The organism is Caballeronia mineralivorans PML1(12) (assembly GCF_001028175.1).
GTDB classification, from domain to species: domain Bacteria; phylum Pseudomonadota; class Gammaproteobacteria; order Burkholderiales; family Burkholderiaceae; genus Caballeronia; species Caballeronia mineralivorans.
In genome coordinates, this window is sequence record NZ_AEJF01000141.1 from 1 (window position 1) to 57,671 (window position 57,671).

General features: G+C 60.9%; 43 protein-coding genes and 3 pseudogenes (1 of these 46 running past the window's edge). 31 read left to right on the plus strand and 15 right to left on the minus strand.

The window, feature by feature from the left end; translation table 11 throughout:
* The 11 genes and pseudogenes from EOS_RS22770 to EOS_RS22815 all read left to right on the plus strand — a co-directional run.
* A partial coding sequence (locus EOS_RS22770) for an aldehyde dehydrogenase (protein ID WP_047848977.1) occupies nt 1-1,297 on the plus strand: 1,297 nt, incomplete at its 5' end.
* Between the two features lie 86 nt (nt 1,298-1,383).
* Nucleotides 1,384-3,243 (plus strand): feruloyl-CoA synthase, encoded by a 1,860-nt coding sequence (locus tag EOS_RS22775; RefSeq protein ID WP_235442924.1) that lies wholly within the window; start codon nt 1,384-1,386, stop codon nt 3,241-3,243.
* A 62-nt stretch (nt 3,244-3,305) separates the two neighbouring features.
* Nucleotides 3,306-4,550, plus strand: coding sequence for a 3-(3-hydroxy-phenyl)propionate transporter MhpT (gene mhpT / locus EOS_RS22780; RefSeq protein WP_047848979.1), 1,245 nt, complete (start codon nt 3,306-3,308; stop codon nt 4,548-4,550).
* A gap of 60 nt (nt 4,551-4,610) precedes the next feature.
* On the plus strand, nt 4,611-5,750 hold the full coding sequence (locus tag EOS_RS22785) for a porin (protein ID WP_047848980.1): 1,140 nt from the start codon (nt 4,611-4,613) through the stop codon (nt 5,748-5,750).
* Nucleotides 5,751-5,761: 11 nt separating this feature from the next.
* On the plus strand, nt 5,762-7,477 hold the full coding sequence (locus EOS_RS22790; RefSeq protein WP_047848981.1) for a tannase/feruloyl esterase family alpha/beta hydrolase: 1,716 nt from the start codon (nt 5,762-5,764) through the stop codon (nt 7,475-7,477).
* A gap of 1,204 nt (nt 7,478-8,681) precedes the next feature.
* A pseudogene (locus tag EOS_RS49330) lies at nt 8,682-8,795 on the plus strand (ESPR domain-containing protein); the annotation flags it as partial.
* A 57-nt stretch (nt 8,796-8,852) separates the two neighbouring features.
* Nucleotides 8,853-16,499, plus strand: a complete 7,647-nt coding sequence (locus tag EOS_RS45700; protein ID WP_235442925.1) for an autotransporter-associated beta strand repeat-containing protein — start codon at nt 8,853-8,855, stop codon at nt 16,497-16,499.
* 389 nt (nt 16,500-16,888) lie between these two features.
* The gene (locus tag EOS_RS22800) at nt 16,889-18,811 is read left to right on the plus strand and encodes a hybrid sensor histidine kinase/response regulator (protein WP_047848982.1); all 1,923 of its coding nucleotides are present in this window, start codon (nt 16,889-16,891) and stop codon (nt 18,809-18,811) included.
* A gap of 301 nt (nt 18,812-19,112) precedes the next feature.
* Nucleotides 19,113-19,718 carry a superoxide dismutase gene (locus tag EOS_RS22805; protein WP_235442929.1) on the plus strand — a complete coding sequence of 202 codons (606 nt, stop codon included), beginning with the start codon at nt 19,113-19,115 and terminating at the stop codon, nt 19,716-19,718.
* 75 nt (nt 19,719-19,793) lie between these two features.
* Nucleotides 19,794-20,297, plus strand: coding sequence for a DUF3455 domain-containing protein (locus EOS_RS22810; protein WP_047848984.1), 504 nt, complete (start codon nt 19,794-19,796; stop codon nt 20,295-20,297).
* Nucleotides 20,298-20,351: 54 nt separating this feature from the next.
* Complete coding sequence (locus EOS_RS22815; RefSeq protein ID WP_047848985.1) at nt 20,352-21,020, plus strand: YceI family protein; 669 nt, start codon at nt 20,352-20,354, stop codon at nt 21,018-21,020.
* Nucleotides 21,021-21,037: 17 nt separating this feature from the next.
* Here EOS_RS22815 and EOS_RS22820 read toward each other — a convergent pair whose 3' ends face one another.
* Complete coding sequence (locus EOS_RS22820; protein ID WP_047848986.1) at nt 21,038-22,189, minus strand: DSD1 family PLP-dependent enzyme; 1,152 nt, start codon at nt 22,187-22,189, stop codon at nt 21,038-21,040.
* Nucleotides 22,186-22,857 (minus strand): HAD-IA family hydrolase, encoded by a 672-nt coding sequence (locus EOS_RS22825; protein ID WP_047848987.1) that lies wholly within the window; start codon nt 22,855-22,857, stop codon nt 22,186-22,188. The genes EOS_RS22820 and EOS_RS22825 overlap by 4 nt, the downstream gene beginning before the upstream one ends.
* Before the next feature lie 77 nt (nt 22,858-22,934).
* Here EOS_RS22825 and EOS_RS22830 point away from each other — a divergent pair, with 77 nt between their 5' ends.
* Nucleotides 22,935-23,882, plus strand: a complete 948-nt coding sequence (locus tag EOS_RS22830; RefSeq protein WP_047848988.1) for a LysR family transcriptional regulator — start codon at nt 22,935-22,937, stop codon at nt 23,880-23,882.
* A 102-nt stretch (nt 23,883-23,984) separates the two neighbouring features.
* Complete coding sequence (locus tag EOS_RS22835) at nt 23,985-25,166, plus strand: pyridoxal phosphate-dependent aminotransferase (RefSeq protein ID WP_047848989.1); 1,182 nt, start codon at nt 23,985-23,987, stop codon at nt 25,164-25,166.
* A gap of 28 nt (nt 25,167-25,194) precedes the next feature.
* Here the strand turns inward: EOS_RS22835 and EOS_RS22840 are convergent, their stop codons facing one another.
* The 4 genes from EOS_RS22840 to EOS_RS22855 form a co-directional block, all read right to left on the minus strand.
* Nucleotides 25,195-25,686, minus strand: coding sequence for an Lrp/AsnC family transcriptional regulator (locus EOS_RS22840; RefSeq protein ID WP_047848990.1), 492 nt, complete (start codon nt 25,684-25,686; stop codon nt 25,195-25,197).
* Between the two features lie 233 nt (nt 25,687-25,919).
* Nucleotides 25,920-27,212: an MFS transporter gene (locus EOS_RS22845; protein ID WP_235442926.1), complete on the minus strand. Its 1,293-nt coding sequence runs from the start codon at nt 27,210-27,212 to the stop codon at nt 25,920-25,922.
* 113 nt (nt 27,213-27,325) lie between these two features.
* The gene (locus EOS_RS22850; protein ID WP_047848992.1) at nt 27,326-28,141 is read right to left on the minus strand and encodes a citryl-CoA lyase; all 816 of its coding nucleotides are present in this window, start codon (nt 28,139-28,141) and stop codon (nt 27,326-27,328) included.
* A gap of 9 nt (nt 28,142-28,150) precedes the next feature.
* Nucleotides 28,151-29,716: a class I adenylate-forming enzyme family protein gene (locus tag EOS_RS22855; protein WP_047848993.1), complete on the minus strand. Its 1,566-nt coding sequence runs from the start codon at nt 29,714-29,716 to the stop codon at nt 28,151-28,153.
* Nucleotides 29,717-30,039: 323 nt separating this feature from the next.
* Between EOS_RS22855 and EOS_RS22860 the strand changes: the two genes are divergently transcribed.
* The 3 genes from EOS_RS22860 (at nt 30,040) to EOS_RS22870 (ending at nt 33,425) form a co-directional block, all read left to right on the plus strand.
* A complete protein-coding gene (locus EOS_RS22860; RefSeq protein ID WP_047848994.1) occupies nt 30,040-30,852 on the plus strand; it encodes an IclR family transcriptional regulator in 813 nt (270 codons plus the stop codon).
* Nucleotides 30,853-31,008: 156 nt separating this feature from the next.
* Entirely contained in the window at nt 31,009-32,205 is a 1,197-nt protein-coding gene (locus EOS_RS22865) for a M20 aminoacylase family protein (RefSeq protein ID WP_047848995.1), read from the plus strand.
* Entirely contained in the window at nt 32,205-33,425 is a 1,221-nt protein-coding gene (locus EOS_RS22870) for a diaminopropionate ammonia-lyase (protein WP_047848996.1), read from the plus strand. The genes EOS_RS22865 and EOS_RS22870 overlap by 1 nt, the downstream gene beginning before the upstream one ends.
* Here EOS_RS22870 and EOS_RS22875 read toward each other — a convergent pair.
* Nucleotides 33,422-34,363 carry a LysR family transcriptional regulator gene (locus EOS_RS22875; protein WP_047849033.1) on the minus strand — a complete coding sequence of 314 codons (942 nt, stop codon included), beginning with the start codon at nt 34,361-34,363 and terminating at the stop codon, nt 33,422-33,424. The genes EOS_RS22870 and EOS_RS22875 overlap by 4 nt on opposite strands.
* Before the next feature lie 108 nt (nt 34,364-34,471).
* Between EOS_RS22875 and EOS_RS22880 the strand changes: the two genes are divergently transcribed.
* Nucleotides 34,472-35,983, plus strand: coding sequence for a CoA-acylating methylmalonate-semialdehyde dehydrogenase (locus tag EOS_RS22880; protein ID WP_047848997.1), 1,512 nt, complete (start codon nt 34,472-34,474; stop codon nt 35,981-35,983).
* A 127-nt stretch (nt 35,984-36,110) separates the two neighbouring features.
* Here EOS_RS22880 and tssJ read toward each other — a convergent pair whose 3' ends face one another.
* The 3 genes and pseudogenes from tssJ to EOS_RS22895 all read right to left on the minus strand — a co-directional run.
* Entirely contained in the window at nt 36,111-36,794 is a 684-nt protein-coding gene (tssJ, locus tag EOS_RS22885; RefSeq protein WP_235442927.1) for a type VI secretion system lipoprotein TssJ, read from the minus strand.
* Nucleotides 36,795-36,811: 17 nt separating this feature from the next.
* Nucleotides 36,812-37,780: a type VI secretion system baseplate subunit TssG gene (gene tssG, locus EOS_RS22890; protein ID WP_047849035.1), complete on the minus strand. Its 969-nt coding sequence runs from the start codon at nt 37,778-37,780 to the stop codon at nt 36,812-36,814.
* Nucleotides 37,781-37,854: 74 nt separating this feature from the next.
* Nucleotides 37,855-38,625: pseudogene (locus tag EOS_RS22895) on the minus strand (type VI secretion system baseplate subunit TssF); the annotation flags it as partial.
* 28 nt (nt 38,626-38,653) lie between these two features.
* Here EOS_RS22895 and EOS_RS45705 point away from each other — a divergent pair.
* The 3 genes and pseudogenes from EOS_RS45705 to EOS_RS22910 all read left to right on the plus strand — a co-directional run.
* Nucleotides 38,654-39,364: pseudogene (locus EOS_RS45705) on the plus strand (AAA family ATPase); the annotation flags it as partial.
* Nucleotides 39,361-39,786, plus strand: a complete 426-nt coding sequence (tssE, locus tag EOS_RS22905) for a type VI secretion system baseplate subunit TssE (RefSeq protein WP_047848999.1) — start codon at nt 39,361-39,363, stop codon at nt 39,784-39,786. The pseudogene EOS_RS45705 and the gene tssE, both read left to right, overlap by 4 nt.
* Before the next feature lie 176 nt (nt 39,787-39,962).
* The gene (locus EOS_RS22910; RefSeq protein ID WP_047849000.1) at nt 39,963-40,316 is read left to right on the plus strand and encodes a DOPA 4,5-dioxygenase family protein; all 354 of its coding nucleotides are present in this window, start codon (nt 39,963-39,965) and stop codon (nt 40,314-40,316) included.
* A 19-nt stretch (nt 40,317-40,335) separates the two neighbouring features.
* On the opposite strand, the gene EOS_RS48785 is transcribed toward EOS_RS22910, so the two are convergent.
* The gene (locus EOS_RS48785) at nt 40,336-40,866 is read right to left on the minus strand and encodes a helix-turn-helix domain-containing protein (RefSeq protein WP_268760349.1); all 531 of its coding nucleotides are present in this window, start codon (nt 40,864-40,866) and stop codon (nt 40,336-40,338) included.
* On the minus strand, nt 40,848-41,252 hold the full coding sequence (locus tag EOS_RS48225; protein WP_268760348.1) for a cupin domain-containing protein: 405 nt from the start codon (nt 41,250-41,252) through the stop codon (nt 40,848-40,850). The genes EOS_RS48785 and EOS_RS48225 overlap by 19 nt, the downstream gene beginning before the upstream one ends.
* 321 nt (nt 41,253-41,573) lie before the next feature.
* Here EOS_RS48225 and EOS_RS22920 point away from each other — a divergent pair, with 321 nt between their 5' ends.
* Complete coding sequence (locus EOS_RS22920) at nt 41,574-42,959, plus strand: dihydrolipoyl dehydrogenase family protein (protein ID WP_047849001.1); 1,386 nt, start codon at nt 41,574-41,576, stop codon at nt 42,957-42,959.
* Between the two features lie 7 nt (nt 42,960-42,966).
* Here EOS_RS22920 and EOS_RS22925 read toward each other — a convergent pair whose 3' ends face one another.
* A complete protein-coding gene (locus tag EOS_RS22925) occupies nt 42,967-43,983 on the minus strand; it encodes a LacI family DNA-binding transcriptional regulator (protein WP_047849002.1) in 1,017 nt (338 codons plus the stop codon).
* A gap of 281 nt (nt 43,984-44,264) precedes the next feature.
* Between EOS_RS22925 and EOS_RS22930 the strand changes: the two genes are divergently transcribed.
* From EOS_RS22930 to EOS_RS22950, 5 genes are read left to right on the plus strand one after another with little or no spacing between them, the layout of a single operon-like run.
* Nucleotides 44,265-45,407 (plus strand): ABC transporter ATP-binding protein, encoded by a 1,143-nt coding sequence (locus EOS_RS22930; RefSeq protein WP_047849003.1) that lies wholly within the window; start codon nt 44,265-44,267, stop codon nt 45,405-45,407.
* An 11-nt stretch (nt 45,408-45,418) separates the two neighbouring features.
* Nucleotides 45,419-47,359, plus strand: a complete 1,941-nt coding sequence (locus tag EOS_RS22935; protein WP_047849004.1) for a beta-galactosidase — start codon at nt 45,419-45,421, stop codon at nt 47,357-47,359.
* Between the two features lie 35 nt (nt 47,360-47,394).
* Nucleotides 47,395-48,639, plus strand: coding sequence for an ABC transporter substrate-binding protein (locus tag EOS_RS22940; RefSeq protein WP_047849005.1), 1,245 nt, complete (start codon nt 47,395-47,397; stop codon nt 48,637-48,639).
* 57 nt (nt 48,640-48,696) lie between these two features.
* Nucleotides 48,697-49,605, plus strand: coding sequence for a carbohydrate ABC transporter permease (locus EOS_RS22945; protein ID WP_047849006.1), 909 nt, complete (start codon nt 48,697-48,699; stop codon nt 49,603-49,605).
* Between the two features lie 13 nt (nt 49,606-49,618).
* Nucleotides 49,619-50,470, plus strand: a complete 852-nt coding sequence (locus tag EOS_RS22950) for a carbohydrate ABC transporter permease (RefSeq protein ID WP_047849007.1) — start codon at nt 49,619-49,621, stop codon at nt 50,468-50,470.
* 9 nt (nt 50,471-50,479) lie between these two features.
* Here EOS_RS22950 and EOS_RS22955 read toward each other — a convergent pair whose 3' ends face one another.
* Complete coding sequence (locus EOS_RS22955; RefSeq protein WP_047849008.1) at nt 50,480-51,547, minus strand: SGNH/GDSL hydrolase family protein; 1,068 nt, start codon at nt 51,545-51,547, stop codon at nt 50,480-50,482.
* Between the two features lie 272 nt (nt 51,548-51,819).
* Between EOS_RS22955 and EOS_RS22960 the strand changes: the two genes are divergently transcribed.
* Both EOS_RS22960 and EOS_RS48995 read left to right on the plus strand, forming a co-directional pair.
* Nucleotides 51,820-53,505, plus strand: coding sequence for a purple acid phosphatase family protein (locus EOS_RS22960; protein WP_047849009.1), 1,686 nt, complete (start codon nt 51,820-51,822; stop codon nt 53,503-53,505).
* Nucleotides 53,506-53,752: 247 nt separating this feature from the next.
* Nucleotides 53,753-55,351, plus strand: a complete 1,599-nt coding sequence (locus EOS_RS48995) for a methyl-accepting chemotaxis protein (RefSeq protein ID WP_047849010.1) — start codon at nt 53,753-53,755, stop codon at nt 55,349-55,351.
* Nucleotides 55,352-55,403: 52 nt separating this feature from the next.
* Here EOS_RS48995 and EOS_RS22970 read toward each other — a convergent pair whose 3' ends face one another.
* The gene (locus EOS_RS22970) at nt 55,404-55,613 is read right to left on the minus strand and encodes a hypothetical protein (protein ID WP_047849011.1); all 210 of its coding nucleotides are present in this window, start codon (nt 55,611-55,613) and stop codon (nt 55,404-55,406) included.
* A gap of 533 nt (nt 55,614-56,146) precedes the next feature.
* On the opposite strand from EOS_RS22970, the gene EOS_RS22975 reads away from it, so the two are divergent.
* The 3 genes from EOS_RS22975 to EOS_RS22985 all read left to right on the plus strand — a co-directional run.
* Nucleotides 56,147-56,401, plus strand: coding sequence for a DUF4148 domain-containing protein (locus tag EOS_RS22975; protein ID WP_047849012.1), 255 nt, complete (start codon nt 56,147-56,149; stop codon nt 56,399-56,401).
* Between the two features lie 192 nt (nt 56,402-56,593).
* Complete coding sequence (locus EOS_RS22980) at nt 56,594-56,887, plus strand: hypothetical protein (protein WP_047849013.1); 294 nt, start codon at nt 56,594-56,596, stop codon at nt 56,885-56,887.
* Between the two features lie 205 nt (nt 56,888-57,092).
* A protein-coding gene (locus tag EOS_RS22985; RefSeq protein ID WP_047849014.1) for a patatin-like phospholipase family protein crosses the window boundary here: on the plus strand, nt 57,093-57,671 show its 5' portion. It continues 330 nt past the right edge of the window; only the first 579 of its 909 coding nucleotides appear in the window; it begins with the start codon at nt 57,093-57,095; its stop codon lies off the right edge, out of view.

The following is a 57,671-nucleotide window of genomic DNA, read 5'->3' on the forward strand; positions in this document are numbered from 1 at the left end:
CGCGTTTCCTGCATGGGCCGCGCTCGCGCCGACGAAGCGCCGCAAGCGCTTGCTCAAGGCCGCCGACCTGATGGACGCGCGCACGGCCGACTTCATCGCGGCGGGGGTTGCCGAGACGGGCGCGATGCCGAACTGGTACGGCTTCAACGTCATGCTCGCGGCCAACATGCTGCGCGAAGCGGCGTCTATGACAACGCAGATCGACGGCAGCGTGATTCCCTCCGACGTGCCGGGTAATCTTGCGCTGGCGGTGCGGCAGCCGTGCGGTGTCGTGCTCGGCATCGCACCGTGGAATGCGCCGGTGATTCTCGGTACGCGCGCCGTCGCGATGCCGCTCGCCTGCGGCAATACGGTGGTACTCAAGGCGTCGGAACAATGCCCTGCCGTGCATACGATGATTGGCGACGTGCTGCACGAGGCGGGTCTCGGCGACGGCGTCATCAACGTGGTGACGAATGCACCGGAGGACGCGGCGGCAGTTGTTGAAAGGCTGATTGCGCACCCGCATGTGCGCCGCGTGAATTTCACGGGTTCGACGCATGTGGGACGAATCATTGCGAAGCTCGCGGTGCAGCATCTGAAGCCGGTGTTGCTTGAGCTAGGCGGTAAAGCGCCGGTGCTGGTACTCGATGACGCCGATCTCGACGCGGCGGTAAGCGGCATTGCGTTCGGCGCATTCTTCAATCAAGGTCAGATCTGCATGTCGACGGAGCGTGTGATCGTCGACCGCAAGATTGCCGATGTCTTCATCGACAAACTCACGGCGAAAGCGCGCTCGCTGATTGCAGGCAATCCCCTTGATGCGGGCAGCGTGCTCGGCGCGATGATCGACGTGAGCGCGGTCGCTCGCGTGGCTGCGCTGGTTGCGGACGCCAGCGCCAAAGGCGCGCAATTGCCGGCCGGTTGCAGGCACGAAGGCGCGATCATGCAGCCCACTATTGTCGATGGCATCACGCCGGAGATGCGGCTGTATCGCGAGGAATCGTTCGGGCCTGTCGTGACGGTGCAGCGCGTGGACGGCGACGACGAAGCCGTGCGGGTGGCCAACGACAGCGAGTTCGGACTCTCATCGGCAATCTTCAGCTGCGATGTGTCACGCGCGCTGGCGCTCGCTAAACGCATCGAGTCGGGTATCTGCCATATCAACGGCCCGACGGTTCACGACGAAGCGCAAATGCCTTTCGGCGGCGTCAAGAGCAGTGGTTACGGACGCTTTGGCAGCAAGGCATCGATAGCCGAATTCACGGACTTGCGCTGGATCACGATCCAGAACGAAGCCCGTCACTATCCGGTCTAGTACCGGACGCGGTCATCACAGCCGGCCATACGCCTTCACGAAAGAAAGGCGGGGCTCAGACAATCAGACGTGCAGGAGACGAGAGCGTGACGAGCGTTGAAGCAGGGTTGGGCGCGCGGTATCGGGACGTAGCGGTGACTACCGCCACGACCGAGATCGCGAAACGAGGCAACGCGTGGTACTTGCGCTCCAACGAGCCATTGCGGGCATACCCGTTACGACTCACGGACCGGCTGGTCAGTGGCGCGCAAGCGCACCCCGAGCGCGTGCTGGTCGCGCGCCGGGGCGACCACGGCACATGGGTCGAGATTACCTACGCAGACATGCTGCGGCGGGCGAGGGCGATCGGCCAGGCGCTGCTCGACCTCGGTCTCTCGCCGGAGCGCCCGCTTGCCATCCTCTCCGGCAATGACCTGGAACATTTGCAGCTTGCCTTCGGCGCAATGCTCGCCGGCATTCCCTTCGCCCCGTTTTCGCCCGCTTATTCGCTTGTTTCCAGCGACTTCGGCAAGCTGCGTACGCTGCTGGACCTGTTGCGTCCCGGGCTCGTGTATGCCGGCGACCACGTAGCGTTCTCCCGCGCGATAGAAGCGGTCGTTCCGGCTGACGTGACGCTGGTAACGAAAGCCGCGACCCATCGCTCGATTTCGTTCGACACTTTGCTCAATAGCACCCCCAGCCGCATCGATGGCGTGTCGGAAGAAGTAAACGCCGACGCGATCGCCAAGATCCTCTTCACCTCCGGTTCGACGAAACTGCCCAAGGCGGTCCCGACCACGCACCGCATGTTGTGCAGCAACCAGCAGATGCTGCTGCAGACTTTCCCGGAGTTCGCGAAGGAACCGCCGGTGCTCGTCGACTGGCTGCCGTGGAACCACACCTACGGCGGCAGCCATAACGTCGGCATTGCGTTGTACAACGGCGGCTCGCTTTATATCGACGATGGCAAGCCTGTCGCCGGCAAGTTCGAAGAGACGCTGCGCAATCTGCGCGAGATCTCGCCGACCGCGTATTTCAATGTCCCAAAAGGCTGGGAAGAACTGGCGATCGCGCTGGAAACCGACGAGCCGCTGCGCCGCAATTTCTTCGCTCGCGTGAAGCTGTATTTTTTCGGCGGCGCGGGATTGTCGCAAGCGGCGTGGAACCGGCTCGAGCGCGTCACGGAGCAGTATTGCGGCGAGCGTATCCGCATCATGTCGGGCCTTGGCATGACGGAGACGTCGCCGTCGTGTCTCTTCACGACCGGCCCGATCATGCGCGCGGGTTACATCGGACTGCCCGCGCCGGGCTGCGAGGCGAAGCTCACGCCGGTCGACGGCAAGCTCGAACTGCGTTTTCGCGGGCCGAATGTCATGGCGGGTTACTGGCGTCGCGAGTCATCGGCGTCCGATGAACCGGTGTTCGATGAAGAAGGTTTTTATCGTAGCGGCGACGCAGCAACCTTCGTCGATCCGGAGCGTCCGGAGATCGGTCTGCAATTCGATGGCCGCATTACCGAAGACTTCAAGCTGAATTCCGGCACGTTCGTCAGCGTCGGGCCGTTGCGTGCGCGGGTGGTGTCGGAAGGCGCGCCGTATGTGCAGGACGCGGTCGTGACGGGGATCAATCGCGGCGAAATCGGTTTGCTCGTTTTCCCACGTCTTGACGACTGCCGCCGGCTCGCGGCGCTTCCCGCAGGCGCGGCCGTCGACGAGGTATTGAACGCGGCGCCTGTCCGCGCGTTCTTCACGGATCTTCTCGTGCGCCTGAACCGGCAATCGACCGGCGCGACCACGTTCATCGCCCGATTGCTGCTCCTCGATACCCCACCCTCGCTCGACCTCGGCGAAATCACCGACAAAGGTTCGATCAACCAGCGCGCCGTGCAGAAGCATCGCGAAGACCTGATCGAAGTCATGCATGCGGGGCCGGATGACCCACGCGTGATCGTCGCAACGAGTAAATGAAAACTGGCAGAACGCGTCGAGCAAACGGGGTAAACCCGACTATTTAATAAGGATTACCTATTATGAAAGCACTTGGAACAAGCTCGCCGGGTGAGGGTGCGTCGAGCGGGGCCGCCGCCCGATCCGGCGTCGCCATTACGCTCGGCCTATGTTTTGCCATCGCGTTGCTCGAAGGACTCGACCTGCAATCGGTCGGCGTCGCCGCACCGCGCATGGCGCGTGAGTTTGGGTTGTCGGTGGGGCAAATGGGTCTGGCATTCAGTGCCGGGACGTTCGGCCTGCTGCCTGGTGCGATGTTCGGCGGAAGGCTGGCCGATCGCATCGGCCGCAAGCGGGTGCTGGTGATGTCAGCCTGCCTGTTCGGCTTGCTGTCTATTGCGACCGCGCTCGTCAGCGACTTCCACACGCTCGTGATCGTGCGTGTGCTGACCGGGATCGGCCTGGGCGGCGCGCTGCCGAACCTGATTGCGTTGTCGTCGGAAGCAGTGCCGCCGAAATCACGCGGCACCGCGGTGAGCGTGATGTATTGCGGCATTCCGTTCGGCGGCGTGATCGCATCGGCAATCGGCGTGGTGAGCGCGGGCGATGCCGACTGGCGGCATATCTTCTACGTCGGCGGCGTCGGTCCACTTATTCTCGTGCCGCTGCTGCTCGCGTTCCTGCCTGAATCAAGAGCCTTCGCGAAGGCGTCGCATGACGGCAGCATGAAGCCTGCGCCTGTCGGCGACATACTCTTCGGCGGTACACGCGGCCTCTCGACGGTACAAATCTGGGTCAGCTATTTCTGCACGCTGATCGTCCTTTATTTCTTGCTCAACTGGCTGCCTTCGCTGATGGCGGCACGAGGTCTTGCTCGCGCCGAGGTCGGCTACGTGCAGATCTTTTTCAACGTGGGTGGCGGTATAGGTGCGCTCTGCATCGGCATGCTGATGGACCGCATGAAGGCGGGCATCGTGGTGACGGGCATGTACATCGGCATCATTGCGTCGCTTGCGGCCTTGTCGGTCGCGCCGGGTTTCACCGCGCTCACGGTCTCCGCGTTCTTCGCCGGCATGTTCGTGGTCGGCGGCCAATCCGTCCTGTACGCACTTTCAGCAGCGTTCTATCCGACTGCGATGCGCGGCACGGGCGTGGGCGCAGCGGTGGCGGTGGGGCGCATCGGCTCGGTGATCGGTCCGCTCGCTGCGGGCCAGTTGCTGGCGATGGGCCGCAGTTCGTCAGTCGTCATCGGCGCGAGCATTCCCGTGACACTGATCGCGGCGGTCGCAGCCTTGCTGTTGATCAAACGTCCTCGCGCAAACGACTGACGCTTGCCTCAAGTTTTCTAAAAAAACAATTCGATAAATAACGGTCTGGAGACAAACACCATGCAGGCATCGGCACGCCTTCTTTTATGCAGCGCACTCTGCGCGACAAGCACGGCCACCGTCGCGCAATCGAGCGTGACGCTCTACGGGATCATCGATACGGGCATTGAATATGTATCGCACGCGAATGCCGCAGGCGACCACCTGTTCCGCATGCCCGGCGTTACTGGCGAGCTGCCCTCGCGCTGGGGCCTGCGTGGTGCGGAGGATCTCGGCGGCGGCTACAGCGCCGTGTTCACGCTCGAGAGCGGCTTCAACACGCGCGGCGGCGATCTCGGGCAGGGCGGCCGACTATTCGGACGGCAGGCGTTTGTCGGCGTGAAAAGTCCGTATGGCACGGTCGCGTTCGGCCGCCAGTACACCATGACTTACCTTGCGCTGCTCAGCGCCGACATCATTGGACCGGACATCTATGGCCTCGGCTCAATGGACGCTTACGTGCCGAACGCGCGCGCGGATAACTCGGTCACTTACCTCGGCACATTCAGCGGCGTGACCTTGGGAGCCGGCTATTCGTTCGGCCGCGATTCGGCCGGGACCGGCAATTCACCGGGGCAAGGAACCTGCGCCGGTTCTGTACCTGGCACGCCGACGCAATGCCGCGACTGGTCGGTGATGCTCAAGTACGACGCCCCGTTCTTCGGTGTGGCTGCATCGTATGAAGAGCAGCGCGGGGGCACGAACGCCGCCGCCAATTTCTTCGACGGCGTGACGCCGACCGTACTCACGAGCGCTGCCGACAAGGACGTCCGCGCACAGGTCAACGGCTACGCGAAATTCGGCGACGCAAAGATCGGCGCGGGGTGGCTCAACCGTCGCGTGACGACCGACTCGGCGGCCGTCCCCGACGTGCGTTCGAATCTCTTTTTCGTGGGCGCGTCGTACTTCGTGACGCCCGCGTTCCTTATGGATGGCGAGGTGTATCGGATCGTGAATAACGAGCACGACACGCGCGCCACCATGGGGACCTTGCGCACGACCTATCTTCTGAGCAAGCGCACCGCGGTCTATGCACAGGGCTCTTATCTCGCGAACAGCGCGAAGGCCCGTTATTCGGTGAGCGGCGGTGGTGGCGGAACGACTCCGGCGGCGGGCGCTGGACAAACGGGCGTCATGCTCGGCGTGCGGCACATGTTTTAGGAGACAGCGAAATGAACAAGTCAGCAATTGCAATGGCCGCGATGACTTCGATGGCGCTCGCCGCTTGCGGCGGTAACAGCCATGACAACAACGTCAGTTCCTTGCCGCAGTTGAGCGCCGCCACTCCCGCGAACCTGGCCGGAAGCTGCGAGGCGCTCGCCTCCAGACTCGTGTTCGCCAATACCGTGTTCACGACGGTGACGACCGTCGCGGCGGGCACGCTGACGGTGGCCGGCAAGCCGGTCGCGCAGCACTGTCTGATCCAGGGCAACATGAACCAGCGCGTCAGTCCCGTCGATGGCAAGACCTACGCGATCGGCTTCGAGATGCGCCTGCCCATTGCGTGGAACGGGCGCTTCTTCTATCAGGCGAACGGCGGGCTCGACGGTAATGTGGTGACCGCGACGGGCGAGATAGGCGGGGGTGCGCCGACCAGCGACGCCCTCAACATGGGATTCGCCGTCATCAGTTCGGATGCAGGTCACAGTGCCGCGCAGAATCCGCTTTTCGGGCTCGATCCCCAGGCTCGCATCGACTATGGATATAACGCCGTGGCCACGCTCACGCCGATGGCGAAGCAGGTCATCAAGCTCGCTTACGGCCGAGCGCCAGACCGTAGCTACTTCGACGGCTGTTCGAACGGCGGCCGTCACGCGATGGTCGCGGCCGCCCGGTCGTCGTCGGAATACGACGGCATCATTGCAGGCGATCCGGGCTTTCATTTGCCGAAGGCGGCTATCGGCGAGATGTGGAGCGCGCAGCAACTCGCCAAGGTGGCCACAGCCACAACCGCTAACGGATTGCCCGATATCACGACCAGTTTTACCGCGACGGAGCGCCAGCTTGTGGCGTCGAAGATCATCGCGAAGTGCGATGCGCTCGATGGTGTCGCCGACGGCATGGTGCAGGACATCAAGGCGTGCCAGGCGAACTTCAGTCTTGCTAACGATGTGCCGACCTGCTCAGGCAACGTGCGCGACGGCACCTGCCTGACGAGCGCACAGAAGGATGCGATTGGCAATGTGTTCTCGGGCGCAGTCAACAGCGCCGGCACGACACTGTACGCAAGCTTTCCCTACGATGCCGGTCTCGGCACCGGCTGGTCCGCGTGGAAACAGGGCAACTCGATCACGCTTGATCCGGCTGCCGCTGCCTTTACGTTCACCTCGCCGCCGCAGAGTGCGTCGATACTCAGCCAGTTGTCGGCATATGCGTTCAACTTTAGTATGGACACCGATGCACCGAAGATCTTCGCTGCCAGCGGCGTATATACGGAGGCGTCGTGGTCTTTCATGCCGCCGCCCGACGAAACCAATCTCAGCGCGCTGAAAACGCGCGGCGCGAAACTGATGGTCTACCACGGCACCAGCGACCCGGTGTTTTCATCGAACGATACGACCGACTGGTATCAGCGTCTTGCCGCGGCAAACGGCGGAGACGCGTCGAACTTCGCGCGCCTGTACACAGTAGCCGGCATGAATCATTGCAGCGGCGGTCCGAGCGCCGATCAGTTCGACATGCTCACGCCCATGATCGCCTGGGTCGAGCAGGGCACGGCGCCAGACAGCGTCATCGCCACCGCGCGCGATGCCAGCAACGCGGTGCCGAATCCAGATGTTCCAACTAGCTGGGGAGCGGGACGCACACGGCCGTTATGCCCCTATCCCAAGGTCGCGCGCTACAAAGGCGGCGATATCAACGCGGCGGGCAGCTTCGCCTGCAGTTGACCGACGCTCGGCCCATTACGCCATCTCCCCACTCGCCGAATAAAGAGGGGTTCTCCAGCGCCAATCGATCGACGTTCGCATCAAGGGTCTTTAGATCGTCCGATACGGCTGGATAACCCGTCAAAAAGCGTAGTCAGTAATAATTCATGGGCATATCCAGAACGCGGCGCAACGACTTTCCGACCCGGCGATTCAGTGGGCCGGAAGTATGTGCCGTGAGGATCGCTTAAACATGCCCTTTGAATCCGTGTAATAAAAACTCTCGGTACGATGTATTTCACGCCTGTCAAAACGGCATTAAAACCCCGTGAAATCGTGACGTGTTACACGCCCCACTGTAACGTCTGGCGCCCCGCGTTACGTTAAGAAGTCAATTTTCGGACTAATTCGAACCGCCTTTTCTGTGCAGTCGGCGATCAACCGGTTATATCTCCTGTTTTGCGAGACCTTCACCCCGTTGGGATGCGAGTGTATGTTTCGCACATTCGTCATACGAAATTGAATGATTATTGCTTAAACTCAATCCGTAAAACCGCCTAAACATTATATTTGCGGATGCAGCATGCGGACCCAAACCATTCCTGACGTATCAGGACCGGCAAAAAATATTCGCGCCAACGGAGGACAGTGGCATATCGGAAGCGGGTGAACGCTCGGTCATCGCCGGGCGGATTTAGTGACATGCCAGTACCTTGCCAAATGGCTTTACCGGTTAATCGCCCGCGTAGACCCGCTTGGCCAACTTTTGTTCAACCGTTATTTCTAAACGCGGCCAGTCCCCAAAAACCCCGGACGGCACCAAGTTTCAATAGATTGTGAAACATTACCGCGAAATATTTCTTGAAATATCAGGTAAAGCTTGCCATTCTTCTGACAAAGGCTTTAAAGCCTGAAAATGAGAATGAGAGAAACCGAGGGTAATCACCATATGCCGAGTACAGGCGTCGTCGCGAATACGGGATGAGAGAAGCCGGCCGCACCGAAAGTGCGGCTGGCTGAACTCGTTCCGCGTTTGCCGGGATAACGTTTAATTCGAAGCTTAAAAGGCCGCCATTCGACGGTCTGGATAAGCTCGCCCTAATAACTCCACCAACCTGAGCGCACGTTTGATGCGCGGCTTCCGTTCGACCTGAATTTAATGCGGGCAGTGGGGACTGCCGCAGTAGAAGCGTCTCTTAATTCAAACTGATATCGCGGGGAAATGATGAGCAAGATTTATCGCGTGGTCTGGAGTAAGTCGCAAGGTGCATTTGTAGTGGCCTCGGAACTGGCAAAAAGCAGTCGCAAAGGCCGGTCCGGACGAAGCGCATCGGTGCGCGGCGCCGGAGCATCGCCTTGCGGTCACGACGCACCGCTCAATGGGTCTGGAGACAATGTGTCAAGCGCCGGGATGCCGAAGCCGTTGGCATTTGCGCTAGCCGTGGCGTGTTTATCTCTCATCGACAGTCCGGCAGCCTGGGCTACCTGTTCCACCGTGGGTAACACGGTGTCCTGCGTCGGCGCGGCGAATTTATTGGCGCCATCGTTTTCGAGCATCGCCGACAACCTGACCGTCAACGTGAACTCGGGCGCAAGCGTCGGGGTGTTGCTTGGCCTGCTCGGCACCGCGATGAACCTGTCGGGGAACAACGTCACGCTCAACAACGCCGGGACAATCGATCCCTCGCTTCTCGGCATAGGCAGTCTCCTGTCGAGCGGAACGACGATCGGCAATGCTGCCGCAAGCACCGTCACCGTTAACAACTCCGGCGTCATGAACGGGACGAGTGGCTTATTGGGCGTGAACCTCAGCAATCTGAACGGCATGGCGCTGGCCGTCCAGAACGGCACGGGAGGCGTCACCAACATCACCAACTCGGGCAGCCTGGGTTCAAGCGCCCTGCTCGGCATTACGCTGATCCCGTCGGACGCGCCGGTGGTGGCCGTCTACGGCGGCGGCCAGGTCAACGCAGTCAACACGGGCACCATCACCGGCCGCGTTGCCTTCCAGGCTTCCGGCACGGCGGGCACCGGCAATACCTTCGTGAACGCCGGGACAATCAGCGGTAGCGTCTCCATGGGAGCCGCCAGTACCAACAGCTTTACCGCAGTAACCGGTTCGACCGTGAACGCAGGCGGCAGCCTCGGACTCAATTTGCTGGGGGTGGTCGGCATCAATCTCGGGTTTGCGCCCACGGGTGTCATCGACGGGGGCGCGGGGGGAAACAACACGCTCCTGCTGCAAAACTCCGCCACGGGTACGGGTTCGGGAACGACCGGTACAGGGACGATCGCGAGCGGCACGTATATCGACTTCCAGCATCTGACGGTGAACAGCGGCACCTGGACCTTGACCGGTTCCCTGGGTCTGACGGACTCGACGTTGAATGGCGGCGTCGCCGTTTTCGACAACAGCGGGGCATTTGGCACCGGCACCGTCACGGCCGGCGGCGGCACCGTGGAAGCCAGCACCGGTGGTCTTAACGTGGCGAACAATATCGCGCTGCAAACGGGCGGCTTGACCGTCCAGGGCACAAACGCGCTGACGCTGTCCGGCGGAATTTCCGGCGGCGGCTTCCTCATCAAGAACGGGTCCGGGACGTTGACTGCAACGGGCGCTAATAGTTATTCCGGCGGGACGATACTCAACGCAGGGTCGATGGTCGTAGGCAATGGGCTGGCTCTGGGAACAGGACTTCTGTCAGTCGGCGGCGCGGCATCGCTCGACAGCACCGCGCCGGTGACGCTGGGCAATAACATTTCTATCACCGGCGCCAATGCGCTCACGCTCGCGGGTTCCAATGCCCTTGGTTTGAGCGGGACCATCACAGGTACTGGCGCGCTCGTAAAAAATGGCGCTGCGACCACCACGCTGAGCGCCGCAGAGACTTACTCCGGCGGCACGACGATCAATGCCGGCACGCTGGCGCTGGGTGCGGGAGGCAGTTTGCTGGCAACCGGCGCGGTGAACGTAGCGGGTGCCGGCGCGGTCCTGGATATTTCCGCGAGCGGTAACCAGACGATCGGCTCGCTGGCAGGTGCAGCAGGCAGCGCGGTGTCGCTGGGTGCAAATACGCTGACTTTCGGCGACGCTACCAGCCAAACGTTTGCGGGCGGTATCGGTGGAACGGGCGGCACCGTCAAGCAGGGAACAGGAACCGAGACGTTGACCGGCGCCAACACATTCTCGGGCGGCACGACGATCAATGCCGGCACGCTGGCGCTAGGCGCGGGAGGCAGTTTGTTGGCAACCGGCGCGGTCAACGTCGCAGGAGCCGGTGCAGGTTTCGATATCTCCGCAGGTGGCAATCAGACGGTTGGTTCATTGGCCGGTGTGGCGGGCAGCACGGTTTCGCTGGGTGCGAACACGCTGACCCTGGGCGATGCCAGCAATCAAACGTTCGCTGGCGGTATCGGTGGGACGGGGGGGATCGTCAAGCAGGGAACGGGAACGGAAACGTTGACGGGCGCGAACACCTACACCGGCGGCACGACGATCAATGCCGGTACCGTGGCGCTGGGTGCGGGAGGCAGCTTGTCGGCAACGGGCGCGGTCAACCTCGCGGGAGCCGGCGCAGGGTTGGACATCTCCGCGGGCGGCAATCAGACTGTCGGTTCGTTGGCCGGTGTGGCGGGCAGCACGGTGTCGCTCGGCGCCAATACGCTGGCCTTGGGTAACGCAGGCAATCAGACGTTCGCGGGGGGTATCGGCGGAACGGGTGGGATCGTCAAACAGGGAACGGGAACGGAGACGTTGACGGGCGCGAACACCTACACCGGCAGCACAACGATCAATGTCGGCACGCTGGCGCTGGGTGCGGGAGGCAGCTTGTCGGCGGGCGGCGCGGTGAACGTGGCAGGAACCGGTGCAGGCTTCGATATCTCCGCAAGCGGTGGCAATCAGACGATCGGCTCACTGGCGGGTATAGCGGGTAGCACGGTTGCGTTGGGCGCGAACACGCTGACTTTCGGCGATAGCACCAACCAGACGTTCGCCGGCTCGATCAACGGAACGGGCGGCATCGTCAAGCAGGGAACCGGCACGGAAACCTTGACGGGTGCGAGCACCTACACCGGCAACACCAACATCAACGCCGGCACGCTGGTGGTGGGCGCGGGAGGCAGCCTGTCGGCCACCGGCACGGTGAATGTGGGACCAGGCGCGGGTCTGGATATTTCGGCAGGCGGCGTTCAGACGATCGGCTCGTTGACAGGCGCTGCGGGCAGCACGATTTCACTGGGTGCAAACACACTGACTCTCGGCGATGCGACCAACCAGACGTTCAGCGGTGCTATCGGCGGAACGGGCGGCCTTGTCAAGGAAGGCACGGGCACGGAAACGTTGACCGGCGCCAATACGTTCACGGGCGGCACGACGGTCGATGCGGGCATCCTGGCGCTGGGTGCCGGAGGCAGCCTGTCGGCCACCGGTGCGGTGAACGTGGCGGGAGCCGGCACGGGCTTTGATATCTCCGCGGGCGGCAACCAGACCATCGGTTCATTGGCCGGTGTAGCGGGCAGCGCGGTAACGCTCGGCGCCAACACGCTGACGTTCGGTAACGCAGGCAATCAGACCTTCGCGGGGGGTATCGGCGGGACGGGTGGCATCGTCAAGCAGGGAACCGGGACGCAGACGTTGACGGGCGCCAACACGTTCTCGGGCGGCACGACGATCAACGCCGGCACGCTGGCGCTGGGCGCGGGAGGCAGCTTGTCAGCCACCGGTGCGGTGAACACGGCGGGAGCAGGCGCAAGTCTGGATATCTCCGCAAGCGGTGCCAATCAGACGATCGGTTCACTGGCGGGCGTTGCAGGCAGCACGGTTGCGCTGGGGGCGAACACGCTGACGCTGGGCGACGCTGGTAATCAGACGTTCGGCGGTGTGATCGGCGGGACGGGCGGCATCGTCAAGCAGGGAACGGGAACCGAGACGTTGACGGGCGCGGACACCTACACGGGCGGCACGACGATCAACGCCGGAACGCTGGCGCTGGGTGCGGGAGGCAGCCTGTCGGCCGCCGGCGCGGTGAACGTGGCTGGAATCGGCGCTGGCTTCGATATCTCCGCAGGCGGCAACCAGACGGTCGGTTCATTGGCCGGTGTGACGGGCAGCACGGTGTCGCTCGGCACAAATGCACTGACCTTCGGCGATGGCACCAACCAAACGTTCGGCGGCGTGATCGGCGGGACGGGCAGCATCGTCAAGCAGGGAACCGGGACGGAAACGATAACGGCAGCCAACACGTTCTCAGGCGGTATGACCATCAATGCCGGTGCAATTGTATTGGGCGCGGGAGGCAGCTTGTCGTCGACCGGTACCGTCAACGTGGCGGGAGCCGGTGCAAGCCTGGACATCTCCGCAGGCGGCAACCAGACCATCGGTTCACTGGCAGGCGCGGCAGGCAGCACGGTCTCGCTTGGCGGCAACACACTGACCTTGGGCGCTGGCAGCAACCAGACGTTTGGCGGTGTGATCGGCGGCACGGGCGGTATCGTCAAGCAAGGTACCGGAACGGAAATCCTGACGGGCACGAACACCTACACCGGCGGCACGACGATCAATGCCGGCACCCTGCAACTCGGCGATGGCGGCGTGACCGGCAGTGTTATCGGCAACATCACGAACAACGGGACGCTCGATTTCAATCACTCCAATAACTTGACGTCGGGCATCGTCGTTAGCGGGACGGGTGGTCTCGTCAAGGACGGCGCCGGGCAACTGACGTTGACGAGCACGAACACTTACACCGGCGGCACCACGGTCAACAACGGCACGCTGGCACTGGGTACGGGAGGCAGCCTGTCGGCGACCGGCACGGTGAACGTGGCGGGAGCCGGCGCAGGTTTCGATATCTCCGCAGGCGGCAACCAGACCATTGGTTCACTGGCGGGTGCAGCGGGCGGCACGGTCTCGCTGGGGGGCAATACGCTGACCTTGGGTGACACCGCCAATCAGACGTTCGGCGGGGTTATCGGCGGGACGGGAGCGGTCGTTAAGCAGGGGACCGGAACCGAGACGCTGACTGGCGCCAACACTTTCACGGGCGGCACCACGATCAACGCCGGGACCGTAGCGTTGGGGGCGGGAGGAAGCTTGTCCGCAACGGGTGCAGTGAACATAGCGGGAGCGGGAGCCGGAGCTGGACTGGATATCTCGCCGGGAGGTAACCAGACGATCGGCTCCTTGACGGGTGTTGCAGGCAGCACGGTTACGTTGGGCGGAAACACGCTGACGCTCGGCGATAGCACCAACCAGACGTTTGCAGGCGGTATCGGCGGAACGGGCGGCATCGTCAAGCAGGGAACCGGAACGCAAACCTTGACCGGCACCAACACCTACACCGGCGGCACGACGATCAACGCCGGCACCGTGGTCCTGGGTGCGGGAGGCAGCTTGTCGACAACCGGCACGGTGAACATAGCAGCAGCGGGTGCAAGCCTGGACATCTCCACGGGCGGCAACCAGGCGATTGGCTCACTGGCGGGCGTAACGGGCAGCACCATTTCCCTGGGTGGCAACACGCTGACTCTTGGCGATGGAACCAACCAGACCTTCAACGGCACGATCGGCGGAACCGGGGGGATCGCCAAGCAAGGCAGTGGCAACGAGACCCTGACGGGCAACAATACGTTCACGGGGGGAGCCGTCATCAACGCAGGCACGCTGACGCTGGGCAGCAGCGGCGCATTGAGCTCCAGTCCGGTGACGGTCGCGGGTCCGGCCACGCTCGACAACACGATACCGCTGAACGTAAGCAATCCGGTCGCGCTGGACGCGGGCGCGACTATCGGCGGTTCCGCGAACCTGACGTTGAGCGGGGTCATTTCCGGTACCGGCAGCCTGACGAAGGACGGTCAGGCCGACCTGACGCTCGCCGGGGTCAATACCTACAGCGGCGGGACTACGCTGAACGGCGGTTCGCTGACCCTGGGCACCAGCACGGCTATCGGTACAGGACCGCTCACCGTCAATAGCGGTGTGTTGAACCTGAGCGGCGCCGGCCTTGCCGTAGGCTCGCTGAACGGCAACAGCAGCAACGGCGTACTGAATCTCGGGACCGGGGCTTTATCGGTGAACGGCGGCGGTGCCTACGCCGGTTCGATCACCGGTTCGGGCTCGGTCATCAAGGACGGTTCGGCCACGCTGACGTTGAGCGGAGACAACACGTATGCCGGCGGCACAACGGTCAATGCCGGCACCTTGCAGCTTGGCAACGGCGGGACCACGGGCAGCGTGGCGGGGAACATCGTCAACAACGGAACGGTCGCGTTCAACCACTCCGGCGATACCACGTACGGCGGCGCCATCAGCGGAACGGGTGGGGTCGCCCAGAACGGTTCGGGACAACTGAGCCTGACGGGAACGAGTACGTATTCGGGCACGACTTCCGTCAACGCGGGCACGCTGGCGGTAGACGGTTCGATCGCCAACTCCACAGTCACGGTGAATAACGGCGGCACGCTGGGCGGTACCGGCAAGGTGGGTGGCGTCGTTGTTAATACCGGCGGTACTGCGGCAGTCGGTTCGCTAACCGGGACGCTCAACGTGGGTGGTAACGTCAGCTTTGCCCCAGGCTCCACCTATCAGGTGCAGGTCAATCCGCAGCAGCAAGCTAACCTGATCAGCGCAACCGGTGCGGCGACATTGTCCGGCGGCACGGTCCAGGTCCAGCCAGTGGCCGGAAGTTACACGCCCAACACCATCTATACGATCCTCACGGCCGCGGGTGGTCTCTCTGGCACCTTTGCCAATACCACGTCCAACCTCGCTTTCCTCACGCCGACCCTCACTTATGATCCGCAGAACGTCTATCTGGCGTTGGCGCCGAACGGAACGACGTTTGCGCAGGTCGCGGCCACGTCTAACCAGCGTGCCATAGCGACTGCGCTGAGCGCGCTCGGCACGGCCAACCCGATCTACGACGCGCTTATCTCGCTGGACAAACCGACGGCGCGCGCCGCCTTCGACAACCTCTCCGGTGAGATCCATGCCAGTGCGAAGAGCGTGATGCTCGACGACAGCCACTACATCAGGGATGCGGTGCTGGCTCGCACGCGGCAGGGGCTTGCACCGTCGTCGGGGCCGCTTGCGGCGCTGGCATCTGGCGCGGCGTTGTGCGATGCCGATGCACAGGACGAACGCCATGACGACCACCCGGACGAGGCCACGTCACGCAGGCTTTCCCAACATGATTGCAGTGTGAAATCACGACTCGCTCCGGTAGTCTGGGGCCAGGCGTACGGCTCGCAGGGCCGGCTTGGAACCGATGGCAACGCCGCTAGTGTCGACCGCAGCAGCACGGGTTTTGTGGTCGGCGCCGATACGGCGCTCAACGACACATGGCGAGTCGGCGCGGCGGGCGGAATCGGGCATACGTCGTTCGACACGAGCCAGTCCAACGCATCGAGTTCAATCGACAGCTACCATCTCGCGCTCTACGGCGGCGCGCAGTTCGGCGCGCTGGGTCTGCGCCTGGGCACGGCTTACACCTGGAACCGGGTGCATGTCGATCGCAGCGCAAGTTTCGCGGGTTTTGCCGACAATCCTTCGCCCAGCTACAACGCCGGCACGGCCCAGGTATTCGGCGAGGCGGGTTATGCGATTCCGGTCGGCCGGGTTGCGCTCGAGCCGTTCGCCGGCTTGGCCTATGTGAATCTCCATACCGATGGATTCACCGAAAATGGCGGAGCAGCGGCGCTGCATAGCGGCAACGATACCCAGAACGTGACGTACTCGACCCTTGGCGTGAGAGCGGCAAGCCGCTTCGACCTGAGTGGTACGACGGCGATCACGCCCCGCGGCATGGTGGGTTGGCGCCATGCATTTGGCAACGTGACGCCGACGTCGCGTCTGGCGTTCGCCAGCAGCGCGACGACGTTCACGGTGTCCGGGGTTCCCATTGCCCGCGACAGCGCGGTGGTGGAACTGGGTCTCGATGTCTCCGTGGGTAAGAACGCGACGGTCGGCGTGTCTTATTCGGGCCAGTATGGAAGCGGGTATCGGGACAATGCCATCCAGGGGAATCTGTTGTGGAGATTCTGACCGGGATGTCATGAAGCTTGTGTAAGAACGGCACTGCGAGATCGCTCCCGGCGATGTTCGCGGTGTCGTTTCGGGCAGGGATGCGCCGGGCCGGATACCAGAATAATCATAGAGTCCGGCTGGCCGCCGCTGTGTTCCCGACCGATTTCACCCGCGCAATGGGAACAGCTCTTGCGTAAGCCGGCAGAGTCCTTTGCGGCCCGCCTCTAACGTCTCAGCAGAGTTAGCCTGCGCTCACCGCGGCTGCGGCGTCGAAACGTCTATTGCTTGGGGTTATCATCGGACACCTTATTGCCTTGTCCCCAAATTCAAGGTGAACCGCATGCGCCGCTTTACGCATCGCATTGCCCTTAATTACAATTAAATTACGACATGTGGGACCCGGAACAATGAAAGCCGAAGACAGCGGGAGGTCTCGTAATCTGAGCGACGAGCAACGTTTCCAACTGCTCGTCACGGGCGTCAGCGACTACGCAATCTACATGCTGAACCCTGAAGGGTTTATCAATAGCTGGAACGCCGGGGCGGAAAGGTTCAAAGGGTATGTCGCCGAGGAAATCATCGGTCAGCATTTCTCCGTGTTTTATACGGAGGAGGACCGGCGCAACGGCAAGCCGGCCCGGGCACTACAAACTGCGCGGGAACAAGGCAAGTTCGAAGATGAAGGCTGGCGGGTGCGAAAAGACGGCACGCGATTCTGGGCGAATGTCGTGGTCGATCCGATTCGGGATCATTCAGGCGAGCTGATCGGCTTTGCCAAGATCACTCGCGACATCACCGAGCGTAAAGCGGCTGAGGAGGCGTTGCGCGAGAGCGAGGAACGCTTCCGCCTGCTCGTCCAGGGCGTGACCGACTACGCAATCTACATGATCTCCCCGACTGGCGAGATCACGAACTGGAACGCCGGCGCCGAACGCATCAAAGGGTACAAGCGCGAGGAAATCGTAGGCTCGAATTTCGCCGTCTTTTACACGGAAGAAGACCGCGCGAGGGGCATGCCGGCCCAAACGCTGAAAACTGCGTCAGAGGAAGGCCGCTTCGAACAGGAAAGCTGGCGCGTGCGCCGGGACGGAACGCGGTTCTGGGCGCATGTTGTTGTAGACGCGATTCACGACGACGAAGGAAAACTGCTGGGTTTCGCCAAGGTCACACGGGATATTTCAGAGCGCAAGCAGGCGGCGGAAGCCCTGGAGCGGGCCAATGCGGCGCTTTTCCAGTCGCAGAAGATGGAAGCGATCGGCCAGCTCACCGGGGGTATTGCCCACGACTTCAATAACCTGTTGGCGGTTATGTTGAGCAGCGTGGATGTGCTTGCCACGCGAGCGCAGAACTATGCCGACATCAAAGTGCTGGACGCCATGCGGCGCGCCGTGGAGCGCGGTGCGCTCCTGACCCAGCAGCTGCTTTCGTTCGCGCGCCGGCAACCCCTCATGGTCGAGAGATACGACCTAAACAAGGTGATCGGCAGTTTCGAAGCCGTGCTGCGCCGTGCGGGCAATTCCGCCATCGAGATGGATATACGTCCAGCCCACGACACCAGGACCGTGTTGCTCGATGCCGCCCGGTTCGAGGCGGCGCTGCTGAATCTGGTCGTCAATGCGCGCGACGCAATGCCCGATGGCGGAAAGCTGGTGGTCGCCGTCGAGAACGTCGAGCTCGGCGCAGGCCAGGTCGGGAATCTGGTCCCGGGTGCCTACGTCCGGGTATCCGTTGCCGATACAGGCTCCGGCATGCCGCCGGCAGTCGCGGCACGCGCCTTCGAGCCGTTCTTTACGACCAAGGAGGTTGGCAAAGGCACGGGGCTGGGCTTGAGCCAGGTCTATGGGTTCATCGCGCAGTCCGGCGGCGACGTGACGATCGACAGCGAAGAAGGCAAAGGCACGACCATCAGCATGTACCTGCCCGTGGTTGAAGGGGAGCCGGACGATGTGATTGCCGTGGCCGGAGCGCGCGTGGATACGGTGCTCATCGTGGAAGATGAGCCGGACGTGCTGGACGCGGCGGGGCAGCTTTTCCGCAGCATAGGTTACGAGGTTGTGACGGCAACCAATGGCGTCGACGCGATGGCCATGCTTGAGCGCCGGACCGACATCGACATTCTATTTACCGACGTAGTCATGCCGAAGGGCATGAACGGTATTCAACTGGTGCGCTCGGCGCGCGAGCTTCGGCCCGATCTCAAGGTGATACTGGCGTCGGGGTATCCGCTCTCGGCTTTGCGCGAGCAGTACGGTCGTATCGACGATTTCGCCTTCGTCAACAAGCCGTATCGCCTGGCCGAACTCGCCAAGGTGCTCAGGGCGGCGGGCTAAGAAGGGTGGCGCCGCGATATCGCAAGAATCGCCGCGGGCGATGGAATAGACGCCGGGCGTGGGGTGTTGTGAAAGTGCAGCCAGGACAGACCGGCGGACCGGTGATGGCTGCGACCACTCCACACTTACGGGTTCCACCATGCTCAATTCGCTCATTTCCCGTCGTCGCCTGATTGCAACCGGATCGCTGGCGTCGGCCAGCGTCGCATTTTCGAAGTTGGCGTTTGGCGCCAGCACGCAAGACGCATCGGCCGCATCGCCAGCCGAGTCGAAAGCCACGCTCAGCGTCGTTCCCGCTTTCCTGGGCTCATCGCCGCAAACGCTCCCGCCCTTGCCTTACGCGGACAACGCGCTCGAGCCGGTGATCTCGGCGCGCACGATCGGGTTCCATTACGGCAAGCACCATCGGGCGTATTTCGACAACTTGCATAAGCTGCTGGCCGGCACGCCGCTGGCGCAGGCGTCGCTTGAACAAGTGATCATGCAATCCCACGATCAACCCGCGCTCGCCGATGTTTTCAACAACGCCGCGCAAGCCTGGAATCACAACTTCTACTGGAACTCGCTCAGCCCGGTCGCAACCCAGCCGAGTGAAAAACTCCAGGCGGCAATCATGCGCAAGTTCGGTTCCACCGAGGCGTTGACGAAGGCATTGGTCACGACGTCGGCGTCGCAGTTCGGCAGTGGCTGGGGCTGGCTGGTGGTCGACCAGGGCGAGCTTGCCGTCGTCAAGACGAGCAACGCGGAAACGCCGTTCACGCGCGGCCTCGCGCCGTTGTTGACGGTGGACGTGTGGGAGCACGCGTATTACCTGGACTATCAGAATCGTCGTCCCGACTATCTGTTCGCGACAGTGTCGCGTCATTTGAACTGGGCGTTCGCGTCGGCTAATCTGGATCGGGTTTGAGCGGACTCCAAGCGCCGCGTGAGCAACGCTGCCGCGGGCGCACTATCTATCGTTATTCATTCCAGTGGGGATTTCATGTTCACTAATTTCAACCGTGCGAAGCGCGTGACCGCTGCGGTAGTTGCTTGTGTTGCGAGTGCTGCGGCGTCCGCTGCGACTTCTATCGATCCGCCTCAGGCGGAGCGGGTCGTGACAACAACCGCTTCCGGCGTGCAGGTGTATTCATGCGAGTACGATGCGCAGCATCATCTCGCCTGGGTGTTCAAGAGCCCGCAGGCAACGCTCTACGACACCAGCGGCCACGCGTTGATCATGCACTCGGCGGGGCCGTCGTGGGAGGCGGAGGACGGCAGCCGGATCGTGGGACACGTGATCGCGCAAACGCCGAGCGACACCGCCGCCAGCGTGCCGCAGTTATTGCTTGAAACCCGCAGCACCGCGGTGACCGGCATGCTGTCGGTTATTCGCTACGTGCAGCGTGTGAACACCGTAGGCGGCGTGATGCCGGCCGCACCCTGTTCGACCGAACACCAGGTGGGCGCGTCGCCGTATCTCGCTAACTACATTTTCTACAAATAGCATAGGCGCTCATGATGGCGCGCACCCGGACGCAGACCTATTGAAAGGATAACCATGCATGACTCCAGATTCCTGTCGGGTATTCGCAAGCTTCGCGCGGGTTTGCTCATTGCAGTGGCCATATCGATGTCGGCCTGTACCGCACTGAGCGTGGTGACACATTCGGTGTCGCCTGATGAAGCGAGCGTTCCTGCCGGTCGTTATCAACTTGACCCGCATCACTGGAGTGTCAGTTTCGATGTGGCTCACCTGAAGTATTCGCGCTTCGTCATGCGCTTCGACAAGACGACGGCGCAACTGAACTGGGATGCGGCCGGCATGGATCACAGCACGGCGACGGTGGATATCGATGCAACCAGTCTCGATACCAACGTCCCGCTCCTCGACAAGATGGTCAAGGGCACGGACCTACTTGACGTCGAACGTTTTCCGACCATTCACTTCGTGAGCACGGCATTCAAACGCACCGCCGACAACAAGGGTGAGCTGACCGGCGACCTGACCATTCATGGCACGACGCGCCCCGTCACGCTCGCGGTCACGTTCAACGGGCACGCGCCGAATCCGCTCACCAAGCAGCAGACATTGGGCTTTGCCGCCGACGGTCATTTCAGCCGTGCGCAGTTCGGTTTATCGACGTGGTATCCGGCTGTGGGTGACGATCTGCATGTGGCTATTCAGGCCGAGTTTGTTGCGAACGCACCGGAAGCGGGTTCATCCTGAGCGAAGGTTTCGCCGCTCTACCAACCGTAAAAGCGGTTCCATACGGCGACCTCTCCTTCATCCGATAGCGCCTGATAGGCGGGGAATTGCGCGCCTGTCGCGCATGCGTGATTCGGCAGGATCAAGAGGCGCGTACCCACCGGCAGATGAACGGAGATGTCCCTGTCCGGATGATCGACGTTAGCGAGAATCCCATGCTCCTGGTTCGCGCCCGTGAGCATATAGCCATCGAGCGGGGCGCCATCGAGCGTGCATGGCTGTCCGTAACCGTAGTCGTGCGTTTGCTTCGCGGTGCCACGATCGCGGCTCATCGCCATCCACCCTGCATCGAGAATGGCCCAGCCTTTGTCCACCTGATGACCGATGACCGTCGTCAACACGCTCAACGCAAGATCGCCGGTTGTGCAGACGCCCACGTTGCGCATGACCAGATCGAAGAAAACGTACACACCGGCCCGCACTTCCGTGACGCCTTTGAGATGTTGCGCGGCTAGCGCCGTGGGCGTGGAACCGACGCTCACGACGTCGCACGGCAAACCTTCATTGCGCAAGCGCCCGGCGGCACGCACGCAACCCGCGCGTTCCTGTTCCGCCAGCGCGGCGAGCGCGTCGGGCGTGTTGAGGTCGTAGCTTGAACCGGCATGGGTCATCACGCCACCGAGACGTGCGCCGTGGTGACTGCCGCCGTTGCCATCGCCATGCAGCATCCGTCCGATATCGAGCAAGCGGGGTTCATCGGGCTGGACGCCGGAACGATGACCGTCAGTATCTATTTCGATCCACACCTCGAAGGACTCACCATGAGTGCGGCCGAACTCCGCGACGGCTTGCGCGGACTCGAGGTTATCGACGATCAGCTTGAGATCGCAACCCGCGCGCCGTAACGCCAGCGCCCTGGGCAGTTTCGATGCAACGATACCGACGGCGTACAGGATGTCGCTGAAGCCTGCCGCGAAAAACTGCTCGGCCTCCTTGAGCGTGGACACCGTGATGCCGCGAGCGCCTGCATCGCGCTGCGCTTGCGCGACCTCGACGCACTTCGCCGTTTTCACATGCGGACGGAACGCGACACCGAGCGTGTCCATCCGGCTCTGCATGCGTGCGATGTTGCGTTTCATGCGCACCCGGTCGATCAATGCAGCGGGAGTTTCGATCTGATCCAGAGTCATGACGTGGACGTTCCCTTCGATGAGTTGAACCCGCGCAGCCAGGGTAGTAGCGCGTCGAGCGTGGGTGCTTCGAGCTCGGGTGCCTGTGCGCCTTGCACGAGTTCAAGACCCACGCGGTTATGCCAGTAGGTGCGCAAGCCGGTCACGGCCGTGCCGAACATGTCGTAGCTTGAACCGGCCACGAACGCCGCCTCTTTCGCGTTGACCTTCAAGCGGTCGAGCGCCATCTGATACGGTCGCGGGTCGGGTTTGTAGAAGCCCGCGCTTTCGGCGGTCACGATCACGTCCCAGTCGACGTCGAACAGACCGGCGGCCTGCTCGCCGAGACGCCTGGAGCAGTTGGTCACGATCGCCAGCCTGCAGTGCGGTGCGAGCTTGCGCAGCACTTCCTTCGTGCCGCTCCATGGCGCGAGTTGCAGCCATTGCGCTTCGAGCACGCGGGCGGCCGATTCACGCAAGCCGACCTGCACCGCGGCCTGGCGCACGAGTTCTTCGTAGGGAACATAGGCACCGCAGCCGTAGGTCAGGCGCAGGTATTCCGCGCGCCAGGCGCGGCCTGTGGTTTCGCTGCCGGCTGCTCGATTCCACAGGCTCCATGAATCGAGCAACGCGGTCAGCAGGTCGAACAGCACCGCTTTTGGATAAGTTGGGGTAGATTGATTGAGCATGATGGAAGCGACTTTACTGGTGAAAGCCTAAGCTGTGTTTAAATCCAGCCACATCAATCCTTAAGCAAAATTGAACGATGGAACTCGCTGATCTCAGGCTTGTAACCATGCTGGCGCGCTCGGAATCATTGAGCGCGGCGGCGCGGGTTCTCAACGTGACGCCGTCGGCGCTCTCCATGCGGCTCAAGAAACTGGAGAAGACGCTGGGCGTGACGCTCGCCACGCGCGATGCCCGGCATATGTCGCTGACCGCGGACGGCGCGAGGCTGGCGCGCGAGGCGCAAGGGCTGTTGAGCGCTATCGAGGCACTCCCCGACACGTTCCGTGAACAGACCGCGCAACTCGCCGGACACATTCGTATTGCCGCGCCGTTCGGTTTCGGACGCGTGCATATTGCACCGTTGCTCGCCCGTTTCGCACGGGCGAATCCCGGAATTCGCCTGCAACTCGATCTACTCGAAACGCCCTGGCCGCACAGTCACGCCGCCGATGTCGTGATCCAGATCGGCACGGTACGCGACTCGTCATGGAGCGCGCGGCCCTTGCTCGCGAACGAGCGCTGGTTGTGTGCGAGTCCGGGGTATATCGCGGCCCGCGGTTATCCACGCGAACCACGCGAGATCCTGGAACACGATTGCATTTGCATCCGCGAAAACGATGAAGACGTGACGCTCTGGCGGGTGCGTCGACGGCGCTCGGAGGCGGGCAGGGAAGCGGGCAGGAAGCCGTCTGCGCCGACTACGCTGCGCGTCACGCCGGCTTTCACCACGAACGATGGCAGCGTCGCGCGCCGTTGGGCAGAGGAAGGCCTGGGGCTCGTGCTGCGCTCGCAATGGGACGTGGCGGATGCGGTCGCGGCGGGTAGGCTGGTGAGGCTTCTGAGCGATTGGGATTTCGGCAGCGCGCCGGTGATCGCGCTGGTGCCTACGCGCAAGGGGCGTTCGCTGCGCATCCAGGCGTTGTTGAGTTATCTCGCGGCGAATCTTGGCGCTGAGGTTAGCGGCGAGATGCCGAAAGGCCACTGATTTGGCGGCTTGACGTCTTCGTTCTGGCGGCATTTATAATCGACGGGATCGAGTTCAATCATCGCGTGTCGGCTCGCTCGTCACGCTTCAGGGAGTGGCCGCATGAAGTATTCGAACCTCGTCGAGCGCCTGCAAGGCAAGCGCACCGCTGCATGGGAAATTCACCACGCCGCGCAGCAGGCTCTCCATAACGGCGAGGACGTCATCGTCCTGAGCGTCGGCGATCCGGACTTCGCTACACCCGAAGTGATCGTCGACCGCGCGGTGGCAGCGCTCCGGGACGGCGACACTCATTACGCGGAAGTGATAGGGCGCGCGCCGTTGCGTGCGGCTATCGCGCAGGATCATTCGCGCCAGACCGGCAATAGCGTTGACGCGAGCAATGTCATCGTGGTCGCGGGCGCGCAGAACGGGCTCTTCGCAACGTCCTTGTGCCTGTGCGAAGCAGGCGATGAGATCATCGTGCCCGAGCCGATGTACCTGACCTACGAGGCCAGCGTGCGCGCATCCGGCGCAACGCTGGTGCCTGTGGCCGTGGATCCGGCACGAGCATTTCATCTCGACTGCGCGGCGCTCGAAGCAGCCATCACGCCGCGTACCAAGGCGATTTTCTTTGCCACACCCTGCAATCCGACTGGCGTGGTGATGCCGCGTGAAGATCTCGAACGCATCGCGGAATTGGCCCGAAAGCATGACTTCTGGATTGTCTCCGACGAGGTCTATGCGGACCTGACCTTCGACCGGGAGCACGTGAGTATTGCTGCACTGGAGGGCATGGCGGAGCGCACCGTGACCCTCGGCAGCTTGTCCAAGTCGCATGCAATGCCCGGTTGGCGCGTGGGCTGGGTGATCGGGCCGAAGACGTTGATCGAACATCTTGGACGGCTCGCGCTCTGCATGCTCTACGGCTTGCCGGGCTTCATCCAGCAAGCCGCGTTGACGGCGCTTGAGAACCGGGCGCAGATCGTGGCGGACATGCGCGAGATTTACCGGCGGCGGCGCGACATCGTGTTCAATCGTCTGCGCGACGTGCCGGGCTTGCATTGCCTGTTGCCCGAGGCGGGCATGTTCATGATGGTCGATGTGACCGGCACGGGCCTGGACGCTTATGAATTCAGTTGGCAGCTATTTCGCACGCAAGGCGTCTCGGTACTCGATGCCAGCGCATTCGGCGAGACGGCGAACGGGTACGTGCGGCTGGGTTTTGTCGTCGATGAAGCGCGGCTCGCGCAGGCTTGCGATCGTATTGCCGCGTTCGTGGCGGGTTTGCAGGCGAAGGGTTGAACAGATCGCGCGGCGTTGGTGAAGTGCGCTAAGCCAATCCGCCGCCTGATTCCTCCGGGTCGTCGATCGAAATCTTCGTCTCGAACTTCGAGCAGTTCATCGCGAAGTTGCTTTTGAAGTTGCGCACGTTGTTGTTGGACGAAAACAGCCGGCGGGTGAACGCGTGATAACGCTCCATGGACGCCGAATTCACGATCAGCAGAAAGTCGAACTCCCCCGACACTTCGTAGCACGCCATTACATCGCCTTCGGCCATCATGCGCCGCTCGAACGCGCGCAATAGCGCGTCGTTCTGCTTGTCCAGTTCCACCGATACAAAAACGGTCAGCGGCCGGCCAACTCGCATGCGATCGACAATCGCGACCTCCTTCAGCAACACACCGTTTGCCCGCAACTGCGCGATCCGGCGCTGGCAGGTCGCGACCGATGCATTGGCCTCGGTGGCGATAACGCGTAGCGGCGTAGCCGCGTTGTCCTGCAGCAGGTTGAGGATTCGAACGTCCAGCCGGTCGAGTGCCATGCGGTGTCCTGGGATGAACGCAGCGTCCGGCGAGTCGAGGAGGTGTCGCGCTGCGGGTAAGGTCGTGCGATTTTACGCGACCTTCGCGTTCATCAGCCGCGGCCCGAACGAAAGACGGGCGATGGTCAGGTGGCGCGTATGAAGTTTTTATTGCGCTCCGTGACCGGTGCGGGAGGATGCCGCGGACCTCATGAAGCGGAGCGCAGCTTGGCCATGCATACGCCCCGGTCTTGTCATTTCCCCATCAGACCCGGCGACGGCGAGACGGGAACGGATTCACGCGGAGACCGGACGCTGCGCCTGAAGATCATCGTGAGCGTAGCCGCGAGAAGCAGGAAGCCGGACAGGGCCAACAGCGAACCGCTGTATCCCAGCGTGGTCTGCTTGAGCCAGCCGACAAGGTAAGGGCCAAAGAATCCCGACGAATTGCCGATCGATAAAATCAGGCCAAAGCCGCCGGCGGCTGCGCGGCCCGTGAGAAATGTCGACGGTAGTGCCCAGAACGTCGCAAGAAAGCCGAATGCGCCAATCAGCGCGACGGTCAGTCCGATCATGATGAAGATGCCGTCATGCGCCAGGCTGCTGGCAGCCATGGCGAGCGCGCCGAGCAGACATGTCGCGGTGACGTGCCAGACACGCTTGCCAGTGCGGTCGGAACTCCGGGCCCAGAGGATCATGGCGACCGCGCCCAGGAAGTTCGGTATGGCGCTGACGAGGCCAACCTCGACATTGCTGAGACCCAACGATTTCACGATCTGGGGCATCCAGTAATACACCCCGTTGAGCCCGATCAAGCCTGTCAGATACGTGCACGACAGGATAACGACACGCAGGTCCGTGAGGGATTGGCCCAGGGTCATGTGACCGGTGGTTTCAATCCTCGCGCGTTCGAGCTGAAGCTCCGATTCGATCCAGGCCTTCTCTCCGGGGCTCAGCCATTTTGCTTTCGATGGAGAGTCTTTCAAGGTGAAAAGGCAAAAGATCCCGAGTGCCACCGCAGGGATGCCCTCGAGCAGGAACAACCACTGCCACTGTTTCAGGCCCCCGAGGCCATGCAAGCTAAGGATCGCACTGGACAGGGGACCGCCGATCACCGCCGCCAGGGGAACCCCGAGAAGGAAGGTGGCGATCGCCTTGGCTCGCCACCGCGCTGGAAACCAGTAACCGAGGTAAATGAATATTCCCGGAGCAAACCCGCCTTCAGCCACGCCGAGCAGAAAACGCGCGATCATCAATTGCGTGGGCGTGCGCGCGAAGGCACATACGACGGTCATGATGCCCCAGGTAACCATGATCCGGGCAATCCAGATTCGGGCGCCGAACTTTTGCAGCGCCAGATTGCTGGGAATCTCGGAAATGCAATAACCGATGAAGAAGACGCCGACCATCCATCCGAAGCCGGTGGGCGTAATGCCCAGATCCTTGTTCATCGTGAGCGCGGCGAAGCTGATATTCGTCCGGTCGATGTAATTGACAAGAAAGCAAAAACACACGAACGGCAGGATGCGACGGGCGACCTTCCCCATTGTTCGCTCCTGGCTTACCCCATCTTCGTAAGCATCCGCTGAAACAGAATTCACGACATGTCTCCCCATTGTCTGGATTATCTTTGATTGCGTTACCGACAGCCGGTTATTCGCTATTGACTATTGGTCCGGTCGGCTTGTGGCGGGACAAACGGAATCGCTTCTTCCACGGTGTCCCAAATGAAACGTCCGGACGGACACTCTTGCTCCTCGACAATGTGCGAGACCAGGCCGGCAGCCCGCGAAATGACAGCGAAGCCTCGCATGGCATCGGTGCGGACACCCACTTCGCCCAGCAACGCGGCTACAGCGCCTGTCGCGTTGATCGTGATGGGGCGACCGAATACTTCATTAATAGCGGCGGAAAACTGCTCGAGCATGGCTACCTTCTCGCCCGAGAGTTCAGGCTCGGCCTTGGCCAGTTCCAGCAGCTTGTAAGCACGCGGATCGACGGGCTTATGGAGATGGTGACCGAATCCGGGGATGGCCTTGCGCGCTTCCTTATGCTGCCGTGCGATAACCAACGCTTCCGCATAGGGGGCATCAGCAGCCAGCAAATGATCGAGCAGGCGAGAGCAGTTCTCCATCGTACCGACAAACTGGCTGCCCACCGCCAGCAAGCCGGAAGCGACCGCACCCTGAAGGTTTTCGGGTGCACTCATGTACACGAGACGGGTAGCGATGGAACTCGGCGTGAGGCCGTGCTCCATCAGCACGACCAGCACCATGTCTACGATCCTGACATCGACGGCGCGCACGGGGCCGCCAAGAATCTGCATCAACAGGACCTCGGTGAAGGTTTTTTTTCCGAGCAGGTCGTCGACAAGATTGGCGTTGCCGTAGTGGAGTGTCGTCAGCGTATGCGTGCAAAGTCGCGTGACCGGCGGCTCGCGGTCGGATGGTTTAGCGGATTCTGTAGCGGATGTCATAGCATTCCCTTAGGCGTCGACATGTGACGCAATGTTCGATAAAACGTCTTCACGAACGGCGTTCTTCAGCACTTTTCCGATCGAGGAGCGTGGCAGGTCATCGTAGAAATGAACGTGCTTCGGCGTATGTACCGGGCCCAGCTTTTCTCGCACGAACGCGGACAGTTCAGCCTCGGTGACAACCATGCCGGCGCGCAGTTGTACCGCCGCCTGCACGGCCTCCCCCCATTTGTCGTCAGGAATGCCAAATACAGTGCATTCGTGAACGGCCGGATGCTGACCCAGCGCATTTTCGACATCGACCGGATAGACATTAAAGCCGCCGGTGATCACCAGGTCGCGGATTCGATCTTTCAAGTAGAGGAAACCGGACTCATCGATAAACCCGCGATCGCCGGTATGCAGCCAACCGTCGATAAGCGTTTCCGCGGTTTTCTCGGGCAGATTCCAATACCCCGTCATCAGCAGATCACCGCGGGCTACGACCTCACCCACTTCACCCGGAGGCAGTAGCCGGCCTTCCGGAGACATGATCGCGACGTCGCTGAACCATGTCGTTGCGCCAACGGACGACCATCGCTGCGGATCTTCGAAATCTTCGGGGCGCATGACCGTCAGGATCTGTGGCGCTTCGGTCTGGCCGTAAGTTGTTCCCAATACCGGTCCGAAGAATGCGCGCACTTCACGAATCTTTTCGGAAGGCATTGCCGCGCCGCCATAGATCAGGCGCCGAAGATTCGGAAAGTCCCCTCGCGAGATACCGGGTAGGGCCATCAACATGTAGACCAAGGTTGGCGGCATGAAGCTGACCGTTCCGGCGCGATCCCGAAAAGCGTTGCGCACAGCTTGCGCGCCTGCTTCCGGGAGAATGACGTGGCATCCGCCCTGGGCAAGAATGGGCAGGATGTACGTAGATGTGCCGTGGGTGATCGGTGCGCCCACGATATAACGGTCATGTTCGTCGAAGCGCCATGCCTGGATCTGGTTCGTCACATTTGCCATCCATGCGCGATAGGGTTGCATCACGCCTTTGGGCGTGCCTGTCGTACCGCCGGTAAACTTGATGGCTTGCGTGGCGTTGCCGGGTAGATCGAACCGGCGTGGCGACCAACCCGCGTAGGCGGCAACGAGATCGTGCAACCGGGGTTCGAGGGCTTTCTGATTCTCTTCCCGCCGCTCGGATGGATTCGCATGATCACCGTAGCCTTGGCAGAGGATCCGGCTTGCCGTTGCATCCGCGACCAGGTCGACGTACGCCGTATCCACCACCAGGATGGTGGGTTGCGTCGTATCGACAATCCGCTGGATCTCCGGCTGAGTGCTGCGCGGATTGAGCGGTACCCAGACCTTTCCGCTGGCAAGCACTGCGAGTAGCGCGATCAGATGTTCCGTGCTGTTACCGGCACAGATGCCGACACGGCTCTGCAAGTTCGGATCGATTTCCTGAAAGGCTGCGGCCAGCGCCGCAACTTGCTGCCCGAGTTCGTCGTAACGTACAGCTCCATCGGGCGCGTCGATTGCAATGCGTGTAGGCCACCGGCGGGTGGCACGCCAGAAAAAATCGATCGGATACATGCTAAGGAATCCTTCGAGACGCCGTGTGGCTGTCTCCTGTTGTGCGGGCTGGATGTTCCGGAGCGATCGACGGCCTATGTTCCTGTACCGCCGATGTCCCCTCCGAGTGATAGTCATTCTCCACATCTACTGGGCGATGGGAAAATCATATCGTTCATTAGACGGACGTTTATGAGGCTTCTCGACCTGAAGGATGTCGGTGTTTTCCCTGCTTGCGGATGGATTTTTAGGTACAGGGTTATGTCATCGCGGCTTAAAACACGATGGTATAAGGGATTTACTCTGGCATACTGGCTCGCATCCTCCACGTGCTCATTCCTGCCATGTCTTCTAGAATCGCCAGCCAAATCGTTCAGCAAGCGGACACTATGAGCGACCCGGATAACGCGGGCTCAAGGACCCTGCGCCGGGGTTTGGATGTGCTGGAAGTGGTACTGAGTGCAGGCAGCGAAGGCGTTCGTGTCATTGACATCTGCCGCCGCTGCGCACTGGAGCGCGCGACTGTGTACCGCCTGTTGCAGACGCTCATCAACGAAGCTTATGTCGAACCGAGCGGTCGATATCGATACGTGCCTGGAAAGAAAGTGAACCAGTGGCGAGTCGAAAGCATGTTGACCCAGTCAGGCATCGCTGCACGCCTTGAACCTGTTCTTCAGCATGTCAGCGCCGTCAGCGGCGACGCTGCATTCGCTATCGTCCGGGAGGGCGGCATGTCCTCGTGCATCGCCCGGCAAGTGGGAACCTACCCCATCCAGATACTCGCGGTGCAGGTGGGAACGCGGCAACCATTGGGTGTGGGCGCCGCGGGCCTCGCGCTTCTCGCGGCTTTACCGGATGAGGATGCGGAGGCCGTCATCGCGCAACACGGCAATATGCTGTCGAACTATGGTGGCATGACGCAGGACCGGCTGCGGCTTCTGGTCAAGGCATGCCGGGAGCGCGGGTGGTCGGTGATCGGCAATCATGCGGCCAAGGGCGCGATCGGCGTGGGGATGGCGGTCTGCGATCGTCGCGGAAATCCGGTTGCAGCCGTAAGCGTGGCGGCACCTATCGACCGGATGCCCCGCCCAAGACAGGAGTTCATCGTCGGCGCTATTCGATCTGCGCTCAAAACAGTTATTGGGCAGGGGCTTTGAGGTATGCCGTCATTGCCGGCTCTATCCCGCAAGTTGGCATCGCCAGTTCAGGCCCATAAATAGAATGAAATTATCGAAGATTGCCGTTTCAGTGAGATTTTTTCTCAGCCGACGGTTCCTATACTGGAGCACGGCAGGCATACAGGGAGAAACGCGATGGACACGACCAACGCGGCGTTGGACTTCGATCGGCAATTGACGCAGTGGCGACACCGGTTTCATCGCGCGCCCGAAACGGGTTTCGAGGAACATGAAACGAGCGCGTTTGCCGCGAAGGTGCTTGGAGGATTCGGACTTGAGGTGACGCGGGGTATCGGCGGGACGGGTTTTGTCGCGAGTCTGTCCTGTGGCGATGGTCGCGGCGTGATCGGCCTGCGCGCGGAGATGGACGCGCTCAACATCCATGAGCAAGCGCCGGAACGTAGCCACGCCTCCATTCGCGCGGGCAAGTCCCATGCTTGCGGCCACGATGGCCACATGAGCATGGTGCTGGGCGCGGCGAAGCTTTTGTGCGAGCGGCGCGATTTCAACGGCACCGTGCGTTTCATCTTCCAGCCGGCCGAGGAACACGGCAAAGGCGCGAAGGCGATGATCGCCGACAAGCTGTTCGAACGCTTCCCCGTCGATGAAATCTACGGCGTTCATAACATTCCAGGTCTGCGTGCAGGACACATCGCAACACGGGCTGGTGGAATCATGGCCAGTGAGGATAACTTCGTTATCCGTATCAATGGACGTGGTGGCCACGCGGCACGGCCGCATATGACCATCGATCCGATTGTGATTGCGGCAGAGGTCGTGCTTGCTTTGCAGACGGTGGTGTCGAGGAGTGTGGATCCAGGCGTACCCGCGGTGATTTCCTGCACGGAGTTGTTCACCGATGGCATCCGCAACGCGATTCCCGGACAGGTCGTGATCAAAGGCGATACACGCAGCTATACCCCTGCTGTGCAGCAGTTGCTCGAGGCCCGGATGCGCAGCATTAGCGAAGGTATTTGCGCGGCTCACGGCGCCGAATGTACGTTCGAATACACGCATGAGTTCGTTCCCACTGTGAATACGCCGGAATGCGTTCCGACGGCGATCGCGGCAGCGACGGCAGTCGTGGGCGCGGCGAACGTGGATGGCAACGTGGCCCCCATGATGATTTCGGAAGACTTCGGCGCATTCCTTCAGGTCGTACCCGGTAACTTTGCGTTCATTGGCAACGGTGCTGAAGGTGAGCCGGGTGCGACACCGCTTCACAACGCCCGATACGATTTCAACGATGCGGTCTTGCCTATCGGAGCGCGTTATCTAGCGGAGATCGTGCGCGCGAAACTGCCGATCATCCATCACCAGAGGAAAGTTTGATGCTGCACCATAACGCCAACGCGCGCCGGGGTCGTTACGACGATTCGCTTCGCGAGATCCTGAACATTCAAGCCGCCGATGAAAGCCGCGCGTGGTTATCGACGTGGGAGGGACTGAACGCTGGTTCGACACCGCTATGGGACCTGCCCGACCTTGCTGCACGGCTGCGTGTTGGCTCGATCAGCGTCAAGGATGAAAGCAATCGCTCTGCGCTTGGCAGCTTCAAGGCGCTGGGTGCACCGATTGCGCTGATCCGCTTGATCCGGCGCCTGTGGCCGGACCAGGACTTCGTTCCGGCGAAGTTGACCGCCGGGCACTACAAGGCGTTGCTGCAGGATTTCACCGTCATCAGCGCGACCGATGGCAACCACGGCCGGGCGTTGGCTGCGGCTGCGCGTAGCATCGGTTGCAAGTGCGTGATCGTGCTGCATCGCCATGTGAACGACGAGCGGCGAGTCGCCATAGAACAGTTGGGCGCGCAGATCGTGCAGATCGAAGGCAACTACGACGAGTCGGTAAAAGAGGTCGCACGGCGGGCCGGCGAGCACGGCTGGCACGTCGTCTCCGATACCTCCTATGACGGGTACGAAACCATCCCGCGCGACGTGATGCAGGGATACGGCACGATTGCCGCCGAAGCCATCGAGCAACGCGATAAGGGTTCTTACACGCACGTCTTTATTCAGGGCGGTGTTGGCGGACTGGCGGCCGGCGTCGTAAGTTATTTCGCCGAGCATGATGGCGACCGACGCCCGCAATGCGTGATCGTCGAGCCGGGACAGGCGGATTGTCTGTTTCAAAGCGCGGTGCAAGGACAGGCGGCGCGCGCGACGGGCTCCGTTGATTCGATCATGGCCGGCCTTGCTTGCGGAGAAGCGTCACCGCTGGCATGGCACTTCCTGCACGTGCTCGCCGATGTCTTCATCACCATTCCCGACGATGCCGCCATCGAGGCCATGCGGATTTTTGCGGCGGGTTCCGAGCGCGATGTTCCGATTGTGGCGGGGGAGTCGGGCGCGGCGGGCCTTGCCGGACTTATTCAGGTGGCAGGCAGCGCGGAAGATCGAGCCGCGCTTGGGCTCGGTATGGAATCTAACGTACTGCTGCTGAACACCGAAGGCGCCACTGCGCCGGAGTTATATCGGCAACTGACAGGATTGCGCGCCGATGACGTGCTGGAGACGCAGCAACGGTGGCTCGGACAGCAAAAAAGGCTCTAATCGGAGAAACCGTTCTCGAAGGTCTTGCGCAGATAGGACACAAACGCGGTCACCGCACGGGGCACATGCGACGCGTAAGGCCGAACGACGTATAGCTGCTCGGCGAATACACCCCTGGGTTGCCACTCCGGCAACAGCCGGATCAATTGCCCGGCGCGCAGTGCAGCCTGCGCGCTGAAATCGGGCAGCAGCGCAATGCCGAGATCATCGAGTGCAGCGTCGCGTAAGGTTTCGCTATTGTTCGCAGAAAACGGGCCGGTGATCGGCACGGTTACGCGGCTGGCCGCTGTCTTGCGTCCCGTCGTGCGCTCGAACGTCCAGGCGGGGGCCTCTTGTGCACGCGGATAGAACAGGCAGTCATGCGCGGCTAGCTCTTGTGGCGCGGCGGGCGTGCCGCGCCGCCGCAAATAAGCGCGCGTCGCCACGATTACCGAGCGCGTCGCGCACAGGGTCCAGGCCACGTGCGTCTCAGGCGCGGCCGCGCTATGACGGATCGCGAGATCGAAACCCTCGCTGGCGAGCGAACTGATCCGGTCCGACACTTCGAGCTGCACGCGCACTTCCGGATTTGCCCGAAGAAAGGCCGACAGATGCGGCACAAGCTGCTGCCGCGCGAACGCCACCGGGGCGGTGACGCGCAACACGCCGCGCGCGATACCCGCCGAATCGCGCACACCTGCGAAACTTTGCGCAATATCCGCATACTGACCGCGGGTTTGATCGACCAGACGTTGTCCCGCCTCGGTCAGCCGCACGCTGCGCGTTGTGCGCTGCACCAGCGACACCCCTGCTGCGCGCTCCAGTTCGGCGATCCGTTGGCTCATGGCGGCCTTGCTCACGCCCAGCCGCGTGGCGGCACGGGTATAACTCCCTTGCTGCGCGAGAATGGTCAGCCAGTAGAGATGGGTCCAGAGCGACTCGACGCGTTGCGTTTCCATATCTTCATTGTTCACCATAGAAAACAATCATTTCAATCATAACGTCTTTGCAGACGCGCCCGGCGTTCTTACACTCTGAGCATTCCCAACTCATTCAGGTGCCTCATCATGCAAAGCTTCAGCGATCGCGCGGACGTCGGCCACTTTATTCAGGGTCGCCGTGTTCCCGGCACGGGCAGCCGCACCCAGCCGATCTTCAATCCCGCGACCGGTGAGCAAGCACGCACGCTGCGTCTGGGCGATGTCGCCGATGTCGACGCCGCCGTTGCCAGCGCAAAGAAGGCGTTCGTGGCCTGGAGCGAGACGCCGCCTATCCGGCGCGCGCGGGTCATGCTGCGTTTTCTGGAACTGATGAATAAACACCGCGACGAGCTCGCCGCGATCATCACCGCCGAGCACGGCAAGGTGTTCAGCGACGCGCAGGGTGAAGTGTCGCGGGGTATCGACGTGATCGAATTTGCATGCGGCATTCCGCAGCTTTTGAAGGGCGATTACACGGAGCAGGTATCGACGGGTATCGATAACTGGACGACGCGTCAGGCGCTTGGCGTGGTGGCTGGCATTACGCCGTTCAACTTCCCGTGCATGGTGCCGTGCTGGATGTTCCCGGTTGCTATCGCGGCGGGCAATGCGTTTGTGCTGAAGCCGAGCGAGCGGGATCCGTCGGCGGCGCTGTTCATGGCGGGGTTGTTGCAGGAAGCTGGGCTGCCCGATGGCGTGTTCAGCGTGGTGCAAGGCGACAAGGTGGTGGTCGATGCGCTGCTCGTGCATCCCGATGTGAAGGCCATCAGCTTTGTCGGTTCAACGCCGATCGCGAATTACATCTATCAGACAGGCGCGCAGCACGGTAAGCGCGTGCAGGCGCTTGGCGGCGCGAAGAATCACATGGTCGTGATGCCGGATGCCGATCTCGATCAGGCTATCGATGCACTGGTTGGCGCGGGATATGGGTCGGCGGGCGAGCGCTGCATGGCGATCTCGGTGGCGGTGCTGGTTGGCGATGTGGCTGACAAGCTGATTCCGCGGCTTGCCGAGCGGGCACGCACGCTGATCGTGAAGAACGGCATGGAAGCCGATGCTGAAATGGGTCCGATCGTCACACGTCAGGCGCTAGAACGCATTGAAGGTTACATTGCGCTGGGTGTGGAAGAGGGTGCTTCGCTGGTGGTCGATGGGCGTGGGTTGAAGGTGCAGGGGCATGAAGCGGGCTTCTTCACGGGCGGTACGTTGTTCGATCATGTGACGCCTGAGATGCGGATTTATAAGGAAGAGATCTTCGGACCGGTGCTGGCTTGTGTGCGGGTCAAGGACTTTACCGAAGCGGTTGATCTGATCAATGCGCATGAGTTTGGTAATGGGGTCGCTTGCTACACGCGCGACGGGCATGTTGCGCGCGAGTTTGGACGGCGGATTGAAGTGGGCATGGTCGGGATCAATGTGCCGATTCCAGTGCCGATGGCATGGCATGGTTTCGGTGGGTGGAAGCGCAGCCTGTTCGGCGATATGCACGCGTACGGCGAAGAAGGCGTGCGGTTTTATACGCGACAAAAGTCGATCATGCAGCGGTGGCCGGAGAGCACGGAGAAGGGCGCGGAGTTTGCGATGCCTACGGCGAAGTGAGACGGAGATTTTGGGTCGCCGTTGCTGGCCGCAGCGGTCGGCTTAGGTTAAGTTAAGTTAAGTTAAGTGGTTTTTCCAGTTTCACCGGTTGGTTAGACGGGCAGTCGTTCGTCTAACCGACGCGCAATCAGGCGGGCCGCGCCCAATCATCTTTTATGGGCGCAGCTTTGCTTACCGGTTCTATCTGCAGTGTTGCATTCGGTTTGACGGGCCGCGCCGCGCCGGGATTCGTGGGTTGCGGGGTGTTAGCCGCCTGCGGTGCGCTGTGCCGCTTGACGACCTCGGTGCCAATGCCAGCCACACTTAACGAGCTGTCCTGCACCTCGACCTTGACCGGATCGGTCTTCTTCCACTGCTTCTTCGGCAACACCAGCTTCCACTTCGCGTTCCGTCCATCGTCGCGGAAGAATGCAACGATGTCGACGTACTCCGCGTCGTCGCTCATCGGCTCACTGATGCTGGCGTTCGCATTGGGCCGGAGCACAAGATCCGTCGACCCAAGCAGGTCAGCCTTCAGTGCGTCCATATCATTTGTCTGCAACTGCGCGTAGTCGAGTTGATCGAACGCTTGCGGTGTCTTCAGTTGATAGATTCGCACCACGGTCGACAACGATTGTCCGGCGCCGTTTGTATTCGACGAAGACCGGCTGACGAAGTCGAGATTCATCGTTTTCACCTGTGTGGTGAATGCCCATTTCGCCGCGTCCACAGTTCCGCTCTTCACTGCTTGCCCCACCCCGCATCCCGCGAAAGTAAGGATGGCGCACGCCGCGGCGGCGAGTTGCGTCTGTCGGATCATCGTGGGGTTCATGCTCGCATTCCATTGTTTTAATGTGTTGTACGTGTGTTCGCGGTTCGGCCGCCCCACGTGCCAAGTTGCACGCGGGTGATGGCACCTGTCGCATAGGGCCGTTCAGCTTGCGCGAGTTGGGTTGTGTAACCAAGGCTCACCTGATCCGATGAAAGCTCGGCTCTTGGCATCAGGTCGGGAGCGACGTGCATCTCCAGATGCGCGTTCGCTTCGTAGCCGAGATAGAAGCGCAGCAGCGCCATGATTTCGCCGTGCACTTGATGACCAGGCGTCAGGCCCAATACCGATTCGGATGTTGTTGGCGCGATCACGACGCGCGCGCAGTTGCCGCGATCGTAGAAGCCGCGCCCCTGCACGCAGTTTTCGCCCAGCGCCGTGGGCTCGAACTCGTTCAGCTGAATCCATACCGGATGGAGTTCGGTGACCGTGATCGTCGCATCGGGCACCGCGTGTTGCAGCACGCCCGCCAGTCCTTCAGCCGTGCGCGTGCGTTGACTGGCGAGTCCAAGCATCGACAGGAGCTTGCGGGTGCCGACCGTCTGCTCGATAGCGGCATTGCCAATGCCCAATCCCACGAGACTGACCAGGCAACGTGAGACGTTGTCTGTGCCGCCTTTCTTAAACCCTGCCGGGAACCGATACTTGCGCCACGCCCGATAAAACTGCGTGGCTATCCGATGATGGAACGTGTCCAGAAACGCCGACAACGGCTCAGCGCCGTCGCGGTTCTGCGCGACTTCATCGATGAAATACGATGGCATGCGGGCGTCGACGCCATAGAGCCCGAGGAACGTCGTGCGGATGGCTGGCGGTTTCGATCTGTCGTCATAGTCGAATTCGACCGCATCGATTTCCTTGTTCGGAAACCCGAGTCGAGCGCGCGAGCGAAAGCGCACCGGCTCGTTTGCCAGAGAGTCGGTTGAGCCGAGCGGAGGCAGATTTGGCGCGACCAGTTCAAGCAACTCGCAAAAGCGCATGAAGTTCATGCGTGTCGCGTCTTGCAGCAAAGCGGGCAGCAGGACACGCTCCTCAAGCACTGGAAACTCTCGATGTGGCGGGTTCAAAATGGCGCTCCTTCGGCTTTGTTATCGGGCCACGTTATCCGTCGTCCCGTTGGTAACGATACGACGACAAGCTTCGTATAGATATTCATAGTCGCGTACAGCGCGAAGAAGCGGTTGAGCATCTCGCCGAACAATGCGAGATCGCCGTCGCCTGCGAACTTGTCGCTGTTAAGCGTGACTTCGATTTCCACACCGCGCAGCAAGCCACCCTTGACGAGTTTTTGTAGGGGCCGATGTTTGACGTCGATAATCGCATCGATACGCCGCCGGTTCAGCTCGCCATCGGTCCAGTCGTAGAGCGCAAGACTGCCGCGCAGGATCTTTGCATCCAGCAGAGACAGATAGTTCGGCGCCAGATGCGAGAGCACACGCCAATGAAAGCGGTCTCCTGTCGGCGGATAAACGGGCAAGATCGGCGCTGTGAGATTTCTCACCGATGCGACGTTCGTAAAGCCGCCGCGTGTGCGGTTGATACTTGCCTCGCGCAAGCCCTTGCGCGGCAGCATGCCGTTCGTGCCTGTCACCGACAGTGATAGCGTTTCCTCGGGCAGCGTGGTCTCGCCTTCCCACGCATGCCCGCCGAGTACAACCCACGTGTCGAACCGTCCTGACGGGCCGCGCCTTGCGCGGGTATGGAAATACCGCTCGGGCATTTCATGTCGCAACATGCCGCCGCGATGCCGGAACGATGCAAACGGCGCGTACTCGAAACGCGAGCCGTTGGAGGTTTCGAAGCCGACGACGGAATCGACTGAATACGCTTCGATAAATTCGCCGCCCGTCTTCACCGTATGCACACGGTATCAAGAAGCCCACACGGTGTCCCAGCTCAAGGGCTCACCGCGGGGATATGTGGGTTACGGGCAAGGTGGTGTGCTGACCGAAGCTGTGCGCCGGTGTCCTTACAGCGTGATCCTGCTCGATGAAGTGGAGAAAGCGCATCGCGATGTGTTGAACGTCTTCTACCAAGTCTTCGACCGCGGTTTCATGCGCGATGGTGAAGGGCGTGTGATCGACTTTCGCAATACGGTGATTGTGACGACATCGAACCTGGGTAGCGAGCAGATCATGGCCGCGCAGGAGGCCGTTGTCGAAGCCGGTGGCGAAGTCACTACCGGCATGCTGATGGAAGCGATTCGGCCGACGCTGATCGAGCACTTCCAACCTGCGCTGCTCGCTCGCTTTCAGACGGTTGTGTACCGACCACTTTCGTCAGACGCCATGATCACGATCGTACGCATGAAGCTCGCCAAGGTGGCGCAGCGCATCGAGCGTAAGTTTAATGCGCCGCTTATCTGCGACGACGCGCTGATCGGTGAACTGGTGCGTGCCTGTCAGTTGCCCGACTCGGGGGCGCGCAATATCGATAGTTTGCTCGACCAGCAGATCCTGCCTGTGCTGTCGCGTGAATTGCTGATGCGTGTGTCGCAATCAACCGCGATTGAAGCGATCAGGCTTTCCTATTTCGATGAGACTGCGGCGAGCACAAGCGGGGCCAGCGCATGACGCGCGGCGGTCCTGGGCTTTTCGAAGCACTGACAGGCCATTTTGCCAATGGCGATCCTATCGGCTTGTACGATCGGAACCAGCAAACGTTCCTTTCTGTGCGCGACAATATCCAGCGTATTTTGAATAGCCGTCGCGAAAGCCTCGCGCACTTGCCTGACTATGGTCTTGGCGATCTGTCGAAGATTTATCGGCACACGCCGGCCTCGGCGCATACGCTGAGGCGCGAGATTGAAGACACTTTGCTCAAGTACGAGCCACGCCTCAAGTCGATCGCTATTTCCAGCACCGATCCTGAGGAAAGTCTGCTGCTGAGTTTTACGATGTCCTGTGAACTGCACCAAGCGGGACTTGTGCGGTATGGCACGTATTTCACGGCTGACGGACAAGCACGGCTTACAACCCATGGAGACATCGACTGATATCAGGTCTTTGGTACCCGTCTTGATGTAAAGCTGATTTTTGGGTACGGACGACCCCGAACAGTGACAATCACCCGGACAGGGACCAATAAAACTAAATAGAATATCTAACCTAGGTAGTCCACTGTCCCGCCGGCAGAACCTCAACACTGTTCATCAGCACGAGCGAAATCTCCATGACCCTTCCCAACACCCCGGCAATCCAGACCTGGCATGCCCACGTCTACTTCGATGCCACCAGCCGCGACGCCGCCTGGCAATTCCGCGAGGAAATCGCCAAGCATTTCGGCGATGCCCTGCAACTCGGCCGGTTCCACGAAAAACCCGTCGGCCCGCACCCTAAATGGTCGTATCAACTCGCCTTCGAGCGCGCGCAGTTTGCCGATATCGTGGAATGGCTGACGCTGAACCACGGCTCGCTGGATGTTTTCCTCCACCCGAATACGGGCGATCCGCTGCGAGATCATCGAGACGCTGCGGTTTGGATCGGCCACTCGCACAAGCTGGTGCTCGATAGCTTCATGGCCTGATTGAAGCAGTCCGCCCCAATCAAGAACCCCGCGCCTGCCTGAACCCGCCCGGTCCAACACCATACGTGTCTTTAAACTTCTTGCTGAACGCCGATTCCGACTGATACCCGACATCGTCGGCAATCTCCGCAATGCTCTTCGATGTGCGCGTCAGCAAGGTCCCCGCAAGCTGCATGCGAATGCGGGTGAGCAGGGTCATCGGCGAGTCTTCTGTCAGCGCGCTGAACGTTCGCATGTAGGTCGCGCGTGACATCGCCGATTGTTGCGCCAGCGTCTCGATGGTCCATCGCTCAGCCGGCCTTTCGAGCATGGCGATCACCGACGCCCCAAGCCGCGGATGCGCGAGCAGCGCGAGCACATCGGTCGTGGATGGCTGCTGCTCGAGGTGCGCTCGCAGCAACAGGGTGAACAGCGCGGTAGAGAGCGCTGACACGATCGAAAACGCGCCGGGCGCTGCCTGACCCGTCTCTTTGCGCATCATGTCGACCATGCGCGTGAGGTCAGGCACATCGTCGCGAGCAAAGGACATTTTCACGAGATCCGGCAGCACGTCGATGAGCAATGCATTAGCCGCGTAATTAAAGCGGCCGCATAGCAAATCGAGGCTCGCAGCATTCGGCCGCAATTCGTGCGGACTGTCACCACACCGTTATGGCGGCTCTCCATCTCGGCCTGTTCGCTTCCGTCAGCCGGTTCAAGACCCTGCAGCACATGGGCGTCGCCGCGCGGCAACATGACAATATCGCCCGTTTCCAGAAGGACGTCCTCCTCCCCGCGGACCTTGAGGAGACAGCTTCCGGCGAGCACCACGTGATATACCGCTTCGCTCGGCGGAGCCGGCGGATGGTCCAGTTCCCACTGGCCGCTAAGAAGGCAGCGCAGGTCGAGCGCGCCTTGCAGGCGGGATAACTGGATCAGTCGGTCGAGTGCATCCATGGTTGAGCTGAGAGACGCGAGAGGCACGCGATTAGAGGCGGCGTAGCGATCTTACCGGAGAACGCAGCGATGGATTCTCGGCTTGAGTTCGCGCGGAATTCACCGTTCTGCCACGGTTTGCGTGCAATAAAACCCGAGCAATGAGACGAACAAGCATCGATTCGAGCCGGTCCGGCATGGCGATTCAGCGCGCGCCAGCCTACATTTAGCTCAGGGCGCAGGCGGGGTTGTATCGAAGATAACCCGCTCTCGCGGCATGGAGCGAAACGTCCAATACCGGCACGGTTTCGCCTTGCGCAAACACCTCAAAGGGAGCTGAAAATGTCGACGGTCGAGCAATTCGAATACGTGTTTCTGGGCGGCGGAAAAGGCGGCAAGACGCTGGCGATGGAACTCGCCAAATCAGGCAAGCGCGTGGCAGTAGTCGAAGAGGGAATGATCGGCGGCTCGTGTATCAACGTGGCATGTATTCCGAGCAAGGCGCTGATTCAAACCGCGCGCATCATGCACGCGGTGCAATCCGCTGACATATTGAAGGGCGCCGCTCCTGACGCCAAAGTCGATATGACGCAGGTTCATCGTCGCGTGCGTGCGGTCGTGGATGGCATGGTCGATATCAACGCCAAAGCGTTCGAAGCATCGGGCTTCGATCTGATCCTCGGCACCGGGCATTTTGTCGGACCGCGCCGCATTCATGTCGCGATGAACGATGGCCGGGAACGCACGGTCGAGGGTGATCATGTGTTCATCAATACGGGGACCTTCGCGGCCATTCCGGATGTTCCCGGCCTGCGCGAAGCTGAACCCATGACGCATGTCGATGCACTCGAACTCGACTCGCTGCCGGAACATCTGATCGTGATCGGCGGCGGCTATATCGGCCTGGAAATGGCGCAGGCGTTCCGGCGCCTTGGCAGCAACGTAACCGTCGTGCAAGAGGCCCCGCGTGTTGCGATGCGCGAGGACGTCGACGTCACCGACGCGATCGAATCGGTCTTCGCAAACGAAGGCATCGACGTGAAGGCGTCGGTCAAGCCGTTGAAAGTCAGCGGCCGGTCAGGGCAATCCGTCACTGTCGAACTTAGCGACGGTACGCGCCTAACGGGCACGCATCTGCTGGTGGCGACGGGCAGGGTGCCGCGTACAGCGGGCATTGGACTGGATATAGCAGGCGTTGCGCTTGATGAACGCGGGTTTATCAAGGTGGACGAGCGTCTGGCGACAACCGCGCCGAACACGTGGGCGATCGGTGAAGTCGCGGGGACGCCGATGTTCACGCATGCATCGTTCGATGACTATCGCGTGCTCAAGTCGCAACTCGCCGGCGGCAATTTGACCACGCGGGATCGCGTTATTCCGTATGCAATGTTCATTGAACCGGAGCTTGCGCGCATCGGCATCAACGAAAGCGATGCACAACGTCAAGGCATTGCAGTGCGCGTGGCCAAGCTGCCGATGGCTGCCGTTCCCCGCGCCCGCACGACCGGCGAGATGCACGGTTTCATGAAGGCAATCGTGGATGCAGAATCGGATCATATTCTCGGCTTCACGATGCTCGGATCGAACGCGGGCGAAGTGGTCGCGTCCGTGCAGATGGCCATGCTGGGCAATCTTCCCTACACGGCGGTTCGGGACGCGATCCTCTCGCATCCGACCATCGCGGAAGGGCTGAACATGCTGTTCGCGAAGATTCCAGAAAGAGCGTGATGGAGTTTCAGCTACGCACCCGTCCTGTCGATGCCCTTTGCACCAGAACGGGCTCAGGTGCAATGCGCATCGGCGTTTCGCAGTGGCCGCCGCTTTCGATCAACGCCTCCAGCAACTCGACGGCCATGGTAGCGGCGGCATCGGTAGGAACCGCAACCGTCGATAACCCCGGCCGCGACTCTCGCGCTAGCTGAATGTCAGTAATCCCAATTACTGACAGGTCATCGGGAATGCGCATGCCCCGATCCGCCGCGGCATGCATCGCGCCCAACGCAGGCAAGTCGTTGGTGGCGAAGATCGCGGTCAGGTCAGTGTGCTCCGTCAACAATTCGCACGCGGCCTCGTAGCCGCCCTGCACGGCGTCGCGGGTAAAACGCGCTTCCTGTGCCGGATGCGCCACGCCAGCAGCCTTCAGCGTGTGACAAAACCCTGCGTATCGTGCTGCCTGCACTCCCTCCGGCTGACTCCCGATGATCGCGCCGATCCGCGTATGCCCGAGGTCTAGCAGATGTTGTGCGGCCAGCGCGCCGGCTGCGAAAAAATCCACGGCCACGCACGGCAATCCCGGCGATACATCCGGTCGTTCCCACATGCACAGCACGACAGGCGTGCCGCGTGCCCGCGTGGTGTGAAGATCGTCGAAACCGATCCGGGAGTTCATAACAAGCACGCCTTCCGACAAGGTTCCCGCAATCTGGTCCAGGTAAGCGCGGCTGATCACAGGGTCTTCATTCGTATTACATACGATCAGGAAACGCCCGTTCTTTCGCGCCGCGCGTTCTGCCGCCAACGCAAATTCCGGATAAAACGGGTTCGCGATACTCGTCACCATCAACGCCAGCGTCGGCGCGCTTCCTTCGGCCAGCGCCCGCGCCGTCAGATGCGGCCGATAGCCCAAAAACTCCACCGCATCGAGCACACGCTGACGTGTCGCAGCGCCCACCTTGCCGCGCTTGCGCAGCACATTGGAAACGGTTGCCGGCGTGACGCCGGCGCGTAAAGCGACCTCGGCCAAAGTAGTCATCGAATCTCGAAGCAGGGTTAACGCGGGTACAACATCGGCTAACTGTGGCTAGCTTGGCGGCTTCGTGCAAATATCCGCGTTTGTGTCCATATTTTGGGATGGCTTCCCGGCATTTGTATAAATCGGCCAACGCCGCTAGATTTGCGACTCAAGGCGGTTAAAAAAACATAGGACGGAGACAGCCAGTCGAAGCGATCCCGAACGCGGATCGTTTTTTCGCAGGCAGGAGGTTAAGCGCTTAACCTCCCGTTGTCTCCCCGGTTAAACACGGAGACGTCGGCATGGCGAGCATCTCTTTAAGATCGGTTCAGAAAGCTTACGGCGACCACGCGTCCGTGATTCGCGATGTCGATCTCGAGATCGGCGAGCATGAGTTCTGCGTGTTCCTCGGTCCTTCGGGATGCGGCAAATCCACTTTGCTGCGCATGATCGCAGGCCTTGAAGACATCACGGACGGCGACCTCTACATCGACGGAAAACTCGTCAACGAGGTACCGGCTGCGCAACGCGGCGTCGCGATGGTGTTCCAGAGTTATGCGCTGTTTCCCCACATGACTGTGTATCAGAACATGGCGTTCGGCTTGACGCTCGCGAAGACACCGAAGGACGTGATCGACCGGAAAGTAAAGGAAGCCGCGCGCGTGTTGCAACTCGAAGCGTTGCTTGAACGCAGGCCGAAGGAGTTGTCGGGCGGGCAGCGGCAACGGGTGGCAATCGGCAGGGCTATCGTGCGCAGTCCGAGCGTGTTTCTCTTCGACGAACCGCTCTCAAATCTCGACGCTACGTTGCGTGGACAAACGCGAGTCGAGATCGCGCGCCTGCACAAGCAGTTCGCTACGGCCAGCGTTGTCTATGTGACCCACGACCAGATAGAAGCAATGACGCTCGCCGACAAGATCGTCCTGCTGCACGCGGGTGCGGATACGGCGAAGTACGGCAGCATCGCGCAAGTGGGTGCGCCGCTCGAGTTGTATCACCGGCCGAGAAGCCGCTTTGTCGCGGGATTTATCGGCTCGCCGCGGATGAATTTCCTGCCCGCGCGAGTGGTGTCGGGCAGCATGGAAAGCGTACTGATCGCACTCGATGGAACCAGCGAGCGGCTCCAGGTTTTCGCTAACGGCGAGACCTTGCGCCCCGATCAGGCCGTCACGCTGGGCATTCGTCCCGAGCATCTGGAACCGGCCGTGAGCAACGGCTCGATCCAGCAAATTACTCGCAGCGTGTCGCTGGTGGAACAACTCGGCGAGCACAGCTATCTGCATCTCGATCAACCCGGCGGCGCGGTGCTGATCGCCAAGGCCCCCGGCGACCGGACTCCCCGACAAGGCGAGAGCGTTGCGTTCAACGTGCCGCCTGCGTCGTGTCATCTCTTCACCGAGGACGGCTTTGCCGTCACATCGGCTGCCATTCCCCATTTTGCGTAGGAGCGCACCGTATGCGTCTTGGCGTCTGTTATTACCCCGAGCACTGGCCCGAATCGATGTGGAAAGACGATGCGGCGCGCATGAAAGCGCTTGGCATCGACCGCGTCCGGATCGCGGAATTTGCATGGAGCCGGATCGAACCCTCGCCGGGTGACTATCAGTGGGACTGGCTGGACCGGGCCATCGATGTGCTCGCCGATGCGGGTCTTAAGGTCGTCATGTGCACGCCGACCGCGACACCGCCGAAGTGGCTGATCGATCGTCATCCGGACATCCTGCCCATTGGTGCCGATGGTCGTCCGCGTGCGTTCGGATCACGCCGGCATTACGATTTTTCGTCGCCTTCGTACTTCGAAGCGTCGCAGAAAATTTGCACGGCGGTAGCCGAGCGTTATGGCAAGCATCCCGCGGTCGCATTCTGGCAAACAGACAACGAGTTCGGCTGCCACAACACCGTAGTCAGTTATTCGCCGGCCGCCTTGCAGCGCTTTCGAGCGTGGCTGAAGCAACGGTATGGCTCCATCGATGCGCTCAACACGGCGTGGGGCACGGTCTTCTGGAGCATGGAATTCCGCAGCTTCGACGAAATCGATCTGCCCGTCGGCACGGTGACGGAAGCGCATCCGACACATCGGCTGGACTACCGGCGTTTCGCCTCGGACGAAGTCGTGCGCTTCAACCGTATGCAGGCCGAGATCATTCGCGCGCATTCGCCGCAGCGGCCGGTTGCGCACAACTTCATGCAGCTCTTCACCGAGTTTGATCACTACAAGGTGGCCGCGGATCTGGATATCGCGACATGGGACAGCTACCCGCTCGGGGCGCTGGAAGAACAATGGTTCGATCCATCGATCAAGGCGAAGTGGTTGCGCACGGGTCATCCCGACTTCGCATCGTTTAATCACGATGTGTATCGTGGCATGTCGAAGCTGCCGTTCTGGGTGATGGAGCAGCAGCCGGGGCCGGTGAACTGGGCACACTGGAATCCCGCGCCGCTGCCGGGCATGGTGCGCCTATGGAGCTGGGAAGCGTTCGCGCATGGGGCAGGATGTGTATCGTATTTTCGCTGGCGGCAGGCGCCGTTCGCGCAGGAACAGATGCACGCGGGTCTGAACACACCAGATAACCGACTTGATATGGGCGGCGCGGAAGCGTCGGCGGTGGCGAAGGAGATTGAACAGGTCTTGAAAGCGGACGGTGATTCGCCGGTCTCCACCAAAGTAGCACTTGTTTGGGATTACGAAGCAAAATGGTTGTTCGAGATTCATCCGCAAGGCGCCGATTTTCACTATCCACGCTTTGCGTTCGAGTACTACAGCGCGTTGCGTAGCCTCGGGCTGGATGTCGATGTGATTCCGGTGGATGCGCCGCTGGATGGCTACAAGATGATCGTGGTGCCGCCGCTGCCGGTGGTGCCCGCTGAGTTTGCCGACAGGCTCGCGGCGAGCGGCGCGCAAGTGGTCCTCGGGCCGCGTACGGGATCGAAGACGGTCAATCTGACGATTCCTGCCGCGCTGCCGCCGGGCGAAAGCATCGCCAAACTGATCCCCATTCGCGTGTGGCGCGTCGAATCAATGCGGCCGAACGTGACCGAGAAAGTGGATCAGCGCGGTGAGGCGCATCACTGGCGCGACTTCATCGAAACGAGCGATGGTGTGCAGATTGAAGCGAATTTCGCCGATGGTCATCCTGCTATCGTGCGTCGCGGGTCGGTGCTTTATCTCGCGAGTCTCTTCGACGAAACCCTCACGCAGGATATCTTTCTCAGCGTGGCGAAGGCAGCCGGTCTCGATGCCGGGCCGCTGCCAGAAGGTATCCGGATCAGCCGGCGCGGTGCGTTGACCTATGTCTTCAACTACAACGCGACGCCGCACAGGATTTTGAAAGCAGGCCATTTCGTAGTCGGGCAGGAGGAAGTAGAACCGCAGGGCGTCGCGATTTATAAAGCATAGGGAAGCACACAACACCCATCGATGAGGAGACACGCATGAAAACCTTGATTCGCCACGGACTGACCGGCGCTGCACTGGCGGTCGCGTTAGCTACGGCCAGCATTGCGCAGGCGGGCACCCTGACCGCGAACATCGCGTTCAAAGGTGCAAGCCAGCGCGCGGTCTGGCAGCAGACCTTCGACGCCTTCAAGAAGGCACATCCGGATATTGACGTGAAGGCTACTTTCGTCGATGAAGAAGCCTACAAGGTGCAACTGCCGGGTTGGCTCACGACTGTCGCGCCCGATATTGTCAACTGGCACAACGGTGAGCGCATGGCGTACTACGCGAAGCGTGGCCTGTTCGAAGACCTGACGCCCGACTGGAACAAGAACGGCTGGAACGCGATGTACGCGTCGACGAAAGAATCGTCCACGTACAACGGCAAGCAATATTCGGCGCCGACCGTCTATTACGCTTGGGGTATGTTCTACCGCAAGGACTTATTCCAGAAGGTCGGCATTACGGCCGAGCCGAAGACGTGGCCAGAATTCCTCGATGCCTGCAAGAAGCTGAAAGCCGTCGGCATTGCGCCGGTTGCAGTAGCAGGCCGGGATGCGTGGACACTGGCCGGCTGGTTCGACTACCTCGACCTGCGCATCAACGGCAACGCGTTCCATCAGAAGCTGATGGCAGGCGACGTGGCCTACACCGATCCGCGCGTGAAGAAGGTCTACACTGCGTGGAAGGGATTGATCGACGACAAGGTGTTCATCGACAACTCGCTTTCCTATGACCTCGACGCTGTGCAGCCGTTCTTGTTCCAGGGTAAGGCAGCCATGATGCTGATGGGCACGTTCATTACCGGCGGGTTCCCGGAGAACATCAAGCCGCAGATGGGCTTTTTCCAGTTCCCGATCATCGACAACAACGTGCCGACTGCTGAAGACGGCCCGGTGGAGTCGCTGCATATTCCGTCGAAGGCGAAGAACAAGGCGGATGCGCATACGTTCCTGGCATTCGTGGAAACGCCTGAGATCAGCGCGCTACTCGCGAAGGGCTTGGGCTCGTTGCCGGCCAATAGCAAGTCGCCGGAGCCGGACGAACCTGCTTCGAAGATCGGCTTCCAGATCCTCTCGCAGACGAAGGGTGGCATTGCCCAGTTCTACGACCGCGACATGACCAAGGAGATGGCTGACGAAGGCATGAAGGGCATGCAGCAGTTCGTGTCCGATCCGACCCAGCTGGACGCGATCCTGACGCAGCTCGAAGCCACGCGCAAGCGTATCTACAAGAAGTAGCGTGGGACGGCGGCTCGCGATGACCGCGAGCCGCCTCGGCGATCAGGAGAGCACGGCATGTCCGAAACCCTCAGCGTTCCGGCGATGAAAACGAAGCGCCGCAGAAAAATGTCGGCCACTGCGCGGCAGCAGCGGCTGGCCGCGTTCCTGTTCCTTGCGCCCGCTTGCATCATGGTGGCAATCTATGTGATCTGGCCGATCGTCTCCAGCCTCAGGCTGAGCTTTTACAACTGGGACGGGATGACAGAGAAAACCTTCGCCGGTTTCGACAACTACATAGAGCTGTTCCATGCACCCACGTTCTACACCGCGCTAAAGAATAACGTGCTGTGGTTGGTCCTGTTTCTGCTCGCACCGCCGATGGGTCTTGCCGTCGCGTTGTACCTGAATCAGGCGGTGCGCGGTATCCGCATGGTGAAGTCGCTGTTCTTCGCGCCGTTCGTGTTGTCCGGCGTGGTGGTCGGTTTGATGTTCAGCTGGTTCTACGACCCGACCTTCGGTTTGCTGAAGCTGATCCTCGGACACGGGGTACCGGTGCTAGGGGACGCGCGTTACGTGACCTTCGGGATCATCTTCGCTGCGCTCTGGCCGCAGACCGCCTACTGCATGATCCTGTACCTGACCGGATTGACGTCGCTTAATTCCGAGCAGATAGAAGCGGCCCGGATGGAAGGCGCGAAGGGCTGGACCATGTTGTGGCACGTCGTCTTGCCGCAACTCCGGCCGACCACCTTCATGGCGATCGTGGTCACTATCATCGGAGCATTGCGAAGCTTCGATCTGATTGCCGTGATGAGCGGCGGCGGCCCGTTCGAAAGCTCGACAGTGCTCGCTTATTACATGTACGACCAGGCGATCAAGTACTACCGCATCGGTTATTCAGCCGCAATTGCCGTGGTGCTGTTCGCGATCATGATGGTGTACATCGTTTATCACTTGCGCAGAATGTTGCGCACCGAGCAATAGCCAGGAGCGCGCCATGTTTCCAATGCCCGTCGCCAAGTGGAAGCCCGTCAACCGGGCGCTTTACAAGTTGTCGTTGCCGGTCGCGCTGGTGATCTGGTTGTTGCCGTTGATCGCGGTGATGGTCACGTCCATTCGTTCTTCCGATGAACTCGTCGAAGGCAATTACTGGGGTTGGCCACGGCACTTTTCGCTGATCGCCAACTACAGTGATGCGCTCACGACTTCGCCGATGCTCCACTATTTGTGGAACAGCGTGCTCATTACCGTGCCGGCTGTGATCGGGTCGATCGTGCTGGCTTCAATGGCCGGTTTCGCCTTGGCGATCTATTCGTTTCGGGGTAACTCGGCGTTATTCGCGACGTTTGTCGCGGGGAATTTCGTGCCCATTCAGATCCTGATGATCCCGGTGCGGGACCTGTCCTTGCAGTTAGGCATCTTCAACACCATCGGCGCGCTCATCTTGTTTCATGTCTCGTTTCAGACCGGTTTCTGTGCGCTGTTCTTGCGCAATTTCATCAAGCAATTGCCGTTTGAACTCGTTGAAGCGGCGCGAATTGAAGGCGCGAACGAGTGGACGGTGTTCTTTCGAATCGTCTTGCCGTTGATCCGTCCGGCGTTGGCCGCGCTGGCGATTCTCGTATTTACGTTCGTCTGGAACGACTATTTTTGGGCGCTATGTCTCACGACAGGAGACGAGGCGGCGCCGATCACCGTGGGTGTCGCCGCGCTCAAGGGGCAGTGGGTAACGGCGTGGAACCTCGTCTCCGCAGGTTCGATACTCGCGGCGTTGCCGTCGGTGATGATGTTCTTCGCCATGCAGCGGCACTTCGTTGCCGGACTGACATTCGGGGCAACGAAGGGCTAGGGCGATGACCTAGTCGCGCAACCATTTGTCGATCTGGCCCACGACATAGTCTGCTATGAGTTTTTGCAGGTGAGTGGTCGGATGATAAGCGTCGGCGAACATGTAGATGCGCTCGGCATCCGGGGAGACGTAGGTCGAGCGCGAGCAGAACAGTGCGCTGGTGTCATCGGCCTGGAATGCCGCGGGCAGATTCGCCGGATTGCACGCTACGTTGGTGCCGCTGCTGCCGTCGAAGCGGAAACCAAGCTGACGATAATTCTCCGATGTTTCATCGATGAACGTGAACGCATCGACTCGCAGTACGGATGGCGAGGAAGGTAGCGCTTCATCCAGAGCGATGTTGAATACCTGCGCAAGACGCCGAAGCACTCTCGCGGAGCCAGGCAATTGCTGCTCGACAATGTTTGCGATCGGCGCCTTGCTGATGTTGGGTACGTTTTGTACGACGATATGCGTGGCACCATGTTGTTGCACGTTGTGCACCAGTCCCGCGAGTTGTTGCGCCGCTTGTCGCAGCGATGGCTCTACCGCCTGCAGGGAGGCGGCCGGATCGCCGCCGTTCGCAATCATTCCCGCCCACGCGCCATAGGCGTCCTGAACGTCGTTGGCCCCGCCTTGCATCAGCACGAGCTGCTGTGCGGTGAAGCGTGTGTGCGACTTGAGATAGGCGGCCACCTGCGAAGTCAGTGGGGTCTGCAGCTCGCCGGTGTCGCCGGTTGCGTCGCCAGGGTTTGGCGCGCCTGCCACTCGGGCGCCTCCCTGGGCGTAGCCGAATCCTTCCGGATGAACGACGCTAGCCTGCCCGAAGCCGCCGGTCAGCGCGGGCTTGAGGCGCAATCCATAGTGTTCCGCGATAACCTGTACAGAAATAGCGCCGGGATTAGTCGTGTACGTGCCACCGCCGAATTGCCGGGCATACGCATAGGTGCCTACATCCGAAAGACTGTCTCCGAACGACACGACCTGAGTGAAGCTGCGCCGCTGATCGGCGGAGTCCGCCGATGCATTCGATGCATGCGATAAGCCGATAACACCACACGTCAACGCCAGGAACGCGAAACGACTGACTATTTGCATGAATGGGGACTCCAAAAGGGATCGATCGGGTTTATCGAAGAATAACCTCATTTGCATGGTGAGCACTACGACCGATGCCAAGAACAGACTGGTTCTGCCGCGCCTCACGTCGTGGATCACGGCCACGATGTCATAGCCCGGTAACACGCCTGGCAATAATGGAGTTCTTCGGGCCGGTCCGCTGCGCGGTCCGCCTTCATGCCAGTCTGCGCTCCCTGTCTTCGTGAGAGCCTTGCGCTGGCCTTTCCCCCCAAAGGACGAGAACACCAGACATGTCGAACAAGAACAATGACGATATTCCGCTTGCCGAGCAGGTTGCAACCGTTTCGCGGCGTGGTTTTCTTAAGCTGGCCGGCGCTTCCGGATTGGCCACGGCCGCAGGCAGTCTGGCTTCGGCGAGCAGGGCCGCTGCGGCAAGCCCGGACGGCACGCCTGAACAGATCCACTTGACCTGGGGCAACGAGCCGGCGACCGAGATCGTGATTTCCTGGGCCTCGCTTGCGGCGGCGGTCAACCCGCGAGTGCGCTTTGGTCGTGCCGGCGAGACCAAGGCGACGGTGCATGGTATACAGCGCACCTATACCGATGGACTCAACGGCGAGATTGTTTGCACCTATCACGCACGTCTGCGAGGCCTGAAACCCGGGACCCACTACGAATACGAAGTCACCGCCGACAACGACAGCAACGCAGCCCATCCCTTCAGCGCAACTTTCCAGACCGCCCCGCGGGGCGACGCTCCGTTTCGCTGGACCAGCTACGGCGACCTCGCCACGCCCAATACCGGCTGGGTGCTCTCGTCGCCTCAGAGCCGCTTCGCCGTGCAGGCAGTGGAGCGTTTCCAGCCGCTGTTTCACTTGCTGAACGGCGATCTCTGCTACGCCAACCTGAACCCGACGCATCAGCCCGAGGTATGGCGCGACTTTGGCAACAATGCCCAGACCTCGGCGGCCAATCGCCCCTGGATGCCTTGCCCGGGTAATCACGAGGTCGAATTCCACAACGGCGAGCAGGGCCTCGATTCTTACCTCGCGCGTTATACGCTGCCCGAGAACGGCACCCGCTTTCCCGGTCGCTGGTACAGTTTTCGTGTGAGTTCGGTGCTGTTCATTTCGCTCGACGCCGACGATGTCGTCTACCAGGATGCGGCCGCCTTCGTCGCTGGCCCGAGCCCGCTGGTGCCGGCCGCGAGCACCGGCAATCCGCCGATCGCCCCGGGGACGTCGTTCTACATTCGCGGTTACAGTGGCGGCGAGCAGACCCGCTGGTTAAGCGAGACCTTGCGTAAGGCGGCGGAGGACGATGACATCGACTGGATCGTCGTCCAGATGCACCAGGACGCGCTGACTTCTTCGAAGACCGGCAACGGCTCCGACAAGGGCATCCGGGAGGCATGGCTGCCGCTTTTTGACCGCTATGGCGTCGACCTCGTGCTCTGCGGCCATGACCATGACTACGAGCGCAGCTTTCCCGTGCGTGGGTGCAATCATCATGCAGGCACGGATGCCGCGACGGGCCAACCCGTGGATACCTTGCAACCGCGTCCGGTCGTCACGTCGCATCCTGCCGATAGCGCCTTCGATACGAGCCACGGCACGATCCACCTGATCCTGGGCGGTGGCGGCACCAGTGCGCCCCTGGATGTCTATGGACTCGATGTCGGAACCGGCAATCCGCAGGCAAAGGTGTTCACCAAGCCCAATCGTCCGATGGCCGGGACCACGGCGAACACGTTCGTGCGTCAGCCTGCCGATGCCCTGGAAGACGCCATCTGGTCGGCCCAGCGCGATACCGGCACCGGCTATGGCATCGCCGTGTTCGATTTCGATCCGGGCATGCGGGGCGGCAAGACCACCATTACGATGAACTACTACCACGCTCCTGGCGCCGACCAGACGCCGACTGCGAACTACGAGCTGTTCGAGACAATCACGCTCTCCAAGGAGCGTCGAAGCTGATCCGCGGCGTCTCGCTAACTGGCGCATAAGCGAACACCTTGCACGTCCCGGCAAGCGGAAGTGCAAGGTGGCAGCGTGGGGAAGGCCGAGGTCCGTCGATTCGGTAACCTAAGAAAAGGCCCATAACGACGCTAAAATCCCGCTAATTGGGCAGCTTTGATTTATTCACTGTAGAGCCCTCCAGTCTCGTCTCCCACCCGCCGATATACCTTCGATACAAGGTATTCGATTCACAGGAGACGACCCGATGAAAATACTAAAAACGCCTACCGCATCCCATTCTGCGGGATATATCGACCGCTTCAGAAAAGTCAGCTTGCGCGCCAGCATCACGCTGGTGCTGACGGTTTTCGCGGCACTTCTGATTGCGGTTAGCGCATTGGCAGCCATCGCGCTCCAGACCAGCAATTCAGCGATCGAAAAGATGTATAAGGAAGACACGCGTTCGCTTCTTCAAATCAAAAGCAGCTATGAGCATGTGATGCACGCACGCCTCGCGCTCGGCAGCTTTGCGGCGCTGTACGGATTAGGCGATGTTCAGCCGGCGTTGCTTGAAGGCGCACATCGCGACCTTCGCGATTCGGACGAGGAAGTGCGGGCATACCTGTCGACTGTGTCGGCGGACGATGCCGAAACAGCGCTTCGCGCGCACTTTGTCGCCGCGCGTCAAAAGTATCTGCACGACGGATTGGAGGCATCGTTCGAAGCGCTTGGTAAAAGCGATTTCTCGGCCTACAAGTCACTCCAGGGCGCTGAAACAGAAGCACTGGCCAACAATTTCGGTGCCCAGGTAGCTGCGCTGGAAGGCGTCCTGACCGAGCGTCAGAAGGCGCGTTATACGAGCGCTCAAGACCGCTTCCACATGATGCTGGGGCTGCTGGCCGCGGCGGTGATTGCGTCGTTGGTAGCCGGTACATTCGCGCGTCATGCGCTGCTCAACGCAATCGTCAAGCCGGTCAAGCAGGCCATTCACCAGTTTCAGCGGATCGCTGCGGGCGACCTGACGAATCCCATCGATACCGGCCGTGACAACGAAATGGGCGCGCTATTGCGCGCGCTCGAGCAAATGCAGCAATCGCTGGTCGAGACGGTGACGATCGTGCGCGCCAGCACTGAATCGATCAACGTCGGCGCGACGGAAATCGCCAGCGGCAACAACGACCTCTCCGTTCGAACGGAGCAACAGGCGGCGTCGCTGGAAACCACGGCGAGCAGCATGGAGCAAATCACAGCGACGGCAAAAGCCAGCTTCGAGAGCGCCCGGCAAGCGAGCGAGATGGCAACGCAAGCATCGGAAATGGCCGCGAAGGGAGGCGCGGTCGTCAGCAACGTGGTGACCACGATGCAAGGCATCGCCGCGCATTCGAAGAAGATTTCGGAGATCACGAGCGTGATCGACGGCATTGCCTTCCAGACGAACATCCTGGCGCTCAACGCTGCAGTTGAGGCGGCGCGTGCTGGCGAACAGGGCCGGGGTTTTGCTGTCGTGGCAGGTGAGGTGCGCAGCCTGGCGCAGCGCAGTGCATCGGCGGCTCAAGAAATCAAGATGCTGATTCAAGACTCGAGCGCCAACATTGATGCAGGCTCGACGCTGGTGGAAAGCGCGGGGACGACCATTGGCGGCGTGGTGAGTGCGGTCGAACGCGTTTGCCAGATCGTGACGGAGATCTCGGCGGCAGCGGGGGAACAAAGCAAGGGGATAGAGCAGGTCAACCTGGCGGTTGCGGCCATGGACCAGAGCACGCAGCAAAATGCGGCACTCGTTGAAGAAGCCGCTGCTGCAGCGCAGTCCCTGAGAAGCCAGGCGAGAACACTCAGCGACGCTGTCGAGGTGTTTCGGCTTTAACGATTGCGCTCAAGCCAGCCCTTTTTGCAGCGGCTGGCCTGAGCGACTGGATTCAGGCTTGCGGCGCTGCGTTATCAGCCGCTTCCGTACCGCCTTCGTCCTCTTTCTTCTCTACCAGCGATTCCAAAGCGCCGGCGCCTTTAAAACCGGCCACTGCAGCAATCCCTTTCGTCAGAAGTGAAGCATCCGGATCGACCTTGTCGGTTGCCTCGACTGCGGCGACTGCGCCCACGATCTCACCTACTGTATCCAAAATTCCCATGGTAATCACCGTATATATTGAACGTGAAGGCTTACTGTTTCACGAATATCAAAGGACGTCGCGGTTGGAATCTTCAACGGGATCTTCCACCGGCGACACTATTTTCCCCAATCGACGAGGTTCATGACTTGCCCTGATGGCGAGACTCTACTCGCCATCATCAGTGACAATATCACTGCGAAAACCGCGACACTGTAAATTCTTGTTATGTGCCTCCGCGTTCGTTGTCCGGCGGGCCGCCAACACGCGTATCTTCTCACCCCCGATCAGCCCAAACCATCCGTTAGCGTTAGCGAACGAGCAATTCCTGACTGTCCGCTTACAGCCTGCTGAAGAGGACGAAGCTACCCAATTGATCGCAGATCATCTTTTCGATGTCGTGTAACCAATGCCGATCAACGGGCGAAATACCTTATGAAGCGCGGTTAATAGCTTGCGCTCAAGTGTCCAGCGCCAGGAAACGTGGAATTTTAGGAATGCCTGATCGGCAGGCGCGTCGGCAGGTCTCTAAATGACCCTTTCGGAGAGTAACGATGAAAATGAACAAGTTGACGATGATCATGGCCGTGGCCGCCCTCAGTGTATCGACGCTGGCGAGCGCGCAAACTGTGCAGCCCGTGCAGGCGACGGACGCAAATTCAATGCAGGCCGCCGCGAATCAAGGTCCAAAAACGCGCGAGCAAGTGCGCGCGGAACTGGCCCGCGCTCGCATGGACGGCACCATTCCGCGTTTCGGCAATCCCGATCCGTACGGACCCGGCGGCACACCGAATTTCACGAGGCATTGAACGACGGCTAGGGAATAGAAAGACGAGCTGAGCGTCAAGATTCAACCCGTCCGTCACGGTAAGGCGGAAGCGGAGAAACCCGGCGCGAGGAACGACCCGCAGTGTGAATGAAGTTGACTCTAACTGGAAGAAGATAGGTCAATTGCATAGTAATCCTTATATTCTATAAACGAACCTGAAACTGGAGATCCAATGAAATCGATTCGAAATATCATTCTCTGTGCAATGCTTCCGCTTTCTTTGGCCGCAGGCCTCGCGCAGGCACAGGGTATCGGGCACAACGGCACGTATCTTATGCCGCAGAACTATCAAATGATGATGGACAAGCTGACACCGGAACAACGCACCCAGGCCATCACCATCCAGCAGAAAATGATGCAGATGGAGATGGAACACCAGGAGGCAATGTCTCAGATGGAGATGAAGCACGAGCACGAAATGATGCAAATGCAGAATCAACTGCTGGATCTGTTCAAGGGTCATTAGTCCTGTCCGGCAATGACTTACTGAGGCTGCCTGGGGCGTGATGTCGACGTTCTGGCAAGCGGCAGCTTCGGTAACCGGATTCCAGATAACCAAAGCGAGACCCGGGCGACGTAGTCCTGATAGAGCCGCTCGTCATTTCGCGCGAATTTGCCCGGTGAACCGTGGAGACCGCATCCGGTATTGCCCCGCAGGAGAGGAGGCAGACATGTCCTTTCATCATCCCACTCTATCCGTTCCCTCAGGATTGACCGCCTTCGTATTCGCGGGTGGCGGCAGCCTCGGCGCGATCGAGGTTGGCATGCTGCGCGAGTTGCTCGATCAAGGCGTTCGTCCAGGTTGCGTGATCGGCGCATCCGCCGGAGCCATCAATGCGGCGTATTTTGCCGGCCGGCCCGATAGCGACGGCGTCGCCATGCTCGAATTGCTGTGGTGTCGCATCAGGCGGCGGGACATCATGCCGCTCACCATGCTTGGGCTGTTCCAGATGATGCTGCGTGGCCGTTCCCATCTCGTCGAGGCAACGGCCCTGCGCATGCTGCTGGAGAATAATTTGTCGTATGCACAGGTGGAGCAAGCGGTCATACCGCTCCACATAGTCGCCACTGACATGTTGGGGGGCAACGAAGTCATCCTCTCATCCGGTCCTGTGGTGGATGCCGTCCTCGCGAGCGCTGCGATTCCCGGCGTGTTCCCGCCGATGCGCATTGGCGACCGGGACCTGGTCGATGGCGGTGTGGCCAACAATACGCCGATCTCCGTGGCCATCGCGCTCGGTGCGACGCGC

Bases quoted from the DNA above. Each gene is read 5' to 3' on its own strand.
- mhpT (WP_047848979.1), top strand. From the start codon at position 3,306: ATGAAAGCACTTGGAACAAGCTCGCCGGGTGAGGGTGCGTCGAGCGGG.
- EOS_RS22785 (WP_047848980.1), top strand. From the start codon at position 4,611: ATGCAGGCATCGGCACGCCTTCTTTTATGCAGCGCACTCTGCGCGACA.
- EOS_RS22790 (WP_047848981.1), top strand. From the start codon at position 5,762: ATGAACAAGTCAGCAATTGCAATGGCCGCGATGACTTCGATGGCGCTC.
- EOS_RS22800 (WP_047848982.1), top strand. From the start codon at position 16,889: ATGAAAGCCGAAGACAGCGGGAGGTCTCGTAATCTGAGCGACGAGCAA.
- EOS_RS22810 (WP_047848984.1), top strand. From the start codon at position 19,794: ATGTTCACTAATTTCAACCGTGCGAAGCGCGTGACCGCTGCGGTAGTT.
- EOS_RS22815 (WP_047848985.1), top strand. From the start codon at position 20,352: ATGCATGACTCCAGATTCCTGTCGGGTATTCGCAAGCTTCGCGCGGGT.
- EOS_RS22820 (WP_047848986.1), bottom strand. From the start codon at position 22,189: ATGACTCTGGATCAGATCGAAACTCCCGCTGCATTGATCGACCGGGTG.
- EOS_RS22825 (WP_047848987.1), bottom strand. From the start codon at position 22,857: ATGCTCAATCAATCTACCCCAACTTATCCAAAAGCGGTGCTGTTCGAC.
- EOS_RS22830 (WP_047848988.1), top strand. From the start codon at position 22,935: ATGGAACTCGCTGATCTCAGGCTTGTAACCATGCTGGCGCGCTCGGAA.
- EOS_RS22835 (WP_047848989.1), top strand. From the start codon at position 23,985: ATGAAGTATTCGAACCTCGTCGAGCGCCTGCAAGGCAAGCGCACCGCT.
- EOS_RS22840 (WP_047848990.1), bottom strand. From the start codon at position 25,686: ATGGCACTCGACCGGCTGGACGTTCGAATCCTCAACCTGCTGCAGGAC.
- EOS_RS22845 (WP_235442926.1), bottom strand. From the start codon at position 27,212: ATGGGGAAGGTCGCCCGTCGCATCCTGCCGTTCGTGTGTTTTTGCTTT.
- EOS_RS22850 (WP_047848992.1), bottom strand. From the start codon at position 28,141: ATGACATCCGCTACAGAATCCGCTAAACCATCCGACCGCGAGCCGCCG.
- EOS_RS22855 (WP_047848993.1), bottom strand. From the start codon at position 29,716: ATGTATCCGATCGATTTTTTCTGGCGTGCCACCCGCCGGTGGCCTACA.
- EOS_RS22860 (WP_047848994.1), top strand. From the start codon at position 30,040: ATGTCTTCTAGAATCGCCAGCCAAATCGTTCAGCAAGCGGACACTATG.
- EOS_RS22865 (WP_047848995.1), top strand. From the start codon at position 31,009: ATGGACACGACCAACGCGGCGTTGGACTTCGATCGGCAATTGACGCAG.
- EOS_RS22870 (WP_047848996.1), top strand. From the start codon at position 32,205: ATGCTGCACCATAACGCCAACGCGCGCCGGGGTCGTTACGACGATTCG.
- EOS_RS22875 (WP_047849033.1), bottom strand. From the start codon at position 34,363: ATGGAAACGCAACGCGTCGAGTCGCTCTGGACCCATCTCTACTGGCTG.
- EOS_RS22880 (WP_047848997.1), top strand. From the start codon at position 34,472: ATGCAAAGCTTCAGCGATCGCGCGGACGTCGGCCACTTTATTCAGGGT.
- tssJ (WP_235442927.1), bottom strand. From the start codon at position 36,794: ATGAACCCCACGATGATCCGACAGACGCAACTCGCCGCCGCGGCGTGC.
- tssG (WP_047849035.1), bottom strand. From the start codon at position 37,780: ATGAACTTCATGCGCTTTTGCGAGTTGCTTGAACTGGTCGCGCCAAAT.
- tssE (WP_047848999.1), top strand. From the start codon at position 39,361: ATGACGCGCGGCGGTCCTGGGCTTTTCGAAGCACTGACAGGCCATTTT.
- EOS_RS22910 (WP_047849000.1), top strand. From the start codon at position 39,963: ATGACCCTTCCCAACACCCCGGCAATCCAGACCTGGCATGCCCACGTC.
- EOS_RS48225 (WP_268760348.1), bottom strand. From the start codon at position 41,252: ATGGATGCACTCGACCGACTGATCCAGTTATCCCGCCTGCAAGGCGCG.
- EOS_RS22920 (WP_047849001.1), top strand. From the start codon at position 41,574: ATGTCGACGGTCGAGCAATTCGAATACGTGTTTCTGGGCGGCGGAAAA.
- EOS_RS22925 (WP_047849002.1), bottom strand. From the start codon at position 43,983: ATGACTACTTTGGCCGAGGTCGCTTTACGCGCCGGCGTCACGCCGGCA.
- EOS_RS22930 (WP_047849003.1), top strand. From the start codon at position 44,265: ATGGCGAGCATCTCTTTAAGATCGGTTCAGAAAGCTTACGGCGACCAC.
- EOS_RS22935 (WP_047849004.1), top strand. From the start codon at position 45,419: ATGCGTCTTGGCGTCTGTTATTACCCCGAGCACTGGCCCGAATCGATG.
- EOS_RS22940 (WP_047849005.1), top strand. From the start codon at position 47,395: ATGAAAACCTTGATTCGCCACGGACTGACCGGCGCTGCACTGGCGGTC.
- EOS_RS22945 (WP_047849006.1), top strand. From the start codon at position 48,697: ATGTCCGAAACCCTCAGCGTTCCGGCGATGAAAACGAAGCGCCGCAGA.
- EOS_RS22950 (WP_047849007.1), top strand. From the start codon at position 49,619: ATGTTTCCAATGCCCGTCGCCAAGTGGAAGCCCGTCAACCGGGCGCTT.
- EOS_RS22955 (WP_047849008.1), bottom strand. From the start codon at position 51,547: ATGCAAATAGTCAGTCGTTTCGCGTTCCTGGCGTTGACGTGTGGTGTT.
- EOS_RS22960 (WP_047849009.1), top strand. From the start codon at position 51,820: ATGTCGAACAAGAACAATGACGATATTCCGCTTGCCGAGCAGGTTGCA.
- EOS_RS48995 (WP_047849010.1), top strand. From the start codon at position 53,753: ATGAAAATACTAAAAACGCCTACCGCATCCCATTCTGCGGGATATATC.
- EOS_RS22970 (WP_047849011.1), bottom strand. From the start codon at position 55,613: ATGGGAATTTTGGATACAGTAGGTGAGATCGTGGGCGCAGTCGCCGCA.
- EOS_RS22975 (WP_047849012.1), top strand. From the start codon at position 56,147: ATGAAAATGAACAAGTTGACGATGATCATGGCCGTGGCCGCCCTCAGT.
- EOS_RS22980 (WP_047849013.1), top strand. From the start codon at position 56,594: ATGAAATCGATTCGAAATATCATTCTCTGTGCAATGCTTCCGCTTTCT.